Genomic DNA, 57,671 nt, shown 5'->3' on the forward strand with positions numbered 1-57,671 from the left:
CTTAAATGCAGATTTGGGACGCACAGGCGCAAAACGTGATGGCGTTGATGGAGCATTTGGACCAAAAACAGCCAAAGCTTCAAAAAGTAAATTAAATAAAACAACTTTTACAGCTTCGGATATCGAGAAAATGAAAAAAGCATTACAAACTCTAGGAAAATAATGGAATCAATTAGTTTAACAAAAAGACTTTTAGTCGCTGGCGGAATTTTGGTATGTGGATATATAGCATATTGCATTTTAAGAAATAGAGAAGAAGAACTAAAACAACAAGAAGAAGCCGAAGATGCTGAATTTATTATCGTTGTTGATAGTGATAATTTGGAAGATAGCAAATCAAATAAGAAAGAAGAAAAAGCACCATTACATACCTCTGATGCTACTCATCTTAAAAAAACTTCTACGAATCTTAGTGTGGTTAAAGATATTCCAACTCAGAAGCCAATTAAGCCGAATGTACAACAACCTTTAGAAACTGCTTCAAAAGAAATTTTAGTTGTAACTACTGATGAAATAGTGGGTGGAGTTGATACAGCAACGGTAGATCCACAGAAAACGGAAAATGTGAATGATATCGAAGTAGTTACACCTATTGAAATTCAAGCAAACCAAAAAGAAAAGGTGGCAAATGATGATTTTCCGCTACAACTTGGAAGCAAAGGAAAACGGGTTTGGAATTTAAAAGTATATATGCTCAAAAATCACGGTGCTGGCGGTATTGTGACCGATGATTATGATTCGTTAACCGTAGCTCGTGTAAAACGCTATTTAAAAGCTGATACAGTTACAGAACAGCTTTACATAAAACTAAATATTGAGGGCAAACGAAAAAAGAAAAGAAATGCCACAAAAAAGAAGTATTAAAGATTTGATTGATGGACTTGTTGACAAGGATGGCTTGAAAACAGAAGTAACCATCACACTAACAAATCAAACATTGATGAAAGTTATTATAGCCTTGCTATTGAGTGGAGTCGCAATAATTGTTATTGCTAATCTTGTAAAAAACTTTGTTCCTAACCACCAATTAACCGCTATAAAGGCAGAAATACAAACGATTAAATCACATTTAAAAACATAGAACACATGACAGAGATCATCACACAATTATCGAATTATATAAGCAATCTTGATTGGGCGTACATATTTACATTCATTCTAATTTCTTACGGATTTAATAGCGAATATGTAACAGCGTTATTCTTTAAAATCTTTAGATTCAAAATAGCGACACGATACCGTGTATTAATTATTGGAGTTTTATACGGAACTGCTATTTATTTCATAAGAGATTACACAGCAAACAATATTGAAGTCCTACTACAATCCTTTGTATTTGCCTTAGTATTCCACAAGTTACTTGTACAAAAAACTATTCGATACTTTTTTCAGATAAAAGTGCCAAAGCCTACGCAGTATGAAAATTAGAATATTCATTCTTTGTATTGCGGTTATTGTAGCAGTAAATATTGGTGCAATTCTTTATTTCAATTCAAATGATAGTGAAAATCATAATCAAACCATTATCAACTTGGAAAAAGAAAAATTTCGACTTGAAAATGAAAATTCACAGCTTGATACGTTGATAATAAAAAGGCTAAAAATTACTGATAGCCTACAAAATGAAATCTACCAAAATCAACACATCATTCAAAATCTAAATTATGAGATCAAAGAGAAAATTAATACTATTAATCGTATGTCTGATTTGGAACTTTATTTGTATTTCTCAAACATTAGAACCGATCAGAAAGACCATAGGGAATGAAGAATATTTTTGTTTTACTATGGAGCAATCAAGATTTATTGCAAAGAAGTTTGAGTATAGTATTTACCAGGATACACTAATCAATTTATTTGAAATTGATATCACAAGATATAAGCGTTTAATAAGCGAAAAGGACTTGATAATTTTCAGTTTAGAAACTAAAATTACAAATCTTAATAGTATTCAAACAAATGACCAGCTTCACATAGACGAACTAAATAAAACAATCAAAAAGAAAGACAAACAAATAAAACGAGGAAAGTTTGTCAAATGGATTTTAGGGACTGGCTTGGCAGTAGCATCAGGAATACTAATTTTAAAATAAAGGTATTATGTCATTAGTAAAGATTTGTGCTATCATATTCGGTGCAACGGGTTTTTGGAAACTCGTGGAAATGCTATTCCAATTTAGAATGAATAAGCGTTTTAAAAATGCAGAAATTAATAATCTGAATGCGCAAGCAAATAGTTTGGTTGTTGAAAATTACAAACTATGGACTGAAAATATGGATAGACGCATCAAGGAACTTGAAAGTAAAAATTTTTCACAACGTGAGCGAATTGGAAAGTTAGAAAACAACAATGCAGAGATGAGTCAAACGATTTTGAAGCTTGAGAACAAAAACGCTGAAATGAATAAAACCATTACTCTACAACGTGAAAGAATCAATGAGCTTGAAAATGAAATTCAAAAATATAAAAATTAAAGAAAATATGAACATAAATAAAGGTGGTAGCGCATTAAATTTAATATTTGGAGCATTCTTATTGATTAGTTGTATAAAGCTAGGTTCTGATCTGTATACACGTCACAAAAAAGAAAAAGCTTCAGAAAAGAAAGGTTGTGGTTGTGGCTCAAAATAACCATAAGTTATTTTATATTGGAATAGGCACTTTTGCGATAACTGCAATAGGTGTCTATTTTGTATATAGAAAAATGAAAACTTCAAAGAAGTCTACACGTAAGTCGTCACGTAGAATTGATTTATCAGCATTTGACAGTCCTGATATACAAGGTTCAGGAAATTGTATGGATAGACGATTATTGGCGATGTTACAGCAACTTGAAATGCGAACAGGCTACCCAATTTTCAATTGGATAAATTCAGGTGCAAGAAGTGAATCACATAATCGGAAAGTTGGTGGCGCTTCAAGATCGTCTCATAAAATACCTACGTGTATGGCTGTTGATATTGGTGTGCCATCTACGGACATAAGAAACCAATTAGTATTTGAAGCTCGGAACATTGGATTTAAAAGAATTGGTGTAGGTAGAACATTTGTACATCTTGATACAGATGAAAATAAAAGTCAGTTTGTAGCATGGGGATATCCTAATGGAAGTCGTCCTGATATTAATCCGTTTGTTTGATATTCAATTAATTTAATCCAAAATCACACTTAATAAATCAATTACATATAATTTTAGAGTAGTCAAAAAATAAGTGATAAACAGAAAATAAAGTTTTATTTTTTTTCTTATGTTCGGAAATGTAAGAAGCATTAAAATTGTCTTTTAAAACAAAAGCTGCTAATTTTCGAGTAGTTTCAATACTTGAATTTGATTTTAAGTTTTTGTTAATTAGTCCCACAACAGTATTGTGCTTCCAGCTATTATTTTCTATAAAACCTAATTGCCCTTCAAGGGGTAGTCTTAATCTTGAATAACCTCTTTCAGTTGCCTTTTTTGTGTCATTAACATAGCCTGAAACCGACTTAATCAGTCTTTTGCATTCAATCGCAAAGTATGGTTTAGGCTTTTGTTCCCAAAAATTTTTTAAAGCATAATCTACGATGTGAATATCAATAGGGTCATCGTGTAATTGTCCGTCTAAAAAGCTTCTATATTCTTCTGAAACTTCTTTGTTAACAGTAAAATTATTTGTTCCAATTTCAATTGAACTTAATTCATATTCAAGGTAATCATCTACTAGACGATTCCTTAGATAGTCCTCTTCTTTTATGCGACCTTTATCAGAATAATCATAAACAACACCATCAGAGATGATTTTTTCATAACTGTTTATAACACAAATCAGAATTATATTAATCCTTAATTGAGTTAATGACAATCGCTTTCTGTTTTTTGAAAAATTATAGGCATTCATACTCATTAAACATCTTGATTTAATTCATCTAATTCAGCTTCTTGAATTGCCTCTTTAAACTCTGCTACATCGTACCAAGCCATTGCTTTATGCCAACACTTATATTCATTTGGTTTTATGATGTAAAAAGAGTTTTCTTCAAAACCTTTTATGTCTTTTTGAATAAATAAATTTTTTGTTGGATCTTCATTATCAGTAATTTGAGAAATACTTAAATTAGTAGCAAGTCGATTTAATACTTCTCTTTCACTTTTTTTATCTTTAGGATAGATTATATTGCTTTTAGGTTTTTTATTGGAGAAAACAAAGTTTAAGGCAATAAAATGGTCTAAACTATAAACTTCGACTTGTATGTGTTCGTCGGTATAAATTTTTTGAAACTCTTTTACATAAACACTAGCATATTCTTGTAATACAAAATTTATATTTCTATAATGTGTTTCATCAGTATACGTAAAGTCAGAAACTAAATTTTGTTTGCTTTCTTGAAATTGATAGCGAGAAACATTCAACACGTAATTAATTAAGTCTTTCTCGTAATCATTAACCACATAAAGTTTATTAACTATATTATTTATTTGAGATAATATTATTTCATTTTTAATTGGTGGATTCTTTCTGTAATAACTATTGTAATCTTTGTATAAAGATATATATAGTTCTTCATACTCTTTATGATGATTTTCAAAAGATCCTAGAAAATTAGTAGTTAAACTTATTAATCTATTTTGTATATCTTTTTTTTGGCAGATTATGGGGAAGTTTAAATATTCTTCTTTCCATCTAATTTGAGGTCTTGTTGATGTACCCCATGAACCCGAAATCATAAATATGAAATATTCGTATAATTTGGATATAAAAATAGAATAAAGTCCTTGTAGTAGTTTTTTGTCATTACTACTTAAACCATAAATGCCTTTTTTAAAAACAGAAGGATTTTCATTAATTGAAACTACGATCTCACTTTCATTCTCAGCCTGCTCTTTAAATAAAATTTTATATGAATTAAATTTCTCAATAGTCCTTCCTGCTTCGAGGTAAACATCTTTCTTTTCTAAATAATCATTTGAATTAGGGGTGTAATAATTTTTAATAGAAGAGTTTTCATTTATTGGTAACCCTATCAAGAAATCAAAATATCTTTTAGGTGTCCCCTTTAGGACTCCTGAACTTGAATGCAATACTTTGTTGTCAACTAAATCTTTGAGTTTAGTATTAGATGATTTTAGGATCTTATTAATCAATCTGAAATCAAGAGTATTTCCATATAAAGCAACCTTAAACATCCAATCGTTTTCTATGAAATGTTTTTGTAGAATACTCTTTTGGTCGTATTTTTCAATTACTAAAATTTTAAAGTGCTTTAAAAAATGATTTGATTTTACTGATTGATGGTTGATGATATTTTTTAAATAATCTTTTTCTTTTGATAAACTGAAATAAACAATACTTGCAGGGCTATCTTTTTTTTCAAATATTAATCTTCTTACTGGCGATAAGTCAAAAAACTTTTGGATACAAAAACTCTGTAGAAAATCTTTTTTAAATTCTCTTGAAGTAGTTGAAACATTATAAAATAAAGTACTAGTAACAATTAAAGCGGATTTTGTTTCTACCCCCATGAAATCTTTTGTCCTTAAAAGAAATGACTGAGCAATCTCTAACTTTCCTGTAATTTTTTTAGAATAAGTTGAAGTAGAATTTACCCAATCCAAATGATTTTTAGACTTATCTTTTTTCCAAGGTGGATTTCCAAGTATGAATTGTGGTTTATCTTCTTTAATTAAAATGTTGAAGTCGTGATCTATATCAAAGAAATCTGCCTTAAATAAATTTTCATTTAACAAATTCGGAAATTCATAAACATCTATATCTTTTGGATTTTGATAATCTAATAAAGCAATGTAAATAGAGAAACAAGCAACTTTTAAAGCTTCTTCATTAATATCAATACCGAATAAATTATTTTTTGCTATATTTCTTATACGCTCACTAAAACCTTCAGGAGATTGATTTGGATTTAATTCTGACTCCTTGTCAATCATTTTTCTTAAACTCTGCACAAGAAAAATACCTGAACCAACTGCTACTTCAAATATTTTACATTCAGATGTGTTTTTTTCTTCTAAGTATTTATCTACGGTATCATTTAATACATATTCAACTAAAAAAGGTGGTGTATAAACTGCTGAATCTAATTTTCTTGTTTCTTCATCTATTAAAGATTCATAGATTCCTGAAATGACTTCAACAGGTATAATAGAAAAATCAAAAATCTCAAAGAAAAATCCATTAAATAGATTATTTTCATTTTGCAATTCCCCTCTAAAAATTTCAGCTAAATCATTTGATTGTTTTTGAGTTAAAACAATATCTAATTTTTTAAAAAGGACTCCATTAAATTTACTATTCAATTTTTCGAATAACAAATTTAATTTTAAAGGTTCTTTTATTAGGTTAATAAAACTTTTTCTTCTTTCGTTTACATCATTTAAGTCTCCAGATATAAAAGTATTGTCTATTTTAACTTTCCTATCAATTAAGTACCTTATGAAGATAAGTCTTAATATCAAAGAATTTGCATCTTCTTCGTTTAAAGGTTTTTCAGAATAAATATTAGTTAAATACTCTCTTACTTCTTTTATATTTTGAAATAATTGTTCATTAACTCTTTTTCTTTTTTGTTTTTTTGAACGGTTTTCAAAATATTCACTTTGTAGCCATTTCCATGTATGCCCACTTTGAAGTTCCCAAAATGAAAACTTACTATTTCTTTCTTTTTCGGTAAGTTCTATTTCCTCTAAACTCTCCTCTTTTTTTGAGTAGTTAAGTGCATTATACACTTTAATTTCTTTTTCTTTAATAACAAAAATAACAGGAGAATTATCAAAAGACCAAACCTGTTTATGAATTTCCTTTTCTCTATTTTTATCTGTTTCATCAGTTAAATCAAAGAATAATATTAAAGGTTGCTTATTGAAAACATAATAAGCATTAGGTTTAATAATTTCAATTTTCTTCTGAACCTCTGAAATAAAGCCATTATACACCTTTCCGTTTTCTTCAAAGAAAACAGCATCTAATATATCTAGTTGCTTCAAAAAGGTTATTAAAGGTTTTTTCATTATTAAATAAAGTAATATTGTGTAAATTTAGCTTTAAATATTGTAAATTTTAAATTTTTTAAATGTTAATAGGACTTCATTTTGAAACAATTTTGATGCACTATCCAAGTCCCGATATAATTATCCTACAAATAAAAGACTTGTATTACGAAACTGAACATTGATAAGTAAATTATATAAGAGTTCATTATTATTTCAAAAAGAAAATAATAAGAGAAAATTTATAATAATACAAGTGAAAATAAAGTTTATATTTAATTTTGAAATATCCATCGATAGAAAGACTTATTATCAATCTTTTTGCCTAAAATTGTTTTTTTAAATTGGAATTAGAAGTGATAAAACCTTTAAATTAATTATTTAAATAATAAAAATTATTAAAGTATCGATTTTGGGGTAAATTGAGGATTTTTAGTACTCCGTAAAATACAACCAACTAATAATGAATATTTTAACAGGTAGGCGTTTCGTATTCATAACTCGGAATTCGCGAGATCTTGCCACATTCTCGCTACTATTAAACCCATTGATTTTCAATGGGTTTCACTTTTTTACTACTATTTAATTCTTCTAAATAATGGTACTCTTTTCAAAAAAATACTTATAAGAAGCACCTAATCAATAGGTTTTTTGAGATTTTTCTGTGGATTTTTGGAATATTTTCAGGTCTTTTACTACTTTATTAATTACCGTTTGATCTATATAATTCTTTTTTAAGAACATTATCAGTAGTATGTGATAAAAGTAATTTTGCTTCAGTACCCATTACAAATTGCAAATGCGTCAAATAAGTTTTCCTCAAATGCTTTAATTATAACTTTCTATCTGTGTGTCTAATAAATCACTTCCATTCCATACGCTGGAGTCTCACTGCATTCAAAATAGCCAGTAAAGCTACTCCTACGTCAGCGAATACTGCTTCCCACATTGTTGCTAGACCACCAGCTCCTAAAATTAGAACAATCACTTTTACGCCGAATGCTAATCCAATATTCTGCCATACTATTTTCCGAGTTGAACGACTAATTCTAATTGCCTTTACCACTTTTGAAGGTTGATCTGTTTGAATAATAACATCTGCTGTTTCAATTGCGACATCGCTACCTAAACCACCCATTGCAATACCAACATCACTTGCTGCTAAAACTGGAGCATCATTAATTCCATCGCCAATAAAAGCAATCTTATTATCAGGGTTTTGTTTTAAAGTTTCAACTTCATTTAATTTATCTTCAGGTAACAAACCACCTTTAGCAATTTCGATATTTAATTCAGAAGCTACTTTTTGAGTAATGGAATCCTTATCGCCAGAGAGCATCATTATATTTTTGATACCTACTTTATGTAATGCAGTAATCGTTTCTTTTGCATCATCTTTTAATTCATCTGCAATGACAACATAACCTAAAAATTTTTCATCAATTGCAACCAAAACAATCGATTCTACAATAGTTTCTGTTTCTTCTAAAACATTAATATTATTGGCAATCATTAGGGCTTTGTTACCAACTAAAACAGTCTTACCATTTACAATACCTTTTAAACCTTTTCCTGCTATTTCAGATACTTCGGAAGCCTCATAATCTGTACCTTCATCTTTATATTCTAAAATGGCTTTAGCTATGGGGTGTGTGGATTTTTCTTCCATTGCCATCAAGTATTTCATAAATTCTTTCTCATCCCAATCAATGGTTTTAATTTCCTTAATTTTAAAGACACCTTTCGTTACAGTTCCTGTCTTGTCCATTACCAAAGTATTTACCTTCGTCATTGCACCTAAAAACGAAGCTCCTTTGAATAAAATACCATTCTTTGAAGCTGCTCCTAATCCTCCGAAATAACCTAAAGGAATAGAAATGACTAATGCGCAAGGACAAGATATTACCAAGAAAATCAAAGCCCTATACAGCCAATCTCTAAATACATAATCATCTACAAAAAAGTATGGTAAAAATGTAACTGCAATAGCTAAAAATACTACGATAGGTGTATAGATACGTGCAAACTGCCTGATGAATAATTCGGTTTTAGATTTTCGAGCTGTTGCGTTCTGTACCATATCGAGAATTCGAGCAATGGAACTATCCTTGAATTCTTTGGTGGTTTCAATTTCTATAACACCATCCATGTTAATACTGCCAGCAAATACTTTTTCGCCTTTTGCAATCGTATCAGGTTTGCTTTCGCCTGTTAATGCTGCTGTATTAAATGACCCTTTATCGGAAAGTAAGATACCGTCTAAAGGAATTTTCTCTCCCACACGGACTTGAACTTTTTCTCCAATTTCAACCGTTTCTGGACTTACAGAAATATAATCATTATTGCGATAAACCAAAGCTTCATTAGGACGTACATCAAGCAAAGCTTTTATATTTCCTTTTGCTCTGTTTACTGCTGCATTTTGGAATAATTCCCCAACTGCGTAAAACAGCATTACTGCTACACCTTCAGGATATTCGCCAATTATGAATGCTCCGATAGTAGCTATGGACATTAAAAAGAACTCTGTAAAAACATCGCCTTTTTTGATGCTTTCCCAACCTTCTTTTACTACAGGAAGTCCAACTGGTAAATAAGCAATACCATACCAAATAATGCGTAACCAATTTTTGAAAAATGTTACATCAAAATAATCTAAACCAATACCAATCATTAGCATTGTAAAACTAATTATGGCGGGTAGGTAGGCTTTGAAATTATTTGGTTGTCCACCACTATGGTCGTGACCATCATCGTGACTATGTTCTGTTTCTGAATTTGTTTTTAAATCTTTCAAATTAAGTTTCTTTTTTTTCATCATTATTTAATTCTTTAGATAGGAAATATTTATATCCAACGTCTTACTTTTTTTGCATACTCTAAATAATCATTCTCGAATTCTCGTTTTAAAAACTCTTCTTCTAATCGAATTTGAGTATTGATACTTATTGTAGATAATGAAGTTATTAAAAGGGTAAAAGCGTTTGGAATCACTAAAAACAATCCAATATTTGCAATCATTATTCCTAAAAATATTGGGTTTCTTGAAATTGAAAACATTCCATTTGTTACTAATTTAGTCTTGTTATTTTCATCAATCCCAATTCTCCAAGAATTCGCCATCTGGCTTTGAGAAATCCATACTACAATTAACGATAGAAACAAAAATGTCCAACCAATCTTTTGTAAGGTAGGATTTTCCAAATACCAAAATGGAAGCAAGTATTCATACCATTCATTTTTAAAAGCATAGATTCCTACAACAATTAATTCCAAAAATGAGATAAGAGTAAATACCTTGCCATTAAAACCGTGAGCATCATCAGTTTTATTAAACGTTAATGGGTTTATACCTATTTTTTTCCAGAGTAAAATTGATCTTAACACAAAGACTAATAAAAAATATAATATCAGATAAGCGAATAATAACATAGTTTCTAATTTGATACAAAAATGCTCTAAATATCAATGCAATGGAAGTGCATTATTGTCCACTACATTTATCACAAATACCTTTTACAACCAAGTTTACATTTTCTGAAACAAATCCATCTGGCACTTTTATTTGAGGAATTTTATGTTCTGTTAAACAAATGGTTTCATTACAGTTATTACAATGAAAATGTAGATGTAAATCAGTTTCAATCTCACAATTGCATCCCTTTTCACACAACGCATATTTTGTAATTCCTGTACCATCGTCTATTTGATGAACAATACCTTTCTCTTCAAAGGTTTTTACTGTTCTATACAATGTGGTTCTATCTGCTTTTTCAAAAGCATTTTCTAGATCACTTAATGTTAGTGCTACTTGTTTCTCAGCAAGAAACTTATAAATCAATAAACGCATTGCTGTAACACGTATATTTTTTGACTCTAAAAGCTGTTCTATTGTTTTCATAAACTAATGTTCGTGTTCTGCTTCTCCTTTTTTCATTTCAGCAATCAAATAATATGCATTATTATAAGCGAATTTTGTAGTTTTATCTATATCTGTTGCAAATTGAACAGCTACCCAATTACCATCTTTTGCTCCTAAAAATACTTCAACGGGCTTAAAACTCCAATCTTCATTTTCTCTTTCAACTGAAAAAACATAAAATCTATCGCCTTCTTTTATAATAGCGCTTTCTGGCAATGCAATAGTTTCTGCATTCTCAACTTGAATTTTACCTTTTATATACATTCCTGGAATTAGATTCCCTTTTTTGTTTTCAATTTCAGCATGTACGTGAAGTGCTTTAGGATTATCTTCAAAAGTTTTACTTACTGAGTATATTTCTGCTGTAAGATCTTGGTCTGTATTAGATTGTAAATTGAATATCACTTTTTGACCTTTCTTTACTTTATAAACGTCTTTTTCAAACACCATTAAATCTGCGTGAACGTGATGCGTGTTTACGATTTCAAAAAGTTCGGTTTGTGGTTCTACATATTGTCCTGTTTTAACTTCAACTTTTTGGACAAAGCCTTCTATTGGACTTCTTAATGATATACTTTGAGCAATGGTTCCATTTCGGACTAATGATGTGTTTATGTTTAATAGTCTCAATTGAGCTTCCAATCCATTTACCATCGCCTTAGAGGCATCATATTCTGCTTCGGCTTTTTGAAAATTTGCACCAGAGCCAACTCCTGCATCATATAATTTTTGTTGACGTTCATAGTTCTTCTTTAAAAAATTACTATTGCTAAAAGCATTCAAATAATCAGTCTGCATTTTTATGATATTAGGATGTGATAGATAGGCAACCACTTGACCTTTATTAACTTTATCCCCTTCAATAACTTTTATCGACACCACATTTGCACCAACTACAGAAGTTACTGCTGCTTCGTTTTGTGGTGGCACTTCTAATGTGCCATTAGCTTCTACATAACCGCTCATATTGCGCAATGCTAAGGTATCTGTTTTCATTTGTAATGCGTCAAACTGTTGCTGTGAAAGCATGACTTCTTCTTCACTATGGTCTTCTTTGGTTTCTGGCTTTGCGTCATCGCTATGTGAATGCCCATCTTCACTATTATGATTCTCCTTATTTCCACAAGCAACAACGAAAAGTGAAACTATTAGTAATGCTAAGATTATATATCGTGTGTTTTTCATTTTCTTATTGATTAAAATATTGTAGTTGAAATGCGCTTTCTAAATAATTTATTAATGCTTCTTGCGCTTGTAATTCAGATTGAATTGCTTCTTTTATGAGTTGAGTAAAACCAGTATAGTCTATTTCGCCTTCTTTATAAGCAAATAAAGCACCCACCTTTTGTTCTTTTACAAGTGGTAACACTTCATTTTTATAAAATAGCCACGAGGTTTTCCATTTTTGATAATTCTCTTTTGATTGTAAAAACTTGGATTGTATTTCTTGTTTTTTGAACTGAATGTTCGTGTCGGCAATTTCCTTATCCACTTTTGCAGTTTTAACCTTTGCTTTATTTGTACCAGACAAAAAAGGAATAGAAACACCTGCTTGATACGTATAAAAGCCTGAATTACCATTTACCTTTTGTAAACCACCTTGAAGATTTAACTTGGGTAAATTATCTGCTTTGGCAGCTTTATATGTTGCTTCTGCTTCTGTTACCTGTAATTGTGCTATACCATACAAGGGATGATCTTCTGGGTTAAAAGCATCAACATTAATGTCGTTAGTAATTTCAAAATCATTAGGAACAGTATAGAATGTATCAGAAACCAGCCATAGGTTTAATTGTTGTAATGCAATATTGTATTCGCTTTTTGATTGCATAAATTTATTTTGAATCTGTAAGGCTTGATTTTTAGCTGCTGAATATTCTAACCTTGAAATAGCTTCTACTTCATAATTTAATGCTACTGCTTTTTCAAAGTTGGTATATATAGAATCTAACTCTTTATATAAATTATAATTCCGTTTACTCTGCAAGGCATTTGCCCACGCCTTTTTTACTTCCAATTCTAAATCTAATTCTGAAAGTTGAAATGCTTTTTGCGCTAATTGAATACGTTGTTCTTGCAATCGTTTTTTGGCAGAAATACCAAATACATCAATGTTACTTTGACCAATTCCTATAGTTGTATAAATACCATTTCCGTTATCAATTTCCTCGCCTCCAGTAAAAATTTGAGTGTTACCAAAATCATAAGCTGTACTTTTTAACTGCTCTTGTTTGCTTATCTCTAATTGCTTTTGTTTTAAAAGCGGGAAATTTTCTTTTGATAATTTAACCGCTTCATTCATCGAAATAATTGGCAACGTATCGTTAACTTCTTGAGCGTTTCCTGTTATTGGTAACAAAAGCAGAAAAGCCACCATAGCAGTAACTGTAATCACTTTTTTGTCTACTCTAAACTTGAATGATTTGTTTTCTACCCAATGATATAATATGGGTAAAACGAACAATGTTAATAATGTAGAAGTTAGTAAACCTCCAATTACAACCGTTGCTAAAGGTCGTTGCACTTCTGCACCAGCTGATGCCGAAATTGCCATAGGTAGAAAGCCTAAAACATCTGTAAAAGCTGTCAGCATAATTGGTCTAATTCTTCGTTTTGTGCCTTCTGTAATTCTATCTTTAAGATTGGTAACGCCTTCTTCTTTAAGTTCATTCAATCCGCTTATCATTACTAAACCGTTAAGAACAGCAACACCAAATAAAACAATAAAACCTACACCTGCTGAAATACTAAAAGGCATATCACGTAACCACAATGCCACAACACCACCAATGGCTGCCATAGGAATTGCAATATAAATCATTAAGGTTTGTGGCAGCGATTTTAAAGCAAAATAGATGAGAACGAAAATAAGTAATAACGCAATTGGTACAACCATTAACAAACGATTACTGGCACGTTCTAAATTTTCAAAAGCACCTCCATAACGAATAAAATAACCTGTTGGCAATTCAAGTTTAGCATCTAACTTTGACTTTATTTCCATTACCAAAGATTTTACATCACGTCCTCTTACATTGATACCAACATAGGTTCTTCTATTGGTATTATCTCTACTTATTTGCATTGGACCTGCTTTGTAGCTTATATCTGCAACTTCCCGAAGTGGAATTTGAGTACCAGACGGTAAGTTGATATATAAATTTTGAACATCTGAAATATCCTTTCGGTTTTGAGAATTCAATCTTACTACTAAATCAAATCGCTTTTCGCCTTCAAAAATAATTCCTGCTGTACCACCTGCAAAAGCGGATTGAACGATTTGATTCAATGTATTTATTTGCAGTCCGTATTGGGCTAATTTATTTCTATTGTAAGTAATGGTCATTTGTGGCAACCCTGTTGTTGCTTCCGCTTTCATATCTCCAATACCATCAGTACCAGCTATAATTTCAGATATTTCTTCTGCTTTTTGCGACAGTATATTTATGTCTTCTCCGTAAAGCTTTATAGCAATATCCTCTCTAACACCTTCGAGTAATTCATTAAAGCGCATTTCGATAGGTTGTGTAAATTCATAGTTAACACCAGGAATTATTTCAACAGCTTCTTTCATTTTTTCGATGAGTTCGTCTTTAGATGCTACCGTAGTCCATTCGCTTTTTGGTTTCAAAATCACAAAAACATCTGCAATATCCATTGGCATTGGATCTGTTGGAATTTCGGCAACACCAATTCGACTTACAATTTTCTCAACTTCTGGAAACTTTGCTTTTACAATTTGTTCAATTTTTGTAGTCGTTTCAATAGTTTCAGTAAGTGAGCTTCCTGGTTTTAAAATGGCGTGAAATGCAATATCGCCTTCATCGAGTTGTGGAATAAATTCGCCACCCATTCGTGTAAACATAAAGACTGCAATCCCGAATAAAACAACAGAAACACCAATTATTAATTTTCCCTTTTTTAAGGCTTTTTCTAATAAAGGTTGATATTTACGTTCTACCCAATGCACAAATTTGTCGCCATAAGATTTTTTGTCTGACTTTGGCGCTCTTAAAATCAAGGCAGACATCATTGGCACATACGTCAAACAGAGAACCATTGCGCCAATCATTGCAAAAATGAAAGTCAATGCCATTGGTTTAAACATTTTACCTTCAATACCTTCTAATGCCAAAATAGGAAGGAAGACAATTAGAATAATTAGCTGACCAAAAAAGGCAGCATTCATCATTTTTTTTGAAGCATCTGCTGCAACATCATCACGCTCTTTGGATGTCAATTTCCTTTTCTTTAGTACTTGTGATGCAATAAGAAAAACTGTGCTTTCTACAATAATTACAGCACCATCGACAATAATACCAAAATCTATTGCTCCCAGACTCATTAAATTAGCCCAAACATCAAACACATTCATGAGTATAAAAGCAAACAACAACGATAACGGAATAGTGGATGCCACTATTAAACCACCTCGCCAATTTCCTAATAAAAAGATGAGTACAAATATTACTATTAATGCACCTTCAATAAGGTTTGTTGCTACCGTTGATGTAGTTTCTGCAATTAATTTGCTTCGGTCTAATAAAGGTTCAATAATCACACCTTCTGGTAATGACTTTTCTATTTGAGCCATTCGCTCTTTTACATTCTCAATAACATCGTTTGAGTTTGCTCCTTTAAGCATCATTACTAAACCACCTACAACTTCTCCTTCGCCATCTTGTGTTAATGCGCCATAACGAATAGCAGACCCAAATTGCACTTTGGCAATGTCGCCAATAGTTATAGGGATATTATTGGTGTTTTTTACTGTGATTTTTTTAATATCATCCAAACTACGCACTAAGCCTTCGCCACGGATAAAATTAGCTTGATGGTTTTTTTCGATATATGCACCACCTGTATTTTGATTGTTGGCTTCAAGTGCATCAAATATGTCTGTTATTGTTAATCCTATTGCTCGTAACTCATTTGGGTCGACTGCTACTTCATATTGTTTAATTTTTCCTCCAATAGCATTAACTTCAACCACACCTTCTACCATTGCCATTTGACGTTGTACTATCCAATCTTGCATGGTGCGCAAATCAGTAACCGAATATTTGTCTTTATATTCTGCTTTGACTTTAAGTGTGTATTGATAGATTTCCCCTAGACCAGATGAAATAGGACCCATTGAAGGTTCTCCAAACCCATCGGGAATTTGTCCTTTGATGTCGTTGAGTTTTTCAGCGACTAATTGACGTGGCAAGTACGTTCCCATATCATCGTCAAAAACAATGGTAACAACTGATAAACCAAAACGAGAAATTGAACGAATTTCTTGAACATTAGGTAAATTGCTCATTGCTACCTCTATTGGATAGGTTATGATTTGCTCAATATCCTCTGTTCCTAAATTTGGTGCTTGTGTAATGACTTGTACTTGGTTGTTGGTAATATCTGGAACAGCATCGATTGGTACTTGGGTCATACTCCAAATACCTGCTCCAATAATGGTTAGCGTTAGCAAACCAATAATGAATTTGTTATTGATTGAAAAATCAATGATTTTATTAATCATAGAAAATGTATTAATTCAGTTAAACTCCTCGATATAATTCTAATAAAAAAATGGAATCATTCGAAATGATAAGAACCTTAAAGGTTCAAAATTGGATATAGCTATCCTTTAAAAAACTGAATTATGTCCTTGGCGGTTGTAAAATTGAAGTAGTAAAATCTTTTTCTGTACCATTTAGGTAGAAAAAATCTTGAGTAGATATATATGGTACGTCTAGTTTTATATTTGTAAATTGAACATGAGTGGCACTAATGTGGCAACATTGGCAAATACAAAAAGGGGAACATAAATCTGAATCTTGATCTTGATGCTTATGATCAGTATCAATAGTTTGCGAAATTTCAGTTTTCACATCATTATCTGACACATCAAAATCTGCACAAGGTGCAAAATTGAGTGCAAAAATATAAACTGATAAGATGAATGCCAAGTTTTTCATTATGCCAAATATAACAATTTATATAATGCAATGGTGTTGCAAAGATTAGACTTACAAAATAATCATTTAAGAGTCGCTGCAAACGATGCAATTGAATTAGCTATGAAGTCATAAAAAACAATTCTATTAACGACAGTTTTATATTACATAAACTTATAATTTTTAAAAAAACATGAATATAAATTTTCAACTAAAAACGGACTGGTTTAAAGCAAATTAGATTTGGACAGGTTATCAATCTAATTTAAAACAATTTATATTCTTTAGAGTACTGTTTTAGAGCATCGTTTTTGGGGTAAATTGGGGGTTTTTCAGTACTCCGAAAAATATAAATATCTGATAATCAACAGGTTTGTAGGTGAGCTTTTCGTGTTCATAACCCGGAGGTCACGAGTTCAATTCTCGTTCTCGCTACAGATAGATAAAGTCAATGTTTATACGGTTTTCCACTTTTGGAAAACCGTTTTTTTATGTCTAAATTACAAGTTCTTTTAACAAACGCATATAGAAACGCATATACTTTGAGTAAGAACCTATACACAGAACCAAAAATTTATGATGCAGATGGCGATCTTTCCAAGCGTTGGTATGTCTACTATTATTATCGGAATCCTGTAACAGAAAAATTAGTCTTACAACCACCTTTATATATGGGAGTCAACAGATTAAAGACTAAAAAAGAACGAATGGAAATGCTCGTTATTAATCGAATAGCATTACATGAGTTACTAAAAAAAGGATATAATCCATACGAAACTTACAAGGAAACCGATAAACGCATTGAACAACAGAAAATACAAGAAGAAGGTATTCAAATAGACAGTCAACGAAAAAATTATACTGTAAAGGAAGCATTATTTTTTGCTTTAAAGCAACGTAAACCGCATTGGAAAAAGAAAACTGCGGGAACAATGGTCGGGCATTTTAATAGATTTATTGAATGGTTAACTACAAATAAGTTAATTGACAGGAATATTTCTGAACTAAAAAAACGTGATGTTTCCACATTTTTAAACTCATTAACCAAGCTTCAAACTAAAAAACAAAAGGAATTAAGAGAAGAACTTGTTCCCGTAAGTCCAAAAACACGGAATAATTTTAGAGCAACACTCTCGACCCTATTCGCCCAATTGGAAGAAGATGAAATTATAGAACGTAATTTTATTACGCAAATCAAGATAAATAAAAGTACACCAAAGAAAAATAAACCTTTTTCAAAAGAACAAATTATTGATATTCGAGAATATTTGGACAAAAATGATCCGTATTTGCGAACTTTTATTCAATTCATGTCATACGCATTTTTGAGAAACGTTGAAGTTTGTCGTTTGCAAGTAAAAGACATTGATTTAGCATCTAAACGATTGTATGTGCGTTCTAAAACTGCTCCATTAGCCATAGTTCCCATTATTGGCGAATTAGAGACCGTTTTGCGAGGCATGAAACTTGAAAACTACGCTCCTACCGATTATGTAGTTACTCGTTATGAAAAACCTGCAAATTGGAATATTGATGAAAATAATAAAACCAATTATTTTTCTAAAAAATTCAAAAAAGTAAAACAAACTTTAGGGTATTCAGATGATTATTCATTGTATTCTGTTCGTCATACCGCAGCTACTAACATTTATAATTCTCTGTTAGCAGAAGGAAAAAGCGAAGAAGGTGCTTTGATGCACTTGATGTCAATTACTCGACACAGATCAAAAGCAGGATTGAAAAATTACTTGCGTGAAATTGGAGCAACACTTCCTAAAGATTATTCAGATATGTATACTATTGATTTTTAAGTTAAAAAATTGAATTGAGGTTTCTAATAAATGATTTCAATAGTTTCTTCGCTTGTTAAAATATTGAACCAATATTTTATCCATAGCTGCTGTAACTTTACCTTTCTTGTTTTTACGTATATTTTTCTTTATTGGAATTTCAACACCTAACAGACTATACAAGCGATTCTTCTCATCTGAGGAGAGCGCTTGAATGACATTATATGCTGTTTCGGCTTTCAAATTTATTTCTTAATTATGAGCTTATTCGTAAGCCTTCGGTAAACCACGTATTGTAAAGAAATGATTTCAATTGTATTTTGGCTTCATGAAAAACACAAAGACACAGCAGCGTATGTTTGCTTTGGTAGCCAAGCTTTATTCGGAGGATATCAGCAAGAAAGACTTTTGCAAGCGTGAAGCTCTGAATTATCACACATTTTCGTATTGGATAAGACGCTATCGTAGTTTTCATGGACTACTTAAAGGCGAAACGACTTCTACAAACGATACATTCCAAAATGAGTTCATTCCCATAGATATTGAAACTTCTGCTGACAGTATTGACTCAACAATTACCATTGCATATCCCAATGGAGTTCGCCTACATTTAGATTCTTTTTCATTAACCAAACAAACGGCAGTTTGCTTGCAAAAGTTGATCTCATGTTTGGATTAGGCGTTTCCCATCGGTATCATTTGTATCGTCATCCTACTGACATGCGCAAGAGTTTTGATAGTCTAGCAGGCATCATTGAAAAAGAATTGCAGGCTTCTGCTCAAGATGGTACTGCTTACATTTTTATTAATAAATCCCGTGATAAGGTCAAAATATTACAATGGCAAGCAGGTGGTTTTGTTTTGTATTACAAGCGGTTGGAATCGGGTCGTTTTGAATTACCAATCTATGATGAAGTGGTCACCAGTATCAAGCTGAGTTATTCTCAATTGGTGCTACTGATTGATGGGATTTCTATTGCACATGTTCGAGGGAAAAAACGTTACAAATTACCTGCATAAAACGCAGAAAAACGTTGTGGTTTTACTCTATTATTAGTATTTTTCCATTGTGAAAAACGCTAGTGATACTACCGAAGAAACCGCCTATATCTCCAAAAAAGAGTATGATGATTTGTTGGAAAAGTACAGAGAATTAGAACGACAATTAACAGAATTAAAACGCCTGATTTTTGGCAGTAAAAGTGAGCGTTTTGTCTCCACAGCCTTACCTAGTCAGTTAGGATTATTTGGTGAAGTACCGATAGAATCATCTTCTGATACTGAAAAACAGGTCTTACTACAAACAAAAGTAAAGGCTACACCAAAGAAAGTTGCCAAGCGTGCCTTATTACCTGCGCATCTTCCAAGAGTCGAAGAAATCATCGAACCAGAACATCTTGCACAAGACAGTGTTAAAATAGGAGAAGAAATTACAGAAATCTTGGAATACAATCCTGCCAAGCTTTTTGTTCGCAGAATTATACGTCCAAAATACGCGTTAAAAGATTATGCTGGAGTTATTATAGGGGAACTTCCAAGTCTGCCACTACCAAAATCGAATGCAGGCGCGGGACTCTTAGCGCATATTTTAGTGAGTAAATTTGTAGATCATCTTCCTTTTTACAGACAACGACAGATATTTAAACGTCAGCAATATCAGGTAAGTGACGCTACCTTATCGGGATGGTTTAATGCCGCGACTTCACTACTAGAACCTTTGTATGATGTGTTGACTAAAGAGTTATTACAAAGTAATTACTTGCAAGTAGATGAAAGTCCAATTGGTGTTCAAGACAGTTATAAAACAGGAAGTTTACATACAGGATATCATTGGGTATATCATGCACCTGTGGAAGGCTTGGTATTGTTCAAGTATGATGCCACTCGGTCTATAAAAGCTCCACAAACCATACTGAAAAACTATAAAGGAACTTTACAGTCCGATGGATACAAGGTCTATCAAAACCTAGCCACTGCACAACAATTAAAGCTACTCTCATGTATGGCACATGCCAGACGATATTTTGAAAAAGCACTTGATAATGATCATTCAAGAGCCAGTTATGCAATGGAACAGTTCCAAAAATTGTATGGCTTAGAAGCTAATATTAGAGAACATAATGCCACTTCTAAAGTAATCAAACGCTATCGAAATCGCTATGCCAAACCGATACTCGATACCTTCTATGATTGGTTAGTGCAACAACGATCGCAACTATTACCAAAAAGTTCCATTGCAAAAGCAGTTGGCTATACACTTCGCTTATGGAAATATCTGATTGGGTACTTAGAAGATGGAAAGTATTTAATTGACAATAACAAGATAGAAAATACCATCAGACCACTTGCTTTAGGACGAAAAAACTATCTCTTTGCAGGATCGCACAAGGCAGCTCAAAAAGCAGCCATGATGTATTCTTTCTTTGCAACTTGTAAAATAAACAATGTAGAACCATTTGCTTGGCTACACGATATCTTTAAAAAAATCCCTGAACATAAAGCAAATAAATTACACGAATTACTGCCACAAAACTGGAAAAACAACAGTATCGAAAACTGTTAAGAAAATGGCGTTTTAGCAACAAAATCTTACGGAAGCTGAGAATCCAGTAAAATCAGACACTAATCCCATAGCTAGAAAAACTTACTCCGCTACCTCTCAATAATTTACAAATAAACATATCTAACTTTATGTAAAATAAAACATCTAATCCTAGACGTAGAAGACCGAATGCTTACTGTAAAGTAATAATAATCGCTAAGTATTTATAATCTCAAATCATTAAATTTCAGTATTTTAAAACTATTATTTCACTAATTTTTAAGTCAAATAATTACCAATTACAAAGTTAGAATTAAGACATTCTAAAGAATATAGTAAAACCGTAAAATATCTATGGTTTAAGTCTTGAAGTGGTTTGTGTAAAATAAAAATGATTTCCTTACGGTTTTCCGTAATATGTTACATATCAAATTAATTTAAAGGAAATTTATAAAAAATCAAATAATTTTAACACTGCCTTCTAGTACTCTAGGTCTTTGACTTGCTAATAAATAACAACAACTATTATCTTTTGGAATTGCAATAAATTTAGATTTAGCCTTTGTGTCCAACAATTTTGATTCTTTAATTAGTCTAACTTTCCATTTAGGCATATTAGCTGGAGGAACAAACTCATTAATTATTTTTTCTACTGACTCTTCACACAGTTTTAGAATCATTTTCTTAAAATAACTTACCTCCTCTGTATTGTATATGATAAATTCTAGCTCTCTAAAATTCTCAATTAAACATCTTTTAGTAGCATCAGCCGGATTCCAATATGACCACCAATAATTATAGAACTCATAAGCTCCATTAATGTCTATTGTTAGTAATGCTCGCCTTATGTCATTAGAAACCTTGTCTTCATCAGAGTTATTAAAATGTTCTTTTACGACGTTAAGAACTCTTTCAAACAAGTTAAAATCAAAGTTGTCTACATTGTTATCGTAAGAAATACAATCAAGAGCAAAAGATATTCTTCCTTTAAATAAAGTGCAGTCTTCCATTTTGAATATTATATCTCTATATCTATGATCTGAAGTAATAAGTTTTGATTTAATCTTTTCTTCTTCAATTTGATCTCTTGCATACGAAGAATTTAACTTTGGAAATTTCGATAAAAACTCATAAATATTACTAGAATGCACACTTAACTCCTGTATCAAATTTATTACACCAACAAAAGAATCTCTACTTCTAGTTATATCGGTTCTTTTACCTCCTTTTTGAATATTTCCCCTTGAAACAATATTTCTAACAACACGCACCCAGTCCTTATACTCTTTATCTTCAAATTCTTTGTTATTTATCAGATATTCTGTCTGAGCGTAAAAGATTATTTTTTGTGTATAGGATATAGGATTATCATCATAAACTATTTCGGATAAGTTAGTAATCTTCGGTTTATGTCTCCAAAATGGGAAACTAACGTTTAAAGATTTTATATCAGCTATCTCATTATAGATAGTAAAACACTTGTATAAATACTTATAAGTTTCTTCGGTTATAAAATCTGGTTTTAAATTGTTAAAGTGGTCATGTAAAGTTTCAATATCTTTACTTCTGGTTTCAGCTTTTTCAAAAGCTAATCTTATCATCACAATTGTTGACATGAAGCGCATTAAAGAATCATCTATTTGATTATTTTTTCTGTAATTAGACCAAAAATAATCAGTCCAAACAGTATCAATTTTAAATGCGAATTTAGATTTTTCATCTTCAATTGTATTTTCCCAACCTTCATCTACTATTTTTTTTTCAAAACTTGCTTTAAAGTTTTCAAAAGGAGATAGTAATTTACCACGAGCATTCATTTTTATGTAAAGGTCATCAGTCAAACCAATACCTTCTAGTTCTACATAGTAAAAACTTATCAAATCCTCATTAATAAGTTTATCCCATAAATTATCAATGTCTTTAAATTTTAAGTGTATATCATCAAGAGTTCTTAACATTGCATCAATTGTAGGGTCTTTTTTCCAAAAAAGAAAGAACCACTTTGAATCTATAATATGTTCACTTATTTTTTTTTCATCATCAATTTTAAAATCAGACTGTACTAGAGAAGTACAGAATTCTCTTGAAGTAATTCTTGTTTCATAGCTAAATTTCAACAAAATATTTTTACCTTCTTCGTGATTCTCTTTTTTTGTTAGTGCATACCAATGAAGAAGGAATAAAGTTGTAAGCCTTTGTTGTCCATCTAAAGGTTGAAAGTTTTCTCCAACCCTACTGCCATATATAAAATCTAATTTTAACGGGATTTCAGAATAAATACCATCATATAGAGCATTTAGGAAATTATTTCTAACCTCCCCTTGTTCTAGTCTACCTTGGGCGTAATCTCTTTGAATTATCGGAATTTCAATTCTATTTTCTTTCGACAATAAATCAAAAAACTTTAAAATACTTCCTTGTTCTCTATCGCTCATAATAAATTACTTTTTTAAATAATTTGATAAAATATAATCTAAATCCTTTTCATAATTTAATCTATCTTCTTCTGTCCAAAAAGATATTTTTGGAGGATATTCGCTGAAATATTTTAAAAATACATTCTTAGTACAAATTGGTATAAAAACACCTTCTTTATCCCTCTTGATTATCGTATTTCTTTTAATCGGAAAGGCTGCATTTTTATAACCACGATTAGTTTTAGAGTCTAATAAAGTGAGGTTGGATATATCATTGATATCCATGTCTTTTAAATAATGATTGAAATGATTGATTATTTTCTCATATAAAATTTTAAATTTATCATTATCATTAAATGAGTTAAAAGAATTAATATTTCTGATTAGAACTCCTTTTTTATCAATTTCTGGATCAATAAACACCTTGGCATCATTAAGCCAATTTTCTCGATTTTTATCAGGCATATTGGATTTTATAGAAGTAATATGCTCTATATCCCAATCATTATTTTTAAATAAGTGAAAAGGAAAATAAGAATTATCCTTATCTGACTTTAACATTGTCACGATGTTATAAAGTAAAAGAGTTTTCCTAACATTATCTTTATCTTCATATTGTAATTCGTGTAAATTAACATTCTTAATAGAATCACAAATAAGTTTATCCAAATATAAATTGAATTCGCTTTTTGACATTTCATTAGAATCATTATATAATTTTTTTATATCAATGTGATCTATACAGACTAAGTATCCAATTTTATGATATAAATCTCTTTCATCAAACCACTCACTGAATCTTTGAAACCTTTTTTTTATTTCATGCCAGTTAGAGTCAATATTTGTGGTAGAATCATTATTGAATTTTTTTTGGAAATATCTAAAAGTTGAATATTTATCATCTTTTTTAAATTCATCATTCATTAGATTAAAAATAAATTCGATTCTATTAGTGGTTCTCTTATTACCAGTTAAAAAATACCAGAAACTATCTTTTTGCAATGCTCTTTCAACATTATCCCACTCAGTAGCTATCTCTAACTGTCTAAGTTTAAGTTTTTCTGAATTGATATCACTAAAATTAGAACTATTTAAAAATAAAGCTTTTATTAGTTCTGCATTAGTTAGTGGAATTTTGCCTATGTTTATTCTTGTGAAGATGGCTACAGAGTCTTTTTCAATACTTTCATACCAAATAACTTTTGTATTGAAATTAAAGTTAGATTCAAAATCATTTCTATTGAATGAATTATCTTTATTCTTGAACCAATCTTCTATAGTATAATAAGTATTAGAAATATAATAAAAATCAATATTATCATATTCATCTGCTCCTCCTAATTCTTTTAAAAATTTCTCTGAATTCTCCCTAGTTTCATAATTTAATTGAAACAATTTTTGTTTAAATCCTTCTGCATAATATTGATTCAAATAGAAGAGTATTATATAAATTGTTGTTAATCGTTGCTGACCATCAATTACCTCGTACTCTTCTGAATCTTGCTTCTTTTTAATTACTATTGGCTGAAGACAATACCATGTTTTCTTATTATTATCTAATTGCTTAGGAGTAAAAGTTGATATATCTTCAAGCAGATCTATAACTTGATTTTTTGTCCACCTATAACCTCTTTGATAAGCAGGAATCAAAAACTGATAATCTTTGAGTTCATTAATTGTTTTTAATTTTAAAATATTGTTCATGGAAGGTGTTTTAATTTAGATAGAGATTTAGATTATTAAAAATCTTGATTACTTATTCTTAATTCATTTTTTTAGTATATTCAATAAAGCTTTCTATTTTTTCTATACCCTTCTCTTCCATAGCTTTAAAAAGACCAGTCATTTGATTTTTAATATTTTCTAAGTTCATATTAAGTCGAAACAATTCTATTTCTTTTTCATTTACAATAAGCTCTAATTCAGCATCATTCTTTAAGTTTATTAAAGATATAAATGTCAGTGCCGTTTTAATACAAGCGATAGGATAATTAATCTTTTTATAATAGCATTTGAATAACTTTTAAAATGACTTTGCTCACTTGATAATATTTTTTTTGAAATTTGTGTATTAAGAGCAAGGGAATACAAAACATTGACATCTATAGTTATTAAATTCAAAATAGAATGTTGTATTCATATTCATCATAAATTAAAACCATTAGCATCTGCTAAATTAATTAGTTATTTTTTATGATTTATGAGGTTTTCCGTAATAGCTAGCTAATTAATATAAATCATTAAAAATTCATATAAACTTATAAAATTAAAGATAAAAACTACAATTTAACCGCGCGTATTTACTTAAAAAAATAAAATCACTTTTTTAATATCTGCAAAACAGCACCTCCTTAGCTTACAATAAATTATATACGGAATTTTTTTTTAGTATCATATCCCTAAATAAACGTTGTTTTATTATTAATACAATCCTTAACAATTGCTTTAATATCAGCATGTATACTACTGCTTTCAGTTCTTTCAATATTCAATATATCATAAATAAAGGTTACACTAATTACCTTTAATAACTTTTGATTTTCGTCTACCATAAATATATCGTCATCACTATAATCAAATTTGTATAAAATATCATTACTTGGAGCTTTCTTGACAGGTAGTTGATTTTCTAAATCTAAGAAATTTGCAATCTTATTACCATATTTATCTATTAAAACCATGCTTGTATTCAATCTACCAATTGTTTCAGAATAATCATCTGCAATTCCATCAACATTTGTAATGCACCAATCTCTGTCTAAATCAACAGAAATACTTTTTACTTTTCTCGGAGTAATATTAATAGTGATGTTTAAATTCTCTGGAATTCCAAGTAATTCCTCTGTGTTAGGTTTCCGTATAACTTTTAAGCTAATATTATTATTTTTCGCATATTCTATTGCGCCTTTTTGAAACCCTTTCGTAGTAACTATAATACCTTTAGAACAGTTTATATCTTCAATAACAGATTTAAAGCTTCTAACATGACCGATAGTAATGTTGCTTGCATATCTTTTACATTCAATAGCTACTCTTATCAGTTCTCCAAATTGCCTATATTTCCAATACACATCTATCTGATGAGTTCCTGTTTTCCCTTTAATTTTTATATCATGCTGAAGAATCACATTATTGATACTTTCATTGTTAAGGATTTCATTATAAATCAACATTACGTACTTTTCATATTCTATATTTTTATTCATATGATTTTATATAGTAAAATTAAGTGTGAAGACGATTTTTGATACTAACCTTATCTGAATAACTTATATTTAGTTTATTCATCGTTTTGTCTCCTTTGTATACGCATTTTTTGACAACTCTATTTCCGTTTGGAGAATTCAAAACACCTATATAACCAATAGTGATGTATACTTGTTTTTTCTTATAATAATTTGTTTGTTCACTTGACCTGAAAACATCTTTTAAAACATCTGCTAATAAAGGAAGCGTATATTTTTCTTGAATTTCAGGAGTAAGTCTATTCATTTCTTTTGAAGTTTTTACTTGAAATAAAGCAAAATGCCAGTATTTTGATGTCCTCTTTAGATCAATAATATCTGCTGGTGTTTTACTAAAATCTGTAAACCTAAATTCATAATCTTTATACTTCCTTGCTAGATTTTGTAATGCGGTTTTTTCTCCTTTAAGACCGTCTTTATTATTTCTAATTATTTGAGGTGTACCCATTGTGGCTCGCAACCCCTTGCTATTTTCTATTAACCTCCACTCTCTAACTAATTCTGTTATAAACTTCTTTAGATTCATATTTTATCAATGTAAACACTTGTTGTTTTTATGAGAACTAATTTACAAAATTTAAAAATACAGATAAAATAACTTACGTAAAATTTATCTAACACCATACGTCATTTTCTTTAAACAAATCTCTAATATCATCTTCAAGAAATTTATATATCCAATTTCTTAAAACACAAAACTCATCAACTTTTGAAGGACTGGAATGTTGAATGGTTTTGATAGGATATTTAATGTAGTCATCGTTGATATGTAAAAAAATATCTAATGAAAAATGTTGTAAACTATGGAGATTTTCTTTATCAAAGGCTTCCTTAGATTGAGTAGAATCTTTAAAATAGACTTCTAGTTTCCCTTTACGAGAAGCTCTGTATCCAAAAGTACCCCACTTTAAAATATCGGTATCTTTCATATAACAAAAATACTCATGTGGAATTTCATTATAGAATAGAAAATCTTTTTTCAAAAGCGGAAAATTATATTCAATAAATTCCTTATAACATTGTTCTAAATACTTAAAGAAATTTATAATATATAATTTACCCTGATTTTCACTGTATTGAATCATTCTTGAAAAATAATGATTTTCTTCTCTATTCTGTTCTACAAAATGTCTAGCATATTCTACTAATTTATCAGGATAAGGAAAGTAATGACTATCAATTTCCTTATATCCCATTTCTAATAAAATATGCACATACTTCTCTAATTCATCAAAAATAGAGTAACCATTCAGCTCATTAAGTTCTATAGAATCCGTCATGCCTTGCAGTATTTGCTCTACCATTTCTGGAATCAAATTTTCATCGATCTTTTTTCTCCTAAGGTATCTAGTAATTTTATACTTACTGATTTTAAATTTTAACTCTATTAGATTTATTGGATAGATTAAATCAAATCTAGGTAGGTCATAGTCATTAATATCAAATTTATAACCGAGTCTTTTGTGATTGTAGTAAAGGATAGTTGAAACTTTTTCCAATAATAAAATAGCTGATTTATTACATACTAACTTACCCTTCTCAATTATTTCTCTTAACTGCTCAAAAATATTATTTTTTAAAATTTCACTTTGATCTAAAATTAATAAACCATTATCACTTCCATAAACGGTAGTCACTCCTTTTTTCAGCAGAGAGTTTTCTTCAAATCTTTTTTCAAAAGGATCGCGTAAATCATCATGTATCACTTTAGTATCAGATTCTTTAGCCAATGGAAAAAGTGCATACCCACCTTTACCAATCAAGTCATTAGGAATAACAATTCCAATACTTCCTTTAGTTTCAGGATTGAACTTATCCTTAAAGGCTTTAAAATTTTCCTCTAAATAGGCATTGTAGGCAATCACATACTGTAATGCTTTATCTTTTTTATATTGTATTAAAATATTTCGATGTGAATATTCTGCATTTTTGATATAAAAGTCAATAGCACTTTCTCCAATGTGATTTTCGTAAAACTCATGAAGTATATTATAAAACTTGTCATCATTTAATTTTTCAAGTTTGTATGAATGATAACAAATGATATAATCACGTATTTTAGAATAATAAAATGAGATATTATATGAGTCCTCATTATTCGATTTTATAAGAATATTTCTTCCAAATAATTCTTCTGGTATGTTTTCATCCAATGAAAAATCTAATTCGTCTAATATATTTCCGATTTCTACTCCTTCATCTTTAAAAGTTTCAAGCGAAGAATATTTATAATTCATTATTATTTTCCCAATCTTAGAAAGAATTCTTAATCCCATTTGCTCTCCTAAACTTGTTTTCTGAAAAGATTGCTTTAAATATTTCTTTATTAATTGTGTATCATCTATTTTTTGTGGAACTTCTTTTTTACTGTAAACTTCACTAAATATTCGTAAAAAGAAGCCATTTTTAAGTTTATTTAATATCTCAATAGATAATTCTCCTTTAAATCCAAAAGTATTTTTATATAATGGCAAAATGTTATTTACTTCTTGGTTATTAAAGTCATCTAATAAAAAACCTGGAGAATTTTTCAAAGAAGTTATATCATTATGAAACTTTTTCAATTCATCCCACAAATAAGTTTTGCTTCCGTTTATATCAAGAAATTTTGACCATATATTCGATTTACAACTAATACAGATTTTCAGCTTATTCAGCTTACTGACTGAATATGCCATTTCACTTAATTCATGGACTAAATTAATATCAGTACATTCATCTATTCCATCAATAAAGATTAAAATTTCTTTGTCTGAAAAACTTCCTAATTCATTAAGCTTTTTTAAAATGATATCACTTTCATTTCTAGCAGAAAAAAACAAATTTAAGTCTGTTAAAATATAATGATTTGGAGATTTTGTCAGTAAAGCTGCATTATAAAAAAACACGAAATGATTTTCTAAACTTTCAAAAGCTAATGAACACATTGAGCTCGTTTTTCCAACACCAGCAACACCAACTAAACCAAAAACTGAAGCTTCTGAGTTTAAGAATCTATTAAATTCTGCTTTGAGAATTTGTCTTTCTGCATGAAGTTCTTTTACAAATTTTGAATGAGAATTTTTAAAACCACCCACTATTGATCCCATCCTATCTCTAACTTGAGATTCACAAAAAGTTTTTAAATTTTCCTTTGAAAAAGAAATGAAACTCTTTAGTGCTTCATAACGAATCTGTAATTCTTCATCAGTAGAAAGTGTACAATTATTTTTCCAAAAAGATGATGATTGTGAAATATTAGTATCTGTAAGTTCTTCTTCTGTGATAGTATCAAATACTTTTGTATTTTTTCCATTTGTAACTACTACAAAAGGAGCTATATTTCCTTTTAATGCCCTAGCATACGAAATACCTTGATCTCTATCATCATCAGTTATAGAAATAGAATCATTTTTTAATTCAATGATGAATAAGTTCTTTCCATTTCTTTTACATAAAAGATCAGACCTACCTTTAATGAATGTTTTCTTTATTTCTGTTGATCTACCTAACTTTATAGAAAAATCTTTCTCTAAATCAATCTCAGAAATATCAAATCCTAAATCTTTTAAAAAAGGTAATAGTAATTTTCCTCTAATATCTTCTTCGTTGTATAACATGCAATAAATTTCTCACTTTCAATATTAATCTAAAATAGTTAAATAAAAAAATACTTATTAAAATCCCATATTACTAACTTTGTGTACTACACAAAATTTCACAAATGATTTTCCAACTTCCCTTTGTAGCTTAGTATTTGAAATAACTAAGGAAATAGAAAAGTAAAAAGATCATAGCAACTTAATAATAGAACTTTTTTTGTCGCATTAAACAATTTTAATTGCATCAATCAAAAAATAAAAAACCCAATGTTTTAAGGGCTTTATAAACGTTTATTCATGCTCGCTCAAAAAAATATTATTGTTTTAATTGTCCGAGTGACAAAAGTTGACAAATGATTTTTGAATTCTGCTTTTTAGCTTAGTGTTTTAAACATTAACTCTTAAAATTATGAATGTACAAGTAACACACAATACGGCTAAAAAAGGAATTGAAATTTTATTCTCTAATACTGTTGAAAAAGAATTGGTCGATTTTTTACAAAAGTTAGGTTTTAAGCATCTTTTTAATAATACTTTAAAATGGTATGCAGACTATCATCCTGCGTATGTAAACTTTGCTTACGATTTACAAAAAGCAATAGAAAATGATACAGACTGGAAACTTATTGATATAAATCCATCATTTCAAATATCATTTACCAATATTGAACATTTAAAGTTTTGTATTGCCGAAATAAATATGAAAGTTGGGCAACAAATCATACAACTCAATTATATCATTTTTGAAAACTACAAAAGAGTAGCCAACGTGATTGCTGAACGCTTTGCTTATGGAAACTTTGGAAATATCGTTGAATCTATTACCATTTTACCCCGAAATTATAAACATAGAGCAAAAGTTTTATATTATCGAAAGAGAATTATACATGCTAAAGAAAATGCGGCTCAATCAATAAAATTTGAAAATTTTAATTCGCTTCATGAAAGAGAGATATTAAAGCTTCATAAGCATATCCATTTTTTTAATGTCGCAATTGATAAATTGGTGCTCTTTATAGAATATAAAGATGAAGCTACTAAAAAGATCATCAAATTATTAGTTGACGAGCTAGAAAGAGGCAAACACATTATCTATAAAGATCAACTTCAAGCATATTTTTCAAAATTAACAAGATTGTATTTCAATTGTTATAAAAAACTAGATATGGAGACTAGAGATATTATTGAAATCATTTTTCATCCCTTAAAAGAATTTTTAGATACATCAAAAGAATTTAAAACTATAATTACAACGCTTGATTATTATGATTCTATGATACCTAATGTAATCGTCCCTAGTTTTGGTATTGATATTTTCAATAAAGGTTTTGTAGGACCGCAAGACTTATATGTTCTAAAAGATTTTTACCCTAATTTCTTTTTATTTGATTCAAAGAAAGTTGACAATATTGAGGCATTAAACGCATTAGAAATATATCAAATTTCTCAGTTTGAAGAGCCTAGTCGCCAAATAAAAGTCCCAGATTTTAAGATTGCTAATCAATGGGAGAATTATGCTTTGCTTCTTCTGGAACAGTTAGGTTTTCCGATAGATTTGGAATATCCTTACGTCTATTTATATGATGTAAATTACCGAATATCTACCCTAAAAGACATACTCCCTGATGAATATTCATTTAATAAATACCATACTGTTATTCAAAATTATAGACCGTTAGGAAATTTACAAAAAGGAATTGAAATTATCAATGATCTTATTGGGTGTAGATCTGAAAACTTCTATACTGAAAAGCATAATTTTGAAAATGTTTATTTTAACGAAAATCAATATACCGAAGCAAAGAATAGGCATACCACTAGCGTTATTAAAAAGTTGGAGAATTCTAAGAGTATTATTGAGTCTTATATTGAAAAAATATCATTTTAATTACGTTATTCAACATGATGAGGTTTCCCGTAAGGAATTATTATTCAACTTTTCTAAATTGAAGAAATTTAAAATCAATAAATTATGAAAAAAATATTAATGATTTTAGCTTTTCTATTTTTTTTGAGTTGTGCAACAATCCCTAAAAATGCTTCCGTACTGAGTTCCTCAGTAACTCAAGGTATAGAAAGATTACAATCTGAAAATGAAAAGGTTATTAAGGCATTAGCAGATGTTGAAAGAGCGATACTCGATGAGAGTTGGGACAGTATTTATAATAAAATTGAGGCTAAATATCGTACAAAAAATAATATCGCAAACGGAACTAGCCTTACTAGAGACCAAACAATAGATATTGCTACTGGTGCTGCTGCTGTTCGAGAAGAATTATTACTAACAATAGCTACTAAAGAAAGAACCCTGATCTTAAAATCAAAAGAAAATTCACAAGAAGTAATAAATATAAATAAAGAAGTTCAAAATTATTTGCTATCTCTTGAGAAATACGATGAGGCAACTACTCAAGTAAATGCATTAACTAAAAAAATTATTGGTATTGATCCTTCGCAAGTATTAGGAACAGTAAACGATAATATACAAACGTCAATAGACAATTTCTTTAATTAAAAAACAATACTATGCCATCATTTTCATCAAGAAGACAAAGAATGCAACATATAATAAATGAAGTTGCAGAAGAATATAAACAAGCATCTTACTGGCTACCTTTCGATGCATTAGAAATAAAAGATGTTTTTCAAGCAGAAGAATTGGAATTATTTAAGCAGTTTATTAATGAAATTCAGGAAAGCACCAATGAGAATGAAAGAAAAACTAAACTAATAAATAATATAAATCAATATAGTGGAGTTATTTTAAAAGCATTAGAGTTATCGAAAATCATATAAAGTTGAAAGTTACCATTATATGAAATTGAATACTTCAAAAATTCAAGGGTTACGATATAATGATATTGAAAAGTATTTCTATATAAAAGAGTTAGAAGTTTCTATAACTTCAAAATGTCATTTGCGTTGTGATAATTGTGGATTCTACATCCCTGAACAACCATATCCTGCAATGACAAAAGATATAGTTTCCGAAATTACTTTTGGACTCTCGCAATTAGCACGATTAAATATACAAATTGGCAGTTTAGCAATTCTTGGTGGCGAACCTAGTTCCAATTCAAACCTATTAACAGAAAGTTTAAAAGCATGTGCTCAATTTGAAAACATTAATCAAATAGAGGTTGTTTCACATGGATTGACACCGCAATTTATAAACAAAGAAGCATTCAAATATATTGATAAACTGACCATTAGTGTCTATTTCGATAATCAAGAGTTACGAACACTTTGGAAGCAATATATCAAAAAAGTAGCACCAAATACAGAATTAAGTTTGCGTGTAGATAAAGAATGGGATCAATGGATTAGTAAAGAAATTGTGAATGATGAAAAAGCCCAAGAAATGTTTACAAATTGCTGGTATCGAAAACATTGTGTGACGCTTGAAAGACAGCGATTATTCATGTGTTCCAGGATTCCAAAACTAGCCAATGATAATGAAGGAATACGAATCACGGAACAAACAACTATTGAAGATATAGAAAAATACCTCAATCAAGAAACCTTCACAGCTTCATGCATAACATGTACTCCTATGATGGGGCTCAAAAAGGTAAAAGCTGGACAACAACCCGATGATCGTATACAAAAAATGATTCCAAAAGCTATCACCTACTTAACAACTGCATTACATGAATAAGTTGAAACGAATTGGATTATATGGCATCAGCGGAACAGGAAAAACGACGTTACTACAAGAACTAAAAAAGCAATGTCTTGATACTATTTGTTTAGAAGGTTCTTCGCTTTTATTAGAAACTGCAAACATATCACTTCCAGAATTTAAGAAACTTTCGGATACCCAAAAATACAAACTAAGAGAAAATGCAATGATTGCGGCTCATGCGATTCAAGAAACTACACAAAAACATATCATTATAGATGGACATTTAGTATTTGCGAAAAGCACAAATGAATTTGAAAATGTAATGACCGCAAAAGATGCAGCATTTTATACTCACTACCTCTATTTAAAATTACCTATTGCAATTATTTACGAACGCTTACAAAATGATACAACTCGAAAACGAAACTATACAAAAGAAGCTCTTGAAAATTGGATGAATTACGAGTGGAATGCTTTGCAAATATTCTGTACTACTCAAAATCTTCCTTTAAATATAATAGAGACGACTAATAAACAAACCACGGTAGATTTTATTTGTAATTATCTAAAAAATGAATCTATATAAAATGACTTCTCAAGAAAATACAGCGAAGCTTACTGCATACATGCAAAAGTTCCTAACTCAAGATGAAGCGACTACATATATGATTATTGATGGCGACAGAACATTGATTCCTGTTGATAGTACACGCCATTTTTTTCAACTTTTACAATTGGATTTTAATGTGCTAAAAAGTATTTTTCAAGAACATGGCTATTCGTTTGAAGCTTTCTATAAAGTTGCAACATTTTATTCTACAATTAATTCCCAAACGTATCAAAATACATGTGCAAAAAGCGCAAAATCGGTAAGTATCTATCCTGAATTTTTAACTTTCATAGACAATTTGCCACAGAATGTAAAATGTATAGTGGTAACTTCTGGATTGAGAGAAATTTGGGGAAATATTCTTCAAAATCATCAATTAGATAACGTATCATTAATTGGCGGAAACTACTTTCCAAAAGATACATTTGTTATTGATCCGAATGCAAAGAAGTTAATTGTAAATCTGCTGAAAAACAAAGGTAAAAACGTCTCTGCTTTTGGAGATTCATTGATCGATTTTGAAATGCTTAAAGAAGCTGATCGTTCTTTTTTGATTGTCAATGAGAAGCAAAATAAAGATATCATTCCTTTTGTAAGCGAAATACAGCAATTGCAACAAATATCATTTACAGAATTTGAACATAAAAATATTCCTAAAACAAAATTAACTACCATTTTGCAAGAAATCTTAACAGCGGCAACATGAATTTTACACATTTCACAGAAAAAAAAGCAGCTCAATTGCTCGCTACACAATCAAGAAGAGCGGATATTAATGCAATAACACTTTGCGATATTCATGTTGAAATGGGAAAATTTATTGCGTACGAAATGCTAGAAGAATTTGAACTTACCACAATTGACATTCAACATGTACAAGGTATAAAATCAGGCGTTGACATTGCAAACAAAGACAAAATTGTAATCTTACCACTAATGCGTGCTGGTTTATATGCAGCTGAAGGGATTCGTAGTGTTTTTGTAGACAGTCATTTTATTGTAGCTGATGAAATTACAAAAACCACATACGATTTCACAAACCAAACAATTATTATTGTAGATGCTGTTATTAATACTGGGAAAAGTATTGAAAATGTACTTCATACATTATTAGCTTTTAATGTAAATAAGATCATTGTGGTTACACTTATTCTACAAAAAGAAGCATTGCAACTTATTAGAAAATATCCAACAATATCCTTTTATGCGCTACGAATCTCGGAAAACAAATATGTTGGCACTAAAGGAACTGATACAGGAAATCGATTGTTTAATACAAAAAAAAATATTTAAAATAAACTTAATCTGCACAATTAAATCAATTGATATACAAACTATCTGAGAACTTTTTCATATCATCAAAGTTACTCCAAGTAATTGTTCCACCAAGACTGATTTCTCCTATACCTTGTCTTAAATCAGTTGTATTCCTGATTAACTGATAAAGAGATATTGGATTTTGATAATTGTTATATTGACTATAATTTATTAATCTTTTCGCAATAGGAGCAACTCCTGTACTATAATATGAAATTGGATTATCTTGGAAAATTGCTTTTGCCCCTGGTTTTGAAGAAAAAATTATTGGATTTTTGTTAGTTCTATACTGAAATCTATTTCCGATTTCGCTTAAAACATTTGATATTTCAGACATTTCATCGGTTATAAAATCTTCATTTCCATAATAAATTAAATTCGTTCCATCTTCAGAACCTAATGTCATACTTACTCTTTGTAATGCTTTTTGCATTTCAGCATTAGGGTAACATGCATCAAGAAATAATGTAAAAGGAATTCCAGTCATTTCAAAACTATTGTATAATGTTTCAGTTAAAAGTAAACCATCACCAGAAGAACTTGTATTAGGTGTGATATTTTCAATAGCTCTTTCAGCAAAATCTTTATTCAAATTTCCCTGTAGTAAAACAATTTCTCCATTTGGCAATGATACCCCATGACCAACATAATATATCAATAAATAATCTACTGGATTGTTTAACATCTCCATTGTTAAATCTATTGTCCAATCCAGAAGCTCATCATCAGTCAGTTCATCATCTTCCGAACTATGAAGGCTTTTTATAAATTTAGGGGCATATTTATTTAATATATCTTTTACAAGATCAGCACTCTGTTTAGCCTCTGGAGCATCTAAAGAAGCCATATTCTTAAAGTGCCCCGATGCAATAGTAATTAAACCCCAATTCTTTTTCTCATTTTTTTTAGATATTTTATCACTATTTTTAGATTCGATAGCTTCTAATTCATCTACAGTAATTGGAGTCAATATAGGTTTTATATCATCGATAGATAAATTATTTATTACGAAATCAATCAATAATGCCTCATAAGCAATTATTACAGGTTCAGTTAATTTAAAGGATATTGATTTCTCCTTCTTTAAGGAACTCTTAATTTCTATTTTTGGCATCTTTTTCGATAATTCTTTAACATCTTCATTAAAATCATTTAGTAGATCAATGCCTTTCTCATCCTTCGCAGAAATTACATAACTTACGATTCCACTGTATGCTTTATAAATTATAATTGGTTGCTTTTTTTCATTGATAGCTCCTATGACATCTTTACTTTCAGAAACAATTTCTTTCAATCGATTAATTGGTAATTCAGAAACTTGACCTTCGTCAATTTTAATTAAGACCTTAAAATGTTGACTATTTGAAAAAACACTTTCCATAATCCCACTAGATGGATTGCTAGTAATTTTAGAAAAATCATTTATTTCTCCCATGACAGAGAAGGTTTTACCTTTTATTAAATCGGAATCACTATGGTCATTTAAATTATATATCAAGTAAGAATTATTATATGGTAATAATACTGAACCAGGTACTCTTGAACCTGAAGGTGGCAAATTCAAAATAAGATTGTCTGGACTAATATTTAATATTGAAGAAAGTGAATCCTTTAGGTCTTTTTTAAAGAAAAATCTCGGTAAAATAAAAACTAAAATAATTGAAACGATTATCAATGTTAATGCAATAATTATTTTTTTCTTCATAATTGTTGAATTTTATTAAACGTAGTTAAACACACTTTTAGTTAATATTTTTTATATTATTTCTATGAGCAATAAATGGCATCATTCTTTCCATTAACTTGTTAATCATCGAGTTTAAGACTTTCTCATCAATAACAGTACCTTCTGGTAATAGCCCTAAAGAATTATCAATAGCATTTGAGATAATCTTATGTATTTGATGTTTATCTTGTTGCTTGTTGGCAATAGTCAATATTCTTGCGTAGCGTTTTTTTACTTTCTCAAATGGTTTAGCATCTTTATTTGTAAAAAGGTCAGTTAGTCCAGCCCTAGATAACCTTATATGAGTTCTTTTTTTAGTAACTTCGTAATTATGAACATTAAAAATGTAGTCATTGTCAATATCAACTCCATCATATGATTCATTTAAATATATGATAAAACTATGTAAATTAAACAACTCCACATAAGCATATAAAATCTTTTCTTTTGAATCTCCTACGATCTTTAAAACATGAGAAACTTCATCCTTAGCTGGAGTATAAATATCTTTATCTGGATAATGCATCCAAACTATATCAAGTTCTATATTACCCTCTAAATACGGTAATAAATGCTTAATATATGCTCTACTACCTCCTTGATGAATATAAAAATTAATTGCGGTTTTTGTTATTGATTTAAAAACATCATTACCGCCAATATGAGAATTTATCTCAAAAGAATCATTTATATAAAATCTTCTTTCTTCAGCTGCATCAAGTATTTTTTCAACTTCAATCGTAGGATATTTTCTTTTTAGACCTATTAGGGTTTTCTTTAATTCTTTTCGATTTTTAGCATCAATCATTAATCTTGATTTAGTACTATCTTCTGGAATTATTTTATAATTGGTTTTTGCTTGAACTGGAGAACCTCCATATTCAAGATAGTATTTTTCTCCTGTAGAGGTACGTGTTGTGCTTATTGGTTGTGGAATTCCATCATGTCTTTTTATCATTAATAAATTTGCAATATCATTAGTAGTCTTAGCTAATTCGCAATCAAATTTATCCCCAAATATTGAATTACACTTTTTACACAAAAGACTTTTAGACTTTAATCTACCACCACACGCATTAAGTATAATATGTTCTTCCGAAACATTTTTATCATTAATAATGTCTTCACATCTATAACATTTCATTATTCTATATAGGATTTTTTATGGGTGAGATACTATCCTTTTTTAAGTGGTTTTCAGTATCGAATTTTATTTCTTGCTTTATTAGTGACTTTTTAGGTGTTTGGTTAGGTTTTGAAATATTCAAAATACTTTAAGTTAATAATGTTATAGCTGAACCAATTATAATAAAGTTACTATTGTTTTTGGTACCATTTAATATATAATGAATTATATTAATCTATTCTTTAAGCATTTTAAACACCTTGTAACTGTCCTTGAAAATAACCTTTACATAATATAAGCTTGATTTTAAATTTTTTACATCTAAAATTATCGAGCCATTATCATTAGTTTTTTCATTAAAGAATGAAGAAACTAGTTGCCCGATACTATTAAAAATTAAAACTTTTGCTTTTTCATTTGAAAATGAATCGAGTTTTATTGTGAATTTACCATTGTTTGGATTTGGATATAATGTCAAATCATTTATTGAGTTAGCTATATCAAAATCAGAAACTGATAATGTAGACAAATCTGGCATAACTACATTTGATTCATAGACTATAACAGGAGTAGATATTGAATAACCTAAATAAGATGCATTTAAATTTGTTGCTCCGAGGTTATTCCCTTTAAGGAAGTTGGATTGAAACTGCTCAGCTATATTAACGTCAGTTATATTTAGCTGAACATTAGATAAATCACTTATAAGTTTTCTGTCTCCATTGCTGTAAATTGCATTAATTGAAATAGGTGCTATAAAATCATCTTGTATGTGAATTTCATCATTAAGAAACTCAATTCCAGTAACAGTTATATTAGAATTAACACCAATTGTTATTATTTCATAATCTACTAGTCCGTTGTCATTAAAACCTAATGCTAACAAACTAATTTTTTCGTAAGTATCATTTGAAATTGTATATTGAGTATTTACTTGTGTACTTTGGAATTCCTGTTTAAAGTAGTTATCGTTTAAAGGATCTATTGCATAAAATAAAATTCTATTAATACCATTAATAGAAGTTATATTAACATTTACATCTTCACCAACATTGAAATAAGTGTTTTCATTTGGTGAATTAATGAAGATAGAATTAGGTATTAATTCATTATCATTCTCTATTGCTACATTATCTATAGAACTTGGTCGATAATTAGCATTAATACTAGCTGGTGAGAATCCATTTTGTTCAAAATAACTTGAAGAAGGATCTTGTTGTAATAAGAATCTAACGTGATTAATAACTTCAGATTCTTCTTGAGCTCCTATGTGTTGTATTTGCTCATTCATTAGTTGTGTAGCATTTCCAGTTAGCCCACCCCTTTGTGACTCAGATGAGACAATGTAGTCATGTGAGTCTCCATCAAATAAATTATCTGTAAAGTCGTTTTCATCCGTATTGAGTTCTGGAGCAAGTATTTCAGCAATTGAATTTAAGAAATATCCTTGTGTAGATGTAAAATTCTTGATAGTGGTAACAGTATGTGAGGGTACTGTATTATTAGTTAATGATGAAGGAGAGTTAATTTCATTCATTCTATCACTATTAATAGCCAAATCATAAACTGCCCCATCAGTTAATGATGGATCACAATTGAAGATATAACCACTATTTAAAATCATATTTATATCGGACATCAAAGAACCAATATTTGGATTAAAAGCTAGATTTCCAAGAGGAGATCCAGAATGAGGAGAATTTAATGTAATAAATTTATTAACGTTATCTCTGTAATCATTTGATTGAATATAAATTCTAGAAAGTATTCCTCCCATACTATGACTTACTATGTCTACTTTACCAGAAGAAAAATTATGCATTCTACATTTATCTAATAGAGAAATAATGTTGTTGGGTACAACCCAGCTATTTTCATTAAAACTATTTCCTGCATTCATACAATAATTTACTTTTTTTGTTAATGTTGAATTATAACCTACATTAAATAAATGATTTTCCATTTCTTCAAAACCATAGGCATCACCCCATAACCCATGAACCATTAGAACAGGTGTTTTATATATTCTTAATGGAATGGTTAATAAAATATTACTTGAATTATTCATGTCATAAATTTCAATACTTCGACTACTATTATAATCTGCCGAATTGAGAAATGTTGTTGGATGTGTATAAAGAGCAGTAATAGTGTTGTTAGTGTTATTAATGTTGATATCAGAATCCAAAAAATCCCCGTATTCTGAGATAGCAGAATTATCTGGAACAATCTTAAAACCTATATTTTCATTCATAATACTTGAATTATTAACAAAAATAAACCTAGTACTTTTAGTTCCATCAGCACATACTTTTATATAATTAGGACTATCATTTGAGTTGCCAGACCAAAGTGTCTTATCATTTGGAAAAGTACTGTTAGTTGTTTCGATAGTTAATTCGGATGGAGGGTTATTAGAAATAGTTAACATCGCAGAATTACTAACAATAAAATTATTACCATCACAATTAGTCATATAGCAAGAGAATAAATCTCCATTATCCGAAAGATCCAATGCAGGAGTTGTATAGTTGCTATTGGTTGCCCCTGAAATATTTATTCCATTTTTTCTCCATTGATAAGTTATAGGAGTAGTTCCAGTTGTGGAAACTGAAAATGTTGCAGTTTCTCCAATAGTTCTTGTTTGATCTTGGGGGTTTTGTGAAATATCAACACCATTACAACTATTTGTTACTGTAACTGTTGCAATATTACTATTTATGGAGCCATCACAATTCGTTACTTCACATTGATACGAATTACCATCATCGGAAAGATCCAACTGAGAAGTTGTATAAATATTATTAGTCGCTCCCGAAATATTGCTCCCATTTCTTTTCCATTGATATGTTATTGGAGCAGTACCATTTGCAGAAACTAAAAAAGTTGCTGAATTTCCAGAAGATACAGATTGATCACCTGGTTGTTGAGTTATTATTATTTCATCACAACCAGAAGTGTCGTTCTCAACAACAATATTCATGCATAAAGTATTATTACTGTAATTAGTTTCTTGACTATGATTATCTATTGTAACACAATATTGATAAGTGCCTGGGTTTGTAAAAACATAATTACTTTCTTGTTCTTGCTCTATTTCATTTTGAGAAAGAGGTAATTCACTATTATTTATTTGATCATCATCTATTTCAACACCATCAATGTAATAATGAATTGTAACGTCTGAAGTCACATCAGCTTCCCCAAGATTTATGATTTCTGTTTCTAAATCAACATTTTCTCCAACAATTGCATTCACAGGATCTGTACTTAAACTATAAACAGATAAATCAGCACTCGAAGAAGGTGTCTCATCAGTGATTTTTATTTTAAAACTAACTGTGGGTGATTCACTACCATCATAATGATATATTCTTAGATGGTATATTCCATCATTATTACTTCCTGGACCATTTATACCCGTTCCAAACGTTTCCGATCCTCCATACCCGTTATCATCTGCATAATTGTCTGCATTACTATTAGTATTTGGGTAATAAGAAAAAGAACAGTTAGACTTGAAAGCTACGACAGGATTGAAATTATTACTAACATCATAAATTTCAATTTTTCTAGCATAATAACCTGATGGTATTTGAAATCTAAACCAAAAGCCTTTAACACTATTTCCTCCAACACTATTACCTTGAATTGGTTGACCATAAGTAAACTGACTAGTATTTAAATTATTAATTGAATATTCAGTATCAACTTGTAATATTGAAGAGGATGCAGAACATGAATCTGCTGGAGTTTGTCCATGAACTTTCAGTTGAACTAATGAGATTAAAACAAGAATTAATAATTTTATTTTCATGCTAGTAGTTGTTATTGCATTGATATATTGATGAAAATCATATTTTTAAGAAAAATAAATATAGTGAATAAAGTTTAGTATTTCATAAAGTAAAGAATAAACCTTCATTTTAAAGAAAGAATAGCTTCCCATTATTCCATATTGAAAAATTAAATAGCCTTAAAATAACTTTATAGAAAAATATAGGTTTACGGATAAAAATGTGATACAGACAACAAAATTAGGAAACCTTACTAAAAATTGCCAAAGCGTTAGATGTTGACATTAGCGAACTATTTAACGCAACAAAACATAATCCTAGCAAATATGAATATGATGTGATTACGCATGAAGTTTCAAAACTACCAAATCATGAGGTTTTCATAAATGACAAAGCAAAAGAGAATTGGGAATTAGTTTCAGTAACTCAATTTACGGATACAGACAATGTATCTTATTTTCGATTTTACTTTAAGAAGGAGGTTTAAACACAAGCTTCAAGAGTATAGATTTTTCTACGTTAAATAATTAAATGTCCTCTTTTATAATTATTACAGTTGTGATTGAAATCTTACTATCAAAATTAACAGTCTCTAATGCTTGTGAGACTTTTGAATATATACAGCGTATATCATTAAAATTACCAAAAATACTCCATAGGAGATGAGTGATTTTAAATCTGGCTTTGAATCTTTTGTATAAAAAAATATCTTCTCGATAGATTTTATAATAACATAAGAAATTATTGATGATAAAAATAAGGATTTAGTCAAATGGATTGAATCCGTAATTGCTTTTTTATCTACACCTCTCGGAATTCCTTTATCTATTAATTTATGTCTTAAATCAAATTTATAATAATTATAGAAGCCTATTAATATGAAAATTGGAATTAGATAAAGAAATATATGCTCTGCAATCTCTAAAATTTTCAACTTATTAGTGCTTTCGTCACTTACTAATATTTCGCAGAAAATCTTATATCCAGCATATATAGTTACAACAGCTATAGTACTGAAAAAAAAGATTCTTATAAGATAATCTACCCAAACCTTACTTTCAAATTTTATAATATCAACCCACTTCATCTTTTATATTTTTTCAATTATTCTTGAGACTCTATATATTAACTCATTTTTAATATTTGATATACTATTATATTTAGAAATAAAAGAATATTTATTTTCATCAATGTTTATTTCTCCTGCATATGTATCAGTAGAAATAATTATATAATGTTTGTGAGCTTCTGTTTTTGTATTTTTATCTAAATACTCTAAAAACTTAATACCTAAGCGATCTTCAAGATTAATAAGATTTATATCTACTATGTAAATATTAACACCTTCATATACATCAATTATTTCTTTAAAAAAATCATTTATATGAGACGCTCCACTCGAATATTTTTTTTCAAACGTTTCTTGAATGTAATGCCAATCAGTCCCATAACTATTTACTTCAAAATAATTTTCTCCTTTAGAATCTATATTTGGATATATATTCATACCTCCTTCTTTATTCAAGCTAAAAATATAGTTTAAAATTATTTCAAAATCTGATTGCGTGTCTTCTAAAATCAATATGTTAATCATTAAATATAATTTTTATACTAGTTTCATAATATTCTAAATGTTTAAAATTTTCTTTGGGATAGGAAAATTTAATCTCTTTAATTTCATGTACATTATTATTTGTTCTTAAAAATTCATTATAGTTGTCAATTATTTTTTCACACATTATTCTCCCTTCTTTCTTACTAACATTTTTCGTATTTAGTACTTTATGATGTGCAATTTTATTTTTAAATAAAAAATTAATACTATTTACATCTGAAATAATATATATTTCTATTTGGCTTGGAATATTTTCTGTGTACTGCTTAATATTAATTAATAATTGAGGAATTATTACATTATAAACTATATCTGGAATTATAAATTCATTTACTTTATTATATATATAATAATGTCTAAACTCTCGCTTCCCAAGACATTTGGAACGAAAAACTGTTTTTATTAAAATATCAATTTCTTTCCTCGTTTTTAAACCCTCTCCTAATATATACTTACTATCATAAGCTGCTACTTGACTTCTAATTGCATTTAACGTGATGTTAAACTCTAGTTTATTATTATCTGAATTTTCACTGCTATAAAGCAGATCAAGATTGTTATAATATGTCCCTAATTGATGTCTTAATACTTTTTGATACCTAACCTTTGATTTGTTTTGTATTACCTCTATGAAAGCTGTATTGTTAAATTGTTTTTGTAAATACTCTAAAATATATTTTTTTATAGCTAGTATCAGTCTGAATTTTTCATTACTGAAAAAATCTAAAAAATTTTTGAATGACAGTTTAGATTTTGTTGTAAACATTAATACAGCCTTTCCTTTATGTTCATAGTTCGCTGCAATATCCTCATCAAGCAGATCTGTGAGTTTGATCGCCATGAACATTGATGAATCATTTAACAAGTATGGATATGACTCATTCCTTTCTGTTAGCATGTCATTATTTAATAATTCATCAATTGTATGCTTTTCATCATTTACATCAAAATAATTTTCTTCAAAGGCAATCCACTTTTTATGAGTTTTAATTCCAGCTATAAAAGACTGAAGTCTTCCTTTTGAACTTTCTGTGTAAAGTCCTTTAATAAATTTTAAAACAAATCCTTTTTCGTCTAAAATTGTAGATTCTAACCAAAAGTTTTCAGAGGATGATAAACAATAATAAATTTGAGCTTTGTTATGATGAGATTCTAACTCTCCATAATCATAAAACAAACCTACTTGGAGATCATTATCTTTTTTTGATGAAAAAATTAATTTGATATCAATCAATAAACCACTTAAAGCATCATTAAATTTTTTTGTGCTATTATAGTCTACTTTTGATGATTTTAATTTGTCTATCAATATTACCATCTGTGCATAAGCATCTATAATTTCATTTATTTTATCCTTATCATTAGATTCCCTTTTTAATAAATTGAATCTTGAATTAGCGACAAACTTTCTAATATTTATAATCGCTGGATCTTTTTTATTCTGTTGATTGAAATAGTATTTTTTATAGTATGGGAAAACTTTTTTCCTTTCCCCTTCTTTGTAATTTCCTTTGTTTAGATGCAATGAAATTAAATCATGAATAAAATTAAGATTTTCAGCTTTTACAGCTCCTGTAAAATGAAAATAAGGGTTCATGATAAGATTAACTAATTTCGGCATATCATAATCTTCTTCTTCTTTGAAAATTAATCCATTGGGCAACACGTCTTCATCATTTATTATTTTTTCGAGATATAATGTTCGACTTGGCTCTTGATGAATTAAGTCTTTATAACAGGTAAGTAAGAAGTCAAAATAAGTTACTAATTGATTACGTTTGTACTCAATATTATTTATGCTCTTCAAGTGATAGTCAAAACTAATTTTTCCATTTTTAAGATCTTCATCTAGTTTTATTTTGGTCTTTGAATATAATTTCAATAATCTAGATTCATTATCATAATTGTAATAATCCTTAATTGACAAGAAAAATGTTTTTGAAAGTATATAATTACTTCCCAAGTCGACGTTTCGTTTTACGTAAAATTTAAGGTTTCGGAATACATTAAACGATTTGATTGAGTTATCAGGCAGGTCCAAATGAATTTTTTCAAGCTCTCTCAAACAATAAGAGAATATTTCATCTTTAATTCCTTTGTAATATTGGAATGGTTGTCTTGATAGCAACTTAATTAGACTATCTCTTATTATATCTTTCTCAATATTTAATTTTCTCTCGTTAGACATATTATGTTCTTTCGATACTAGAAAATTTTCAGCTATTTCTTTTGATTCTTGATCTATAATTTTAATTAAATCAATAAGCGAGAAACGACTTTCATTTTTAGGTGATAAATTTTCAGAAAAAAAATCTGAAAGATGTGAACTAACCCTATCTGAAAGATACAATCTTAGCAAGCTATGATTCGCCTTATGAAAATAAGGCTCATAAATTTTAATTAATTTTTCATCATATTTATTTTCAATACTGCCAAACGGAAAATATTTAATTTGCTCTTCATTTGAATACTCCTTATTAATTTCTGGCAACTTTATGAATTGATTCTTTTTAATCTCTTCGATTATTCTAAGTGAAACATAATCTAAATGACTATTTCTTAAAATTTTTTTTAAATCATTTAATTTTTTATTGAGGGGGTTCTCTATGTGGAAAGATGAAAGTATAGGTACGTTTAAGTTCCTGTAAATTATGAACCTACTTTCTGGGTTTTCAATTATTGGAGAGTTTATTTTTTTAATTATTTCACTTTTAATGAAATAATTGCTTCTGTCTATCAAAGTCCATATAAAATCAAAACCATGTCTATTAATTACTGTTTCATTTCTGTCAGTTAATCTGTAATGCTTTATATAATCACTTAATAGTTTAAAAGTTTTAGCCCCAGCAATTACATCTTCATAAAAAATAATAAGACTTGAATTTGAGTAAATTCTTTCTTTATTAAGGTTCATAAATGTTTCAATGCTCTCATAAGATGGATTAAACCTCAATATTTGTATGTTTATATATTGAAAATCTTTATCCAAACTAAAATCTTCAAGAAAATTAGAGCTTTTACCTCCATCACTAGTAATGAATACTATTTTTTTTATATTCGAGTCTAAAACTTTTTTGAAAATTTCTTTAAAATAATCCAAGATATCATCTCTATTTTCTTTATAAAATTCGTTTCCTCTTATATAGCTCAAATATTGACTCTCTCTTGCCGACAAATTAACATAAACCTGATATTTGTTTAAAAAATCATTTCCTTCAAAAATATTAGAAGAATTACTATTTTCATTTGCATCAAAAAATGGCAAACTAAATATTTGATTAGGAAAATCAAGGTAAGGATGTGATAAAATTAATGGTTGAGCATTTTCAAACCAATTTTCTTTTGGGTAGCAGTATTGACAAGATTCTGCTATTTGTAATTTTGAATATAATCTAATTAATACATTGGAAGAATAATTAGTAGAGTTACTTAAATCTCCAATAATAACTCCTTCAGTGTTAATTTCACTCCAATTATAGTTTTTATATAAATTACTAGCTTCTTTGTATGCGTGATCGAAATTATTCAATTGTAGGGTAGAGTTACCAAGTGCTTTCAAATCAGTATCAAATACTGTAAATAAATTATAAAAAGTAGTTATAACCTTTTTTCCATAAGCTTCTCCTCTAGAGTGTATCCACTTTTTTAATTTGAAATAGGTGGCAAAAGTACATGAAATAGGTAATACAATTATTATTTTATCTTTTGGTTTCGGAATGAATTGCCAACTAAAGCCTTCTTCTCCATTTTCTATAATTCCATAATTAATGTTCGATAACTTACTCGTTATATAGTTCAGGCAAAGTCCAGTATAATTTAAATACCCTATAAAAGTTATATTAGAATCATGATTATTAGCTTTTAATTTTTTAATAAAAAAATTACAGAGAGATTCACATTTGGATTTGTCTTGTAAAAATCTTTCTACATAATAATATGTATTACTATGTAAATTAGAACTGATACGAAAGTGTATATCTTGAAGTTTATAGGCACCATCGTAAACCGATTTATTTATTTCTTGATATATCTTATCATATTCGTTCATAGGAATAACTAATTATCAAATGACAATATAATTATTATGAATTATTAAATTTTACGGTTTTCCTCAATCGTATTTTTCAGAAGACAAAAGTCATAAATAAAAATACTATATTTGAATATTATTAATCATAAAATGATGAAAATCTAAACGCATATACAAACGCATATAGATTGTCTATTATAAGCAGGGCTAAGAAAATCTAATCAACTGATAATCAGTTGTTATTTTTTCACTCATTGAGTTCATAACCCGGAGGTCACGAGTTCAATTCTCGTTCTCGCTACAGATAGATAAAGTCAATGTTTATACGGTTTTCCACTTTTGGAAAACCGTTTTTTTATGACTACATTCGACCTAATTTTAACAAACGAGTATGTAAACGAGTATATTTCTATGGCAAAAAAGATGTATTCAGAGCCAAAAATATATGATGCTAAAGGTGATCTTACCAAGCGTTGGTACGTATATTTCTACTACAGAAACCCCGAAGATGGTAAAATGAAAAGGCAAAAACCAATCTTCAAAGGCGCAAATAGGTTTAAAACTAGAGCTGAACGCATAGAAGTTTTAAATACATACCGCAAAGCATTACTTAATTTATTGAAAGATGGGTTTTCTCCTTACGAGAATAATCAACAAACAAAAGAGCGCTTAGAAAAAATTAGAGGACCAAAAAATGTCATAGAAAAAGTTCCACAAGTTCCCGTTACAACTACAGAGACTCCTTACACTATAAAAAATGCACTAGCTTTTGCATTAAAACAACGTGAACCAGATTGGGCAAAAAAGACAGCAGGTTCAATGAAAGGTCATTATGATAGATTCATTGAATGGTTAGCGGAAAAAGATTTGTTACACAAAGATATCAGTGAATTACAGAGAAATCACATTACGTCATTTCTAAATCAACTTAAAACAAAACCAAAGAATAAGGCGCAGAAATCAAAACCTTTAGCACCTAAGACAAAGAACAACTACAGAGCTACATTATCATCTTTATTCTCAATATTGGAAAATGATGATATTATTCCAAATAATTTTATAGGGAAAGTAAAACCCAAGAAAAGTACCCCAAAGAAAAATAAGCCTTTTTCAAATAAACAGGTAAAAGAAATTCGTGAGCATTTAAATATACATGATCCATATCTAAGGGTATTTATTCAATTTATGTCCTATGCTTTTTTAAGAAATAAAGAAGTTTGTAACATTCGTATTAAAGATATAGATCTTGATTCTAAACGAATTTTCATAGGCACTAAAGTTGAAGCACAAACCGCTATTCCTATCATAAAAGAATTAGAAGATATTATTCGCGCAATGAATATTGAAAAATATGATCGTAATGACTTTTTAATTACTCGTTTTGGTCATCCTGCTGCTTGGAATACAGAAGCTGATAATAAATCTGGCTACTTTTCTAAACGTTTCAATACTAATGTAAGAGAACCGCTTAAATTAGATATGGAACATACGTTGTACTCCTTTAGACATTCAGCAGCTATAAATATTTTTAAATCGCTTAGAGATACTGGAATGCCACACGATCAAATCCTTTTCCGTCTAATGTCAATTACTAGACATAAATCTATTGCAGGTCTTAAAAATTACTTACGTGATATTGGAGCTACATTGCCCGAAGATTATGGAGATATTTATACGATTGAATTTTAAGTATACAATATGGCATAAATATTGACGTTAGTTTTTAACACAATTTTTTTACGGTTTTCCGTAAAGGCGAAAAACTTTGTTTTAATTTTGTATATCCACATAGTTTAAAAGATAGCTTCCCCAAGCTGATTTCATAAAAATATAAGTGATCATCATATGATCGCCCTGTAAAATATGGAAGAAAGCGAAAAAGCGAAAAAACAAAAACTTCAAGAATTAGAAGCAATTACTAGAGTTAAAAATAAAATAGAGATCAAAGAACTCTTAGAAAAGATAGGTGATTATAATGTATCCTTAGATGATTATATTGAAGCTACTAATACTGAGGTGTCTTTTAAAATATCAATCAAAGACAATAATGAAGAAGATTGATGGTTTATTATTTGTTTAAATCTACAAGCTTTTCCATACTTACACTATCCCCTTCTTTGGCTAATAATACCATTTTTAAAGTTTCTATATATATAAAGTCCTTAAATGCCTGTTCCTCAAACAAAGCATCTCTATTCTCTCTTATTTCAAGGGCTAGTTTTTTAATATAGTTCTTATCCTTTTTATCTAAAATATCTTCATCCGCACTAATTACAACGCCAGCTTCCAAAACTTCATTATTGGTTTGCATTAACGCTTTTGCTAATGAAATGATAGCATCTTTTGTGTTTTTTCTTGGATTTTGAGTATCACCATTTAAAACCGAATAAAGTGATCCCTTGCTTAACCCCGAATGGTTGGCTAATTGTTGAGCAGTAACTCCTTTCTTATTCAAATACTCTAAAGCTATTTTATAGTCCATTGCAAAGAAATGTTAAATAAAGAACAAAAGTTCTTTATTTGTTCTTTTTGTTCTAAATAAATTATATATTCGTTCTAATTGTTCTAATAAAGAAATTATAAACGTCACAAATATATGTTTTTTAAAACAAATCTTGATAAAACTAAGTTAAATCTTACATCTACTAGCATTTTATAATAGACTATTCCTATAAATTATTTGAAAGCAGCAACGGCATATAATGTAATTCAAGCCTTATCGAAAGATGAGTTACCGAAGCTATATAAAATGTTAGGAGTGCAACAACCAAAACAAAAAAGAACTCCTAAGAAAAATAAGTTAGTAACTCTTGAGCAAGCAACGGACGATATTTTGGCGATGTATATAACGAATTAAAGTATTTATAAATGGCAACAAAAAGAAGATTAAAAGTAAGATTAAGTATTTATAATCATTTAAGGGATTATAAAGGATTTGGAAAACTCACTAACGGTATGTTGCGTGATGAGTTTTGTGTATTGTCGCAAGGACAAGTGGTAAGTTATAATGAATTAGAAAGAGCCATAAGAGGATGAATTTAATTCATCAAAAGTGAATTTCAGAGACGCACTAATGTTGCGTCTTTGAGTATTCACATAAAAAATAAAATATGTTAATAGAACAAATACATATACCAAAAGCTAGTACAATTTTCGATAGTAGGAATGTCGTTCTATGCAATTGTTCCACTAATGAAGTTGTTGCCTTTCTTGAATTGATAACTATTCCTGCATTTAAAGATATTTTAATTTCTAAATATGAGGACTCTTTAGAACTTCTCATAACAGTCAAAAAAATATCATGCGTAGATAAAAGAATGAAAAAAATAGAACGAGTTTATACCATTCTAAAATCAATAAAAGCAGTCCATCACGAATATATATCTAACTCTTTACGAAAGTTTGACACCTACGATTATTTAACCATAAGATGTACCTTAAATGCAATTAATCAGTAATCATATACCAAAGTATATACAATGCCCCTATTTTCTATCGGAAGATAAGGCGGAAACTATGCAACGTTATCGCATTTTTATAAATGCCTATAATGCCAAAGTGCCAAGTTTGAATAAAAAAGTAAAAGAATATAACAAACGTGTTTTATCTTATGTAAAAGCGAATCAGCTACAAAAACAGGCGCTCATTTCACAAACCAATTTTGAAGCACAACTAACTAATGGAATTAAAAACGATTTGCTTCCAAAAATTGAATTCAATGATCTTGTTGAAAAAGTTAATGGAGAAAAACCATTACTAAAAATGAAAAAGCATATTGAAGTTAAACAAGCTCAGTTAGACACTTTTGAAATTATTCTATGGTTGTATTCTCAGCAGCTCATAAAGCTTCGCAAACAATTACAACAACTCTCAAGTGGTGTAAAGATGTCTTTTCCTAAAGTAGAAGTAACATCTACAGAAGTTTGTAATTTCACTAAAGAAGGTGAAAAAAGAATGCTATTAAAACGTGATGCTATTCGCAGGCATGTGCGTCGATTAAAAGATGCAGGTGTATTTGTACAATACGATTTTAAAGGCAAAAGTTTGCCTGTTAATTACTATATAAATGGGGCTATTTTTGTCTTTCGTGACAACCGAAGAGGATTTACTGATAATCAACAAGTTAAACCATCTAGTGCAACAAAACGACTGGACTTTAGTGTAGATACAAGAATATTTACTAAAGAAATAATAAAAAAAGTAGGGAATGTTGATAACCATTCCCATGAGAAGGAAGTAAATTCTTTTACTGCTGAAAATAGCAGTAAAAACAAGAACACTGACAAGAACACCAAAGAGGATAAACCACAAAAAGTTTCCAATCAAAACGCAGGCAAACTAGGCAGCGGCGAAAATTATCCGAAAAATGAGTTATCAGAGTACTTGCGTAGTCAAATACACTACAGAACTGCATTGTTACAATCGCTAACAGCACATCACTATGATACGTATAGCTATTCTACTCTCAACATGAACAGACGTTTAGAAATGGAAGCTTTGAAAGGTGCCATGTCAAGAGAGGAGTTTAGGGAATTACTTTTACAACTATTTCTAAAGATGTCTGCTTCCATTTGGAAAGGAATGAATGTGTATTATGGAAGTTGGCACAAAGCCTATATTCAAATTGATGATGAATACTTACGTAACCCAAACGGAAGTATTCCACGAAAAGAAACGCTTCTATACATGTTTGGCTTTTTAGTATATCGAATTGGTCGTGCTAAGCGTTTTTTCAAAAGTAAAAAACAATATATCATACATTTTCCGTGTATCTATTTTGACCCAACACGAAAACTGCCAAGTGAAGGCGGATTTGCTTACACATTACAATGGCTAAAGCAATATCAAAAATACAAAGATTTACGTGCAATAAGAAAGCAACAAGCAGCAACAAAAGCTGGTGCAAGACGTAGACAAAAAACTAATGAAGAAAAAGTTCGTGATAAAATCAAACTTTATATTAAAGGTAAAATCACATTACCACAAGTGTATAATTACATAGAAACCAATAAAGGCATTCCAAGTTATTTTGTATCTGAAGTTCCAAGATTTATTGAGATAGAAACGAATAAAGAATTTGATTTGTATAAATAGTAAAAAAACGAACGTTCATACAATATTTCTGACGCTTATTAAATATATATAAAGTTGAAAACAAAACTTCCGTATATTCCTCCTATTTGGTATGATAACAGGAACTTTGCATGAAAGTAATAGAGATTTTTTACAGAAATAAACATTGGTATGGTGTAGCAATCCCTAAAAATGATGAAAGAAGTGTACTCATAAAAAATCATATTCTTTCTAAGTGGTCAAATACATACAAACAGTGGCTGTTTCCTAAAAATGAACAAGTCAAAACGTTTTTAAAGTCTATTGCAAGACAATCAAAAAAAAAGATCACTTTTCTAATACTAAAAGGAAATAGGTTACGTATTACTTGTCATCCTACACAAAAAGGCATAGAATATATAAAATCACTAAGCTATTATCATTACAATACAACATACAAACATTGGACAATCCCATATACAGAAACGAATGTTGATAAATTAGAATCACTGTTGAAGGATTATTTTCTGATTGACTATGTAGACAAAAGAAAAACAAAACCTAAGGAATCTGTAAAGTCAAATATATTAGAAGAACACCACCGAAAATGTCCTAGTAGCGCTATCGATAAATTAAAAGCACTGCGGTATAGTAACTCTACAATCAAAACATATTCAAATTTTTTGTCCATATTCTTCACGTACCATTATGCCTATCAACCTCAGGAGATTACAAATGAAATGATTAAATCATATTTAAGGTATTTAATTCAAGAAAGAGAAATTAGTGAATCTTATCAAAATCAAATGATTAATGCGATAAAGTTTTATTATGAAAAAGTATTAGGAGGAAAACAACACACCTATTTCATAGATCGTCCAAAAAAAAGTAAACCATTACCAATCGTTTTATCACAAAAAGAGACTATTTCATTACTTAAAACAGTTTCTAATTTAAAACATAAAACCACATTAACCGTAATTTATAGTTGTGGACTCAGGGTAAGCGAACTTATTAATTTAAAGTTATCATCCATAGATTTAGAGCAAAAGAAAATACATATCGTGGCTGGTAAAGGAAAAAAAGATCGTTATGTTATTATCGCTGAAAGAACTATGAAGTTAATCGTAATTTATTGCAAAAAATATGTTCCAGAAGAATATCTAGTAGAAGGTCAAAAAGGAGGAAAATATACAGCTTCTAGCATCCGAAAGTTTCTAACTAAATATTGTCTCGCTGCTAGAATAACTAAAAAAGTTACACCACATACACTACGACACAGTTTTGCCACACATTTACTTGAAAAAGGGATTAGTTTACGCTACATACAATATATATTAGGACATCAAAGTTCCAAGACAACCGAAATCTATACGCATATTACACATACAGGTATAGAAAACATAAAAAACCCGTTAGATGATTTTGATTTTAATTAAGATTCATATAACTTTAAAAATAACTAATTCTAGAAAATAAAATAGGTTTGGTTATAAGAGAAATAACAGGAACTTTTAGTAAAAGTTCCGTATATACATACGTTATATATAATTCAAAAAAGAATCGGAGACATCCGTTAGAAAAAGGGATTTTGGAACGATTTTATGTAGTTTTTAAAATCAATAGATTTTCATTTAAGTTTTTGTCAGTTACACTGTGAAAGACAGTTCTTTCAAACATTGTTAATGTACTCAAAAACTTGAATTAAGGTAGTGGATTTATTTGACAAAATCAACTCCTTATAAAAAAACGATAAAATCTAACGTTGTAAGTGTTAAAAACAGCACACGCCTTATACTAATATAAAGCGCATCCTTTTTTTTATTTCAAGCGGATTTTAATGCTCATTTGGGCTCTTTTTTGAACTCCTGTTTTTTTGCTTAAATTTAAGTTGTATTTTAGTTCAATAAAGAACGCAAAAAAACATATATATAACATTGTGTAAATCTGCATTAAAACGCAGTTTACACTTAACGTTGTATGCAATTTGAGAAAACCATAAAAACCGACTGAATTTGGGAATTGTCTGTGAATTATATAGAATATCTGACTCTGAAATAGAAGAACTGAAAAAATTAAAAGCAGAAGTTGCGGAAGAATTTCTTGATGAAAATTACGCATATATTTATGGAAAACACCATAGACAAAACGATACGGTTTTCTCAATGGACAAAGGTTGGGACATTACTAGATTCTTAATAAAGCAAAAAGACAATACTGAAGATAAATTTTTAAATATACTTGACTCGAAATACATTGAATCTGGAAAAGCAAAACGTGTGAATGAATTACTTTGTGGAATAAATGACGATGGAATAAAAGAAGTTTGCGACCGAAAACTAATGGCTGAAAAACAAGTTTATCTTGCCAAAAGATTAGAAGATTGGACTGAACCTAACTTCTGGAATTACATTTTACCTCATTTAGAGACATATAAAAAAGCATTTCAAAAAGCGGTAGAATTAAATCACGGAATAGTATTTCACTTTAACTAATGAATAAAAAAACTGCGTACAACACCGGTAACCGTTGCACAACCCCATAATTTTATAAAAAACAAGGCATTCTCAGCCTATTTAAGGATGTCTTTCTTTTGAGTTTTACTATTGAATCCTAAAATTAGTACCGCTTAAAATCAAGCTATCATTACCAAATAGTGACTTTATTTTAAAAATGATAAGAGCAAGTGATCTTGCTCCACTTTTTGTAGTTTTTGTGATGAATTTCAAGTATTTCTTTAAATTATAGGCAATTGCAGCCAAGTGCATTACTTTGTTTGCTTGTTTAATGCCTAAAGTGTTCACCTTTCTAAGTCCCATATATTCCTTTAGTGTTCCAAATACTGGTTCTACGGTACTTTGCCGTTTCCTCTTCATATAACGCCCTTGTTTGCTATTGACTCTTGTTATATTTCGTTCATATTCTTCTCGATAATACGTAACAGAGAACTTCTTTTCTTTAGCTGTTTTGCCTAAGCATTGTGAAGCTATTGGGCAGCCTTTGCATATTTTGGAAGAACCACGATATTCTTTCTTTTTGGTTTTGGTACGATAGTCTAAAAATACTTTTTTGAATGGAATAATCTTTCCCTTCGGACATATATAATGATCCTTTTCTTTAACATATATAAAATCAGTTGGCCCACCTTTGTAAGTTCCATGTGGTGGAATGTAACTTTTCAAGCTTTGAGCTTCTAAAAACGCGTAATTCTCTCCGCTGCTATATCCTGTATCAGCCACTATATTTTCTAAAAGAACGCCTGATGTACGCAAACGCCTTTGTACTCTGATTGTGATATCTTTTAAGTATTGATTGTCTTTCTTATCCGCATGATACGCCTTTATATCACTAATCACATGATGTGCCGTATCAACACTAAGTTGACTCATATAGTTCAGCTTTCTTGCTTTTCCTGGTTTTACACTAATGCGTGCATCAGGATCTGTGGGACTGTAATGCGTTTTATTACTAGTATAACGACTCCCTTTATTGCCAGCGCCTGGTCGCTGATCTTGCTCTTTTGCCCATTTCTTATTCCTTGATTGAATAGCACTCAGTTCCTGTGTAGTGGCAGTAATGATCTGTTGCTTTTTAGTTGCCTTATTTTCAACTTGACGATCTCGGTAGCTTTGTACGCGAACTTTGGATAAATGAGTTTCTAAATCTTCTTCGGGAACTTTTAACTCCAAACTATCCATAGAAGCATTCGCTTTTACAGGCGCAGAATCGATTGCTTGTGTATGACCACTGACCATGCCTTTGTCTAAACAAAGCATAAAAACACGTGTAAAAACTTCTTCAAATACACACTCAGGAAATAACTGGCGTGTTCTACTTATCGTACTATGCCAAGGTAATTCTTCATCAATATCATAACCTAAATAATAGAGAATATCCAAACGCATACTACAATGAGCAATTAACTTGCGATCACTAATAATATTTTCTAAATAGCCAACCAAACAGAGTTTAAAAAACACCACAGGATCAATACTTTTTTGTCCGCTAGTTCCATAGTATTCTTTGGTTAGTTCGTATAAATAGTCCAAGTCTAAAACTTCTAATAAACGACGATAAAAGTTTTCTTTGGGAATCCGATCACTTAACTGAAAATTACTAAATAATTTTTCCTGATAGATTTTCTTGCCTTGCATACATTAAGATACACAATTATTCAATATCTTAGACTTGTGCAACAGGTACACCGTGTATAATTAATTGCTTCATTGAGCCTACTTGCGAATATTCCTGCGGAATATTCACGGGTTCGTAAATGTTTGCTAACTTAGTCGCTAAACCACGCAACTAACCATACACAATACCGTTGTAAAACATATGAAAAGAATTAAGAATA

48 protein-coding genes (1 of these 48 running past the window's edge) are annotated in these 57,671 nt (G+C 29.6%); 27 read left to right on the forward strand and 21 right to left on the reverse strand.

Annotated elements, in window-relative coordinates:
• The 9 genes from ACQ654_RS05135 to ACQ654_RS05175 form a co-directional block, all read left to right on the forward strand.
• Positions 1 to 163: the 3' portion of a peptidoglycan-binding domain-containing protein gene (locus ACQ654_RS05135; protein WP_430409251.1), read on the forward strand. It extends 323 nt beyond the left edge of the window; the window shows 163 of its 486 coding nt (coding positions 324-486); its start codon lies off the left edge, out of view; it ends in the stop codon at positions 161 to 163.
• Positions 163 to 864, forward strand: a complete 702-nt coding sequence (locus tag ACQ654_RS05140) for a hypothetical protein (RefSeq protein ID WP_430409252.1) — start codon at positions 163 to 165, stop codon at positions 862 to 864. The genes ACQ654_RS05135 and ACQ654_RS05140 overlap by 1 nt, the downstream gene beginning before the upstream one ends.
• Entirely contained in the window at positions 842 to 1,081 is a 240-nt protein-coding gene (locus ACQ654_RS05145; RefSeq protein ID WP_430409254.1) for a hypothetical protein, read from the forward strand. The genes ACQ654_RS05140 and ACQ654_RS05145 overlap by 23 nt, the downstream gene beginning before the upstream one ends.
• Before the next feature lie 5 nt (positions 1,082 to 1,086).
• Positions 1,087 to 1,428, forward strand: a complete 342-nt coding sequence (locus ACQ654_RS05150) for a hypothetical protein (protein ID WP_430409255.1) — start codon at positions 1,087 to 1,089, stop codon at positions 1,426 to 1,428.
• On the forward strand, positions 1,418 to 1,768 hold the full coding sequence (locus tag ACQ654_RS05155) for a hypothetical protein (RefSeq protein WP_430409256.1): 351 nt from the start codon (positions 1,418 to 1,420) through the stop codon (positions 1,766 to 1,768). Before ACQ654_RS05150 ends, ACQ654_RS05155 begins: the two co-directional genes overlap by 11 nt.
• A gap of 19 nt (positions 1,769 to 1,787) precedes the next feature.
• Positions 1,788 to 2,093 carry a hypothetical protein gene (locus ACQ654_RS05160; RefSeq protein WP_430409257.1) on the forward strand — a complete coding sequence of 102 codons (306 nt, stop codon included), beginning with the start codon at positions 1,788 to 1,790 and terminating at the stop codon, positions 2,091 to 2,093.
• A 7-nt stretch (positions 2,094 to 2,100) separates the two neighbouring features.
• Positions 2,101 to 2,475 carry a hypothetical protein gene (locus tag ACQ654_RS05165; RefSeq protein WP_430409258.1) on the forward strand — a complete coding sequence of 125 codons (375 nt, stop codon included), beginning with the start codon at positions 2,101 to 2,103 and terminating at the stop codon, positions 2,473 to 2,475.
• Between the two features lie 7 nt (positions 2,476 to 2,482).
• Positions 2,483 to 2,632 (forward strand): hypothetical protein, encoded by a 150-nt coding sequence (locus ACQ654_RS05170; protein ID WP_430409259.1) that lies wholly within the window; start codon positions 2,483 to 2,485, stop codon positions 2,630 to 2,632.
• 73 nt (positions 2,633 to 2,705) lie between these two features.
• Positions 2,706 to 3,140, forward strand: a complete 435-nt coding sequence (locus ACQ654_RS05175) for a D-Ala-D-Ala carboxypeptidase family metallohydrolase (RefSeq protein ID WP_430409260.1) — start codon at positions 2,706 to 2,708, stop codon at positions 3,138 to 3,140.
• Between the two features lie 37 nt (positions 3,141 to 3,177).
• Here the strand turns inward: ACQ654_RS05175 and ACQ654_RS05180 are convergent, their stop codons facing one another.
• From ACQ654_RS05180 to ACQ654_RS05215, 8 genes are all read right to left on the reverse strand, one after another.
• Entirely contained in the window at positions 3,178 to 3,876 is a 699-nt protein-coding gene (locus ACQ654_RS05180) for a hypothetical protein (protein WP_430409261.1), read from the reverse strand.
• Positions 3,877 to 3,881: 5 nt separating this feature from the next.
• Positions 3,882 to 7,001 carry an Eco57I restriction-modification methylase domain-containing protein gene (locus tag ACQ654_RS05185; protein WP_430409262.1) on the reverse strand — a complete coding sequence of 1,040 codons (3,120 nt, stop codon included), beginning with the start codon at positions 6,999 to 7,001 and terminating at the stop codon, positions 3,882 to 3,884.
• Positions 7,002 to 7,842: 841 nt separating this feature from the next.
• Positions 7,843 to 9,798 carry a heavy metal translocating P-type ATPase gene (locus ACQ654_RS05190; protein ID WP_430409263.1) on the reverse strand — a complete coding sequence of 652 codons (1,956 nt, stop codon included), beginning with the start codon at positions 9,796 to 9,798 and terminating at the stop codon, positions 7,843 to 7,845.
• 29 nt (positions 9,799 to 9,827) lie between these two features.
• On the reverse strand, positions 9,828 to 10,412 hold the full coding sequence (locus ACQ654_RS05195; protein WP_430409264.1) for a methyltransferase family protein: 585 nt from the start codon (positions 10,410 to 10,412) through the stop codon (positions 9,828 to 9,830).
• 52 nt (positions 10,413 to 10,464) lie between these two features.
• Positions 10,465 to 10,881 (reverse strand): Fur family transcriptional regulator, encoded by a 417-nt coding sequence (locus ACQ654_RS05200; protein ID WP_430409265.1) that lies wholly within the window; start codon positions 10,879 to 10,881, stop codon positions 10,465 to 10,467.
• Positions 10,882 to 10,884: 3 nt separating this feature from the next.
• Positions 10,885 to 12,087: an efflux RND transporter periplasmic adaptor subunit gene (locus ACQ654_RS05205; RefSeq protein WP_430409266.1), complete on the reverse strand. Its 1,203-nt coding sequence runs from the start codon at positions 12,085 to 12,087 to the stop codon at positions 10,885 to 10,887.
• Between the two features lie 4 nt (positions 12,088 to 12,091).
• On the reverse strand, positions 12,092 to 16,426 hold the full coding sequence (locus tag ACQ654_RS05210; protein ID WP_430409267.1) for a CusA/CzcA family heavy metal efflux RND transporter: 4,335 nt from the start codon (positions 16,424 to 16,426) through the stop codon (positions 12,092 to 12,094).
• 121 nt (positions 16,427 to 16,547) lie between these two features.
• Positions 16,548 to 16,865 (reverse strand): DUF6660 family protein, encoded by a 318-nt coding sequence (locus ACQ654_RS05215; protein WP_430409268.1) that lies wholly within the window; start codon positions 16,863 to 16,865, stop codon positions 16,548 to 16,550.
• A gap of 470 nt (positions 16,866 to 17,335) precedes the next feature.
• On the opposite strand from ACQ654_RS05215, the gene ACQ654_RS05220 reads away from it, so the two are divergent.
• From ACQ654_RS05220 to tnpC, 4 genes are all read left to right on the forward strand, one after another.
• Positions 17,336 to 18,655, forward strand: a complete 1,320-nt coding sequence (locus tag ACQ654_RS05220; protein ID WP_430409269.1) for a tyrosine-type recombinase/integrase — start codon at positions 17,336 to 17,338, stop codon at positions 18,653 to 18,655.
• Between the two features lie 307 nt (positions 18,656 to 18,962).
• Positions 18,963 to 19,313, forward strand: a complete 351-nt coding sequence (gene tnpA, locus ACQ654_RS05225) for an IS66 family insertion sequence element accessory protein TnpA (RefSeq protein WP_430409270.1) — start codon at positions 18,963 to 18,965, stop codon at positions 19,311 to 19,313.
• The gene (tnpB, locus tag ACQ654_RS05230) at positions 19,301 to 19,654 is read left to right on the forward strand and encodes an IS66 family insertion sequence element accessory protein TnpB (RefSeq protein WP_430409271.1); all 354 of its coding nucleotides are present in this window, start codon (positions 19,301 to 19,303) and stop codon (positions 19,652 to 19,654) included. Before tnpA ends, tnpB begins: the two co-directional genes overlap by 13 nt.
• Positions 19,655 to 19,703: 49 nt before the next feature.
• The gene (tnpC, locus tag ACQ654_RS05235) at positions 19,704 to 21,197 is read left to right on the forward strand and encodes an IS66 family transposase (RefSeq protein WP_430409272.1); all 1,494 of its coding nucleotides are present in this window, start codon (positions 19,704 to 19,706) and stop codon (positions 21,195 to 21,197) included.
• Positions 21,198 to 21,634: 437 nt separating this feature from the next.
• Here the strand turns inward: tnpC and ACQ654_RS05240 are convergent, their stop codons facing one another.
• The 5 genes from ACQ654_RS05240 to ACQ654_RS05260 form a co-directional block, all read right to left on the reverse strand.
• Positions 21,635 to 23,611: a DUF262 domain-containing protein gene (locus ACQ654_RS05240; RefSeq protein WP_430409273.1), complete on the reverse strand. Its 1,977-nt coding sequence runs from the start codon at positions 23,609 to 23,611 to the stop codon at positions 21,635 to 21,637.
• Positions 23,612 to 23,617: 6 nt separating this feature from the next.
• Positions 23,618 to 25,297: a DUF262 domain-containing protein gene (locus ACQ654_RS05245; RefSeq protein ID WP_430409274.1), complete on the reverse strand. Its 1,680-nt coding sequence runs from the start codon at positions 25,295 to 25,297 to the stop codon at positions 23,618 to 23,620.
• Positions 25,298 to 25,992: 695 nt separating this feature from the next.
• Positions 25,993 to 26,799: a restriction endonuclease gene (locus tag ACQ654_RS05250; protein WP_430409275.1), complete on the reverse strand. Its 807-nt coding sequence runs from the start codon at positions 26,797 to 26,799 to the stop codon at positions 25,993 to 25,995.
• A gap of 19 nt (positions 26,800 to 26,818) precedes the next feature.
• Positions 26,819 to 27,364 carry a hypothetical protein gene (locus tag ACQ654_RS05255; RefSeq protein WP_430409276.1) on the reverse strand — a complete coding sequence of 182 codons (546 nt, stop codon included), beginning with the start codon at positions 27,362 to 27,364 and terminating at the stop codon, positions 26,819 to 26,821.
• 88 nt (positions 27,365 to 27,452) lie between these two features.
• A complete protein-coding gene (locus ACQ654_RS05260; RefSeq protein ID WP_430409277.1) occupies positions 27,453 to 30,437 on the reverse strand; it encodes a type I restriction enzyme HsdR N-terminal domain-containing protein in 2,985 nt (994 codons plus the stop codon).
• A gap of 391 nt (positions 30,438 to 30,828) precedes the next feature.
• Here ACQ654_RS05260 and ACQ654_RS05265 point away from each other — a divergent pair, with 391 nt between their 5' ends.
• The 7 genes from ACQ654_RS05265 (at position 30,829) to ACQ654_RS05295 (ending at position 35,947) form a co-directional block, all read left to right on the forward strand.
• Positions 30,829 to 32,307, forward strand: a complete 1,479-nt coding sequence (locus tag ACQ654_RS05265; protein ID WP_430409278.1) for a hypothetical protein — start codon at positions 30,829 to 30,831, stop codon at positions 32,305 to 32,307.
• A gap of 84 nt (positions 32,308 to 32,391) precedes the next feature.
• The gene (locus ACQ654_RS05270; RefSeq protein ID WP_430409279.1) at positions 32,392 to 32,934 is read left to right on the forward strand and encodes a hypothetical protein; all 543 of its coding nucleotides are present in this window, start codon (positions 32,392 to 32,394) and stop codon (positions 32,932 to 32,934) included.
• Between the two features lie 11 nt (positions 32,935 to 32,945).
• Positions 32,946 to 33,215: a hypothetical protein gene (locus ACQ654_RS05275; protein WP_430409280.1), complete on the forward strand. Its 270-nt coding sequence runs from the start codon at positions 32,946 to 32,948 to the stop codon at positions 33,213 to 33,215.
• A gap of 19 nt (positions 33,216 to 33,234) precedes the next feature.
• Positions 33,235 to 34,077: a hypothetical protein gene (locus ACQ654_RS05280; protein WP_430409281.1), complete on the forward strand. Its 843-nt coding sequence runs from the start codon at positions 33,235 to 33,237 to the stop codon at positions 34,075 to 34,077.
• Positions 34,070 to 34,630 (forward strand): ATP-binding protein, encoded by a 561-nt coding sequence (locus ACQ654_RS05285; RefSeq protein ID WP_430409282.1) that lies wholly within the window; start codon positions 34,070 to 34,072, stop codon positions 34,628 to 34,630. Before ACQ654_RS05280 ends, ACQ654_RS05285 begins: the two co-directional genes overlap by 8 nt.
• Positions 34,617 to 35,360 (forward strand): HAD family hydrolase, encoded by a 744-nt coding sequence (locus ACQ654_RS05290; RefSeq protein WP_430409283.1) that lies wholly within the window; start codon positions 34,617 to 34,619, stop codon positions 35,358 to 35,360. The genes ACQ654_RS05285 and ACQ654_RS05290 overlap by 14 nt, the downstream gene beginning before the upstream one ends.
• Positions 35,357 to 35,947 carry a uracil phosphoribosyltransferase gene (locus tag ACQ654_RS05295; RefSeq protein ID WP_430409284.1) on the forward strand — a complete coding sequence of 197 codons (591 nt, stop codon included), beginning with the start codon at positions 35,357 to 35,359 and terminating at the stop codon, positions 35,945 to 35,947. Before ACQ654_RS05290 ends, ACQ654_RS05295 begins: the two co-directional genes overlap by 4 nt.
• Positions 35,948 to 35,972: 25 nt before the next feature.
• Here the strand turns inward: ACQ654_RS05295 and ACQ654_RS05300 are convergent, their stop codons facing one another.
• The 6 genes from ACQ654_RS05300 to ACQ654_RS05325 form a co-directional block, all read right to left on the reverse strand.
• Positions 35,973 to 37,676: a hypothetical protein gene (locus ACQ654_RS05300; RefSeq protein ID WP_430409285.1), complete on the reverse strand. Its 1,704-nt coding sequence runs from the start codon at positions 37,674 to 37,676 to the stop codon at positions 35,973 to 35,975.
• Positions 37,677 to 37,713: 37 nt separating this feature from the next.
• The gene (locus ACQ654_RS05305) at positions 37,714 to 38,841 is read right to left on the reverse strand and encodes an HNH endonuclease (protein WP_430409286.1); all 1,128 of its coding nucleotides are present in this window, start codon (positions 38,839 to 38,841) and stop codon (positions 37,714 to 37,716) included.
• A 217-nt stretch (positions 38,842 to 39,058) separates the two neighbouring features.
• Positions 39,059 to 42,640, reverse strand: coding sequence for an immunoglobulin domain-containing protein (locus ACQ654_RS05310; RefSeq protein ID WP_430409287.1), 3,582 nt, complete (start codon positions 42,638 to 42,640; stop codon positions 39,059 to 39,061).
• 572 nt (positions 42,641 to 43,212) lie between these two features.
• On the reverse strand, positions 43,213 to 43,707 hold the full coding sequence (locus ACQ654_RS05315; protein WP_430409288.1) for a hypothetical protein: 495 nt from the start codon (positions 43,705 to 43,707) through the stop codon (positions 43,213 to 43,215).
• A 3-nt stretch (positions 43,708 to 43,710) separates the two neighbouring features.
• On the reverse strand, positions 43,711 to 44,214 hold the full coding sequence (locus ACQ654_RS05320) for a hypothetical protein (protein WP_430409289.1): 504 nt from the start codon (positions 44,212 to 44,214) through the stop codon (positions 43,711 to 43,713).
• Positions 44,207 to 48,283, reverse strand: coding sequence for a hypothetical protein (locus ACQ654_RS05325; RefSeq protein WP_430409290.1), 4,077 nt, complete (start codon positions 48,281 to 48,283; stop codon positions 44,207 to 44,209). Before ACQ654_RS05325 ends, ACQ654_RS05320 begins: the two co-directional genes overlap by 8 nt.
• 339 nt (positions 48,284 to 48,622) lie before the next feature.
• On the opposite strand from ACQ654_RS05325, the gene ACQ654_RS05330 reads away from it, so the two are divergent.
• Together ACQ654_RS05330 and ACQ654_RS05335 are read left to right on the forward strand one after the other, a co-directional pair.
• Positions 48,623 to 49,954: a tyrosine-type recombinase/integrase gene (locus tag ACQ654_RS05330; protein ID WP_430409291.1), complete on the forward strand. Its 1,332-nt coding sequence runs from the start codon at positions 48,623 to 48,625 to the stop codon at positions 49,952 to 49,954.
• A 174-nt stretch (positions 49,955 to 50,128) separates the two neighbouring features.
• Positions 50,129 to 50,326 (forward strand): hypothetical protein, encoded by a 198-nt coding sequence (locus ACQ654_RS05335; protein WP_430409292.1) that lies wholly within the window; start codon positions 50,129 to 50,131, stop codon positions 50,324 to 50,326.
• Between the two features lie 7 nt (positions 50,327 to 50,333).
• Here the strand turns inward: ACQ654_RS05335 and ACQ654_RS05340 are convergent, their stop codons facing one another.
• Positions 50,334 to 50,747, reverse strand: a complete 414-nt coding sequence (locus ACQ654_RS05340; protein ID WP_430409293.1) for a helix-turn-helix domain-containing protein — start codon at positions 50,745 to 50,747, stop codon at positions 50,334 to 50,336.
• Positions 50,748 to 50,945: 198 nt separating this feature from the next.
• On the opposite strand from ACQ654_RS05340, the gene ACQ654_RS05345 reads away from it, so the two are divergent.
• The 5 genes from ACQ654_RS05345 to ACQ654_RS05365 all read left to right on the forward strand — a co-directional run bounded on the left by ACQ654_RS05345 (position 50,946) and on the right by ACQ654_RS05365 (position 55,812).
• A complete protein-coding gene (locus ACQ654_RS05345; RefSeq protein ID WP_430409294.1) occupies positions 50,946 to 51,122 on the forward strand; it encodes a hypothetical protein in 177 nt (58 codons plus the stop codon).
• Positions 51,123 to 51,133: 11 nt separating this feature from the next.
• Positions 51,134 to 51,301: a hypothetical protein gene (locus tag ACQ654_RS05350; protein WP_430409295.1), complete on the forward strand. Its 168-nt coding sequence runs from the start codon at positions 51,134 to 51,136 to the stop codon at positions 51,299 to 51,301.
• A gap of 480 nt (positions 51,302 to 51,781) precedes the next feature.
• Positions 51,782 to 53,359, forward strand: a complete 1,578-nt coding sequence (locus tag ACQ654_RS05355; protein ID WP_430409296.1) for a hypothetical protein — start codon at positions 51,782 to 51,784, stop codon at positions 53,357 to 53,359.
• Between the two features lie 110 nt (positions 53,360 to 53,469).
• Entirely contained in the window at positions 53,470 to 54,756 is a 1,287-nt protein-coding gene (gene xerA / locus ACQ654_RS05360; RefSeq protein ID WP_430409297.1) for a site-specific tyrosine recombinase/integron integrase, read from the forward strand.
• A gap of 576 nt (positions 54,757 to 55,332) precedes the next feature.
• Complete coding sequence (locus ACQ654_RS05365; protein ID WP_430409298.1) at positions 55,333 to 55,812, forward strand: DUF1877 family protein; 480 nt, start codon at positions 55,333 to 55,335, stop codon at positions 55,810 to 55,812.
• A 108-nt stretch (positions 55,813 to 55,920) separates the two neighbouring features.
• Here ACQ654_RS05365 and ACQ654_RS05370 read toward each other — a convergent pair whose 3' ends face one another.
• Positions 55,921 to 57,471, reverse strand: a complete 1,551-nt coding sequence (locus ACQ654_RS05370; protein WP_430409299.1) for an IS1182 family transposase — start codon at positions 57,469 to 57,471, stop codon at positions 55,921 to 55,923.
• Positions 57,472 to 57,671 lie beyond the last annotated feature (200 nt).

Origin of the sequence: Kordia sp. (assembly GCF_965283645.1) — a bacterium.
Classification (GTDB): domain Bacteria; phylum Bacteroidota; class Bacteroidia; order Flavobacteriales; family Flavobacteriaceae; genus Kordia.

Coding starts and splice junctions, on each gene's coding strand:
- ACQ654_RS05140 (WP_430409252.1), top strand. CDS start 163: ATGGAATCAATTAGTTTAACAAAAAGACTTTTAGTCGCTGGCGGAATT.
- ACQ654_RS05145 (WP_430409254.1), top strand. CDS start 842: ATGCCACAAAAAAGAAGTATTAAAGATTTGATTGATGGACTTGTTGAC.
- ACQ654_RS05150 (WP_430409255.1), top strand. CDS start 1,087: ATGACAGAGATCATCACACAATTATCGAATTATATAAGCAATCTTGAT.
- ACQ654_RS05155 (WP_430409256.1), top strand. CDS start 1,418: ATGAAAATTAGAATATTCATTCTTTGTATTGCGGTTATTGTAGCAGTA.
- ACQ654_RS05160 (WP_430409257.1), top strand. CDS start 1,788: ATGGAGCAATCAAGATTTATTGCAAAGAAGTTTGAGTATAGTATTTAC.
- ACQ654_RS05165 (WP_430409258.1), top strand. CDS start 2,101: ATGTCATTAGTAAAGATTTGTGCTATCATATTCGGTGCAACGGGTTTT.
- ACQ654_RS05170 (WP_430409259.1), top strand. CDS start 2,483: ATGAACATAAATAAAGGTGGTAGCGCATTAAATTTAATATTTGGAGCA.
- ACQ654_RS05175 (WP_430409260.1), top strand. CDS start 2,706: ATGAAAACTTCAAAGAAGTCTACACGTAAGTCGTCACGTAGAATTGAT.
- ACQ654_RS05180 (WP_430409261.1), bottom strand. CDS start 3,876: ATGAATGCCTATAATTTTTCAAAAAACAGAAAGCGATTGTCATTAACT.
- ACQ654_RS05185 (WP_430409262.1), bottom strand. CDS start 7,001: ATGAAAAAACCTTTAATAACCTTTTTGAAGCAACTAGATATATTAGAT.
- ACQ654_RS05190 (WP_430409263.1), bottom strand. CDS start 9,798: ATGAAAAAAAAGAAACTTAATTTGAAAGATTTAAAAACAAATTCAGAA.
- ACQ654_RS05195 (WP_430409264.1), bottom strand. CDS start 10,412: ATGTTATTATTCGCTTATCTGATATTATATTTTTTATTAGTCTTTGTG.
- ACQ654_RS05200 (WP_430409265.1), bottom strand. CDS start 10,881: ATGAAAACAATAGAACAGCTTTTAGAGTCAAAAAATATACGTGTTACA.
- ACQ654_RS05205 (WP_430409266.1), bottom strand. CDS start 12,087: ATGAAAAACACACGATATATAATCTTAGCATTACTAATAGTTTCACTT.
- ACQ654_RS05210 (WP_430409267.1), bottom strand. CDS start 16,426: ATGATTAATAAAATCATTGATTTTTCAATCAATAACAAATTCATTATT.
- ACQ654_RS05215 (WP_430409268.1), bottom strand. CDS start 16,865: ATGAAAAACTTGGCATTCATCTTATCAGTTTATATTTTTGCACTCAAT.
- ACQ654_RS05220 (WP_430409269.1), top strand. CDS start 17,336: ATGTCTAAATTACAAGTTCTTTTAACAAACGCATATAGAAACGCATAT.
- tnpA (WP_430409270.1), top strand. CDS start 18,963: ATGAAAAACACAAAGACACAGCAGCGTATGTTTGCTTTGGTAGCCAAG.
- tnpB (WP_430409271.1), top strand. CDS start 19,301: ATGTTTGGATTAGGCGTTTCCCATCGGTATCATTTGTATCGTCATCCT.
- ACQ654_RS05240 (WP_430409273.1), bottom strand. CDS start 23,611: ATGAGCGATAGAGAACAAGGAAGTATTTTAAAGTTTTTTGATTTATTG.
- ACQ654_RS05245 (WP_430409274.1), bottom strand. CDS start 25,297: ATGAACAATATTTTAAAATTAAAAACAATTAATGAACTCAAAGATTAT.
- ACQ654_RS05250 (WP_430409275.1), bottom strand. CDS start 26,799: ATGAATAAAAATATAGAATATGAAAAGTACGTAATGTTGATTTATAAT.
- ACQ654_RS05255 (WP_430409276.1), bottom strand. CDS start 27,364: ATGAATCTAAAGAAGTTTATAACAGAATTAGTTAGAGAGTGGAGGTTA.
- ACQ654_RS05260 (WP_430409277.1), bottom strand. CDS start 30,437: ATGTTATACAACGAAGAAGATATTAGAGGAAAATTACTATTACCTTTT.
- ACQ654_RS05265 (WP_430409278.1), top strand. CDS start 30,829: ATGAATGTACAAGTAACACACAATACGGCTAAAAAAGGAATTGAAATT.
- ACQ654_RS05270 (WP_430409279.1), top strand. CDS start 32,392: ATGAAAAAAATATTAATGATTTTAGCTTTTCTATTTTTTTTGAGTTGT.
- ACQ654_RS05275 (WP_430409280.1), top strand. CDS start 32,946: ATGCCATCATTTTCATCAAGAAGACAAAGAATGCAACATATAATAAAT.
- ACQ654_RS05280 (WP_430409281.1), top strand. CDS start 33,235: ATGAAATTGAATACTTCAAAAATTCAAGGGTTACGATATAATGATATT.
- ACQ654_RS05285 (WP_430409282.1), top strand. CDS start 34,070: ATGAATAAGTTGAAACGAATTGGATTATATGGCATCAGCGGAACAGGA.
- ACQ654_RS05290 (WP_430409283.1), top strand. CDS start 34,617: ATGAATCTATATAAAATGACTTCTCAAGAAAATACAGCGAAGCTTACT.
- ACQ654_RS05295 (WP_430409284.1), top strand. CDS start 35,357: ATGAATTTTACACATTTCACAGAAAAAAAAGCAGCTCAATTGCTCGCT.
- ACQ654_RS05300 (WP_430409285.1), bottom strand. CDS start 37,676: ATGAAGAAAAAAATAATTATTGCATTAACATTGATAATCGTTTCAATT.
- ACQ654_RS05305 (WP_430409286.1), bottom strand. CDS start 38,841: ATGAAATGTTATAGATGTGAAGACATTATTAATGATAAAAATGTTTCG.
- ACQ654_RS05310 (WP_430409287.1), bottom strand. CDS start 42,640: ATGAAAATAAAATTATTAATTCTTGTTTTAATCTCATTAGTTCAACTG.
- ACQ654_RS05315 (WP_430409288.1), bottom strand. CDS start 43,707: ATGAAGTGGGTTGATATTATAAAATTTGAAAGTAAGGTTTGGGTAGAT.
- ACQ654_RS05320 (WP_430409289.1), bottom strand. CDS start 44,214: ATGATTAACATATTGATTTTAGAAGACACGCAATCAGATTTTGAAATA.
- ACQ654_RS05325 (WP_430409290.1), bottom strand. CDS start 48,283: ATGAACGAATATGATAAGATATATCAAGAAATAAATAAATCGGTTTAC.
- ACQ654_RS05330 (WP_430409291.1), top strand. CDS start 48,623: ATGACTACATTCGACCTAATTTTAACAAACGAGTATGTAAACGAGTAT.
- ACQ654_RS05335 (WP_430409292.1), top strand. CDS start 50,129: ATGGAAGAAAGCGAAAAAGCGAAAAAACAAAAACTTCAAGAATTAGAA.
- ACQ654_RS05340 (WP_430409293.1), bottom strand. CDS start 50,747: ATGGACTATAAAATAGCTTTAGAGTATTTGAATAAGAAAGGAGTTACT.
- ACQ654_RS05350 (WP_430409295.1), top strand. CDS start 51,134: ATGGCAACAAAAAGAAGATTAAAAGTAAGATTAAGTATTTATAATCAT.
- ACQ654_RS05355 (WP_430409296.1), top strand. CDS start 51,782: ATGCAACGTTATCGCATTTTTATAAATGCCTATAATGCCAAAGTGCCA.
- xerA (WP_430409297.1), top strand. CDS start 53,470: ATGAAAGTAATAGAGATTTTTTACAGAAATAAACATTGGTATGGTGTA.
- ACQ654_RS05370 (WP_430409299.1), bottom strand. CDS start 57,471: ATGCAAGGCAAGAAAATCTATCAGGAAAAATTATTTAGTAATTTTCAG.